The sequence below is a fragment of the Cellulomonas sp. HD19AZ1 genome, from assembly GCF_004535805.1.
GTDB classification, from domain to species: Bacteria; Actinomycetota; Actinomycetes; order Actinomycetales; family Cellulomonadaceae; genus Cellulomonas; species Cellulomonas iranensis.
On sequence record NZ_SPHX01000004.1, the window covers coordinates 286,752 to 342,401 of the forward strand.

At 74.4% G+C, this 55,650-nt stretch carries 58 protein-coding genes, 1 tRNA gene and 1 pseudogene (2 of these 60 running past the window's edge); 40 read left to right on the forward strand and 20 right to left on the reverse strand.

From position 1 onward, the window contains the following. The 3 genes in view from E4A51_RS09970 to E4A51_RS18355 are tightly spaced (at most 9 nt apart) and all read right to left on the reverse strand, a layout consistent with a single transcriptional unit that may run on beyond the window. A protein-coding gene (locus E4A51_RS09970; protein WP_134851633.1) for a Stp1/IreP family PP2C-type Ser/Thr phosphatase crosses the window boundary here: on the reverse strand, positions 1–39 show its 5' portion. It extends 1,419 nt beyond the left edge of the window; the window shows 39 of its 1,458 coding nt (coding positions 1–39); its start codon is at positions 37–39; the stop codon falls past the left edge of the window. Positions 40–43: 4 nt separating this feature from the next. Next, positions 44–547, reverse strand: a complete 504-nt coding sequence (locus tag E4A51_RS09975; protein ID WP_070319220.1) for an FHA domain-containing protein — start codon at positions 545–547, stop codon at positions 44–46. A 9-nt stretch (positions 548–556) separates the two neighbouring features. After that, entirely contained in the window at positions 557–1,264 is a 708-nt protein-coding gene (locus E4A51_RS18355; protein WP_046529701.1) for a DUF3662 and FHA domain-containing protein, read from the reverse strand. Between the two features lie 339 nt (positions 1,265–1,603). Between E4A51_RS18355 and E4A51_RS09985 the strand changes: the two genes are divergently transcribed. The 7 genes from E4A51_RS09985 (at position 1,604) to E4A51_RS10015 (ending at position 7,514) form a co-directional block, all read left to right on the forward strand. Continuing rightward, a tRNA-Leu gene (locus E4A51_RS09985) sits at positions 1,604–1,686 on the forward strand. Positions 1,687–1,773: 87 nt separating this feature from the next. Further along, positions 1,774–1,992, forward strand: a complete 219-nt coding sequence (locus E4A51_RS09990) for a hypothetical protein (protein WP_134851634.1) — start codon at positions 1,774–1,776, stop codon at positions 1,990–1,992. A gap of 1,032 nt (positions 1,993–3,024) precedes the next feature. Next, the gene (locus tag E4A51_RS09995) at positions 3,025–3,330 is read left to right on the forward strand and encodes a hypothetical protein (protein ID WP_134851635.1); all 306 of its coding nucleotides are present in this window, start codon (positions 3,025–3,027) and stop codon (positions 3,328–3,330) included. Further along, on the forward strand, positions 3,327–4,319 hold the full coding sequence (locus E4A51_RS10000) for a hypothetical protein (protein ID WP_134851636.1): 993 nt from the start codon (positions 3,327–3,329) through the stop codon (positions 4,317–4,319). The genes E4A51_RS09995 and E4A51_RS10000 overlap by 4 nt, the downstream gene beginning before the upstream one ends. 792 nt (positions 4,320–5,111) lie before the next feature. Further along, complete coding sequence (locus E4A51_RS10005) at positions 5,112–6,353, forward strand: MFS transporter (protein WP_134851637.1); 1,242 nt, start codon at positions 5,112–5,114, stop codon at positions 6,351–6,353. 47 nt (positions 6,354–6,400) lie between these two features. Further along, complete coding sequence (locus E4A51_RS10010; RefSeq protein ID WP_134851638.1) at positions 6,401–6,763, forward strand: hypothetical protein; 363 nt, start codon at positions 6,401–6,403, stop codon at positions 6,761–6,763. 121 nt (positions 6,764–6,884) lie between these two features. Further along, positions 6,885–7,514, forward strand: coding sequence for a DNA glycosylase AlkZ-like family protein (locus tag E4A51_RS10015; RefSeq protein WP_134851639.1), 630 nt, complete (start codon positions 6,885–6,887; stop codon positions 7,512–7,514). A 92-nt stretch (positions 7,515–7,606) separates the two neighbouring features. On the opposite strand, the gene E4A51_RS10020 is transcribed toward E4A51_RS10015, so the two are convergent. Then, positions 7,607–9,868 carry a glycoside hydrolase family 9 protein gene (locus tag E4A51_RS10020; protein WP_134851640.1) on the reverse strand — a complete coding sequence of 754 codons (2,262 nt, stop codon included), beginning with the start codon at positions 9,866–9,868 and terminating at the stop codon, positions 7,607–7,609. Positions 9,869–10,068: 200 nt separating this feature from the next. On the opposite strand from E4A51_RS10020, the gene E4A51_RS10025 reads away from it, so the two are divergent. Beyond that, positions 10,069–10,452 (forward strand): VOC family protein, encoded by a 384-nt coding sequence (locus E4A51_RS10025; protein WP_070319214.1) that lies wholly within the window; start codon positions 10,069–10,071, stop codon positions 10,450–10,452. A gap of 5 nt (positions 10,453–10,457) precedes the next feature. Here E4A51_RS10025 and atpC read toward each other — a convergent pair whose 3' ends face one another. Next, positions 10,458–10,772: an ATP synthase F1 subunit epsilon gene (atpC, locus tag E4A51_RS10030; protein WP_082739905.1), complete on the reverse strand. Its 315-nt coding sequence runs from the start codon at positions 10,770–10,772 to the stop codon at positions 10,458–10,460. Between the two features lie 114 nt (positions 10,773–10,886). Further along, positions 10,887–11,639, reverse strand: a complete 753-nt coding sequence (locus E4A51_RS10035; protein ID WP_134851641.1) for a class I SAM-dependent methyltransferase — start codon at positions 11,637–11,639, stop codon at positions 10,887–10,889. 179 nt (positions 11,640–11,818) lie between these two features. On the opposite strand from E4A51_RS10035, the gene E4A51_RS10040 reads away from it, so the two are divergent. Continuing rightward, complete coding sequence (locus E4A51_RS10040) at positions 11,819–13,465, forward strand: ABC-F family ATP-binding cassette domain-containing protein (RefSeq protein ID WP_134851642.1); 1,647 nt, start codon at positions 11,819–11,821, stop codon at positions 13,463–13,465. Between the two features lie 9 nt (positions 13,466–13,474). Here E4A51_RS10040 and E4A51_RS10045 read toward each other — a convergent pair whose 3' ends face one another. Beyond that, positions 13,475–13,861, reverse strand: a complete 387-nt coding sequence (locus E4A51_RS10045; protein ID WP_134851643.1) for a YchJ family protein — start codon at positions 13,859–13,861, stop codon at positions 13,475–13,477. 139 nt (positions 13,862–14,000) lie between these two features. Here E4A51_RS10045 and E4A51_RS10050 point away from each other — a divergent pair, with 139 nt between their 5' ends. Then, entirely contained in the window at positions 14,001–14,525 is a 525-nt protein-coding gene (locus tag E4A51_RS10050; protein ID WP_087508055.1) for a hypothetical protein, read from the forward strand. A 33-nt stretch (positions 14,526–14,558) separates the two neighbouring features. Here E4A51_RS10050 and E4A51_RS18360 read toward each other — a convergent pair whose 3' ends face one another. From E4A51_RS18360 to E4A51_RS10060, 3 genes are all read right to left on the reverse strand, one after another. Further along, the gene (locus E4A51_RS18360; protein WP_156442009.1) at positions 14,559–14,702 is read right to left on the reverse strand and encodes a hypothetical protein; all 144 of its coding nucleotides are present in this window, start codon (positions 14,700–14,702) and stop codon (positions 14,559–14,561) included. A 73-nt stretch (positions 14,703–14,775) separates the two neighbouring features. Then, positions 14,776–15,939 carry an AI-2E family transporter gene (locus E4A51_RS10055; protein WP_070319210.1) on the reverse strand — a complete coding sequence of 388 codons (1,164 nt, stop codon included), beginning with the start codon at positions 15,937–15,939 and terminating at the stop codon, positions 14,776–14,778. Positions 15,940–16,047: 108 nt separating this feature from the next. Beyond that, positions 16,048–16,623: a TetR/AcrR family transcriptional regulator gene (locus E4A51_RS10060; protein ID WP_134851644.1), complete on the reverse strand. Its 576-nt coding sequence runs from the start codon at positions 16,621–16,623 to the stop codon at positions 16,048–16,050. Positions 16,624–16,722: 99 nt separating this feature from the next. Here E4A51_RS10060 and E4A51_RS10065 point away from each other — a divergent pair, with 99 nt between their 5' ends. Continuing rightward, positions 16,723–17,112: a DUF1304 domain-containing protein gene (locus E4A51_RS10065; protein WP_070319208.1), complete on the forward strand. Its 390-nt coding sequence runs from the start codon at positions 16,723–16,725 to the stop codon at positions 17,110–17,112. Between the two features lie 4 nt (positions 17,113–17,116). Here E4A51_RS10065 and E4A51_RS10070 read toward each other — a convergent pair whose 3' ends face one another. From E4A51_RS10070 to E4A51_RS10085, 4 genes are all read right to left on the reverse strand, one after another. Then, complete coding sequence (locus E4A51_RS10070) at positions 17,117–18,448, reverse strand: PQQ-binding-like beta-propeller repeat protein (protein WP_134851645.1); 1,332 nt, start codon at positions 18,446–18,448, stop codon at positions 17,117–17,119. 164 nt (positions 18,449–18,612) lie between these two features. Further along, on the reverse strand, positions 18,613–20,088 hold the full coding sequence (locus E4A51_RS10075; protein WP_134851646.1) for a PQQ-binding-like beta-propeller repeat protein: 1,476 nt from the start codon (positions 20,086–20,088) through the stop codon (positions 18,613–18,615). 53 nt (positions 20,089–20,141) lie between these two features. Then, positions 20,142–21,554, reverse strand: coding sequence for a PQQ-binding-like beta-propeller repeat protein (locus E4A51_RS10080; protein ID WP_167748890.1), 1,413 nt, complete (start codon positions 21,552–21,554; stop codon positions 20,142–20,144). 486 nt (positions 21,555–22,040) lie between these two features. Next, on the reverse strand, positions 22,041–23,051 hold the full coding sequence (locus tag E4A51_RS10085; RefSeq protein ID WP_134851648.1) for an LPXTG cell wall anchor domain-containing protein: 1,011 nt from the start codon (positions 23,049–23,051) through the stop codon (positions 22,041–22,043). A 282-nt stretch (positions 23,052–23,333) separates the two neighbouring features. Here E4A51_RS10085 and E4A51_RS10090 point away from each other — a divergent pair, with 282 nt between their 5' ends. Together E4A51_RS10090 and E4A51_RS10095 are read left to right on the forward strand one after the other, a co-directional pair. Beyond that, positions 23,334–23,693, forward strand: a complete 360-nt coding sequence (locus E4A51_RS10090; RefSeq protein ID WP_070319203.1) for a PadR family transcriptional regulator — start codon at positions 23,334–23,336, stop codon at positions 23,691–23,693. After that, positions 23,690–24,697 carry a hypothetical protein gene (locus tag E4A51_RS10095; RefSeq protein ID WP_134851649.1) on the forward strand — a complete coding sequence of 336 codons (1,008 nt, stop codon included), beginning with the start codon at positions 23,690–23,692 and terminating at the stop codon, positions 24,695–24,697. The genes E4A51_RS10090 and E4A51_RS10095 overlap by 4 nt, the downstream gene beginning before the upstream one ends. Before the next feature lie 48 nt (positions 24,698–24,745). Here the strand turns inward: E4A51_RS10095 and E4A51_RS10100 are convergent, their stop codons facing one another. After that, positions 24,746–25,357, reverse strand: coding sequence for a TetR/AcrR family transcriptional regulator (locus tag E4A51_RS10100; protein WP_163274864.1), 612 nt, complete (start codon positions 25,355–25,357; stop codon positions 24,746–24,748). A 97-nt stretch (positions 25,358–25,454) separates the two neighbouring features. Here E4A51_RS10100 and E4A51_RS10105 point away from each other — a divergent pair, with 97 nt between their 5' ends. Beyond that, positions 25,455–26,096: a GNAT family N-acetyltransferase gene (locus E4A51_RS10105; RefSeq protein ID WP_240696437.1), complete on the forward strand. Its 642-nt coding sequence runs from the start codon at positions 25,455–25,457 to the stop codon at positions 26,094–26,096. A 51-nt stretch (positions 26,097–26,147) separates the two neighbouring features. Here the strand turns inward: E4A51_RS10105 and E4A51_RS18580 are convergent, their stop codons facing one another. Further along, the gene (locus E4A51_RS18580) at positions 26,148–26,492 is read right to left on the reverse strand and encodes a hypothetical protein (protein ID WP_179210943.1); all 345 of its coding nucleotides are present in this window, start codon (positions 26,490–26,492) and stop codon (positions 26,148–26,150) included. Between the two features lie 155 nt (positions 26,493–26,647). Between E4A51_RS18580 and E4A51_RS10115 the strand changes: the two genes are divergently transcribed. From E4A51_RS10115 to E4A51_RS10135, 5 genes are all read left to right on the forward strand, one after another. Continuing rightward, a complete protein-coding gene (locus E4A51_RS10115; protein WP_046529720.1) occupies positions 26,648–27,550 on the forward strand; it encodes a LysR family transcriptional regulator in 903 nt (300 codons plus the stop codon). A gap of 234 nt (positions 27,551–27,784) precedes the next feature. Beyond that, on the forward strand, positions 27,785–28,384 hold the full coding sequence (gene wrbA, locus E4A51_RS10120; RefSeq protein WP_082131552.1) for an NAD(P)H:quinone oxidoreductase: 600 nt from the start codon (positions 27,785–27,787) through the stop codon (positions 28,382–28,384). A gap of 118 nt (positions 28,385–28,502) precedes the next feature. Beyond that, positions 28,503–29,786: an APC family permease gene (locus E4A51_RS10125; RefSeq protein ID WP_134851651.1), complete on the forward strand. Its 1,284-nt coding sequence runs from the start codon at positions 28,503–28,505 to the stop codon at positions 29,784–29,786. Positions 29,787–30,110: 324 nt separating this feature from the next. Then, positions 30,111–30,875, forward strand: coding sequence for a type I methionyl aminopeptidase (map, locus tag E4A51_RS10130; protein ID WP_134851652.1), 765 nt, complete (start codon positions 30,111–30,113; stop codon positions 30,873–30,875). 80 nt (positions 30,876–30,955) lie between these two features. Next, a complete protein-coding gene (locus E4A51_RS10135) occupies positions 30,956–31,375 on the forward strand; it encodes a hypothetical protein (RefSeq protein ID WP_134851653.1) in 420 nt (139 codons plus the stop codon). On the opposite strand, the gene E4A51_RS10140 is transcribed toward E4A51_RS10135, so the two are convergent. Both E4A51_RS10140 and E4A51_RS10145 read right to left on the reverse strand, forming a co-directional pair. Beyond that, on the reverse strand, positions 31,332–32,975 hold the full coding sequence (locus E4A51_RS10140; protein WP_167748891.1) for a DNA polymerase IV: 1,644 nt from the start codon (positions 32,973–32,975) through the stop codon (positions 31,332–31,334). The two genes, E4A51_RS10135 and E4A51_RS10140, sit on opposite strands and share 44 nt — an antisense overlap. Positions 32,976–33,097: 122 nt before the next feature. Further along, the gene (locus tag E4A51_RS10145) at positions 33,098–34,009 is read right to left on the reverse strand and encodes an endo alpha-1,4 polygalactosaminidase (protein ID WP_167748892.1); all 912 of its coding nucleotides are present in this window, start codon (positions 34,007–34,009) and stop codon (positions 33,098–33,100) included. Positions 34,010–34,224: 215 nt separating this feature from the next. Here E4A51_RS10145 and E4A51_RS10150 point away from each other — a divergent pair, with 215 nt between their 5' ends. The 6 genes from E4A51_RS10150 to E4A51_RS10175 all read left to right on the forward strand — a co-directional run bounded on the left by E4A51_RS10150 (position 34,225) and on the right by E4A51_RS10175 (position 39,378). Next, positions 34,225–34,752, forward strand: a complete 528-nt coding sequence (locus E4A51_RS10150; RefSeq protein WP_305038347.1) for a low molecular weight protein-tyrosine-phosphatase — start codon at positions 34,225–34,227, stop codon at positions 34,750–34,752. A 188-nt stretch (positions 34,753–34,940) separates the two neighbouring features. Continuing rightward, complete coding sequence (locus E4A51_RS10155) at positions 34,941–36,518, forward strand: class I SAM-dependent methyltransferase (RefSeq protein WP_240696438.1); 1,578 nt, start codon at positions 34,941–34,943, stop codon at positions 36,516–36,518. A gap of 30 nt (positions 36,519–36,548) precedes the next feature. Then, positions 36,549–37,226 carry a nucleotidyltransferase domain-containing protein gene (locus E4A51_RS10160; RefSeq protein ID WP_134851657.1) on the forward strand — a complete coding sequence of 226 codons (678 nt, stop codon included), beginning with the start codon at positions 36,549–36,551 and terminating at the stop codon, positions 37,224–37,226. 122 nt (positions 37,227–37,348) lie between these two features. Next, positions 37,349–37,612: a hypothetical protein gene (locus E4A51_RS10165; protein WP_206120023.1), complete on the forward strand. Its 264-nt coding sequence runs from the start codon at positions 37,349–37,351 to the stop codon at positions 37,610–37,612. Positions 37,613–37,651: 39 nt separating this feature from the next. Next, positions 37,652–38,827, forward strand: coding sequence for an aminotransferase class I/II-fold pyridoxal phosphate-dependent enzyme (locus E4A51_RS10170; RefSeq protein WP_070319194.1), 1,176 nt, complete (start codon positions 37,652–37,654; stop codon positions 38,825–38,827). Beyond that, positions 38,809–39,378: a GNAT family N-acetyltransferase gene (locus tag E4A51_RS10175; protein ID WP_134851659.1), complete on the forward strand. Its 570-nt coding sequence runs from the start codon at positions 38,809–38,811 to the stop codon at positions 39,376–39,378. Before E4A51_RS10170 ends, E4A51_RS10175 begins: the two co-directional genes overlap by 19 nt. Positions 39,379–39,438: 60 nt before the next feature. Here the strand turns inward: E4A51_RS10175 and E4A51_RS10180 are convergent, their stop codons facing one another. After that, a complete protein-coding gene (locus tag E4A51_RS10180; RefSeq protein WP_134851660.1) occupies positions 39,439–39,990 on the reverse strand; it encodes a TetR/AcrR family transcriptional regulator in 552 nt (183 codons plus the stop codon). Positions 39,991–40,081: 91 nt separating this feature from the next. Here E4A51_RS10180 and E4A51_RS10185 point away from each other — a divergent pair, with 91 nt between their 5' ends. The 7 genes and pseudogenes from E4A51_RS10185 to E4A51_RS10215 all read left to right on the forward strand — a co-directional run bounded on the left by E4A51_RS10185 (position 40,082) and on the right by E4A51_RS10215 (position 45,486). Then, positions 40,082–41,068, forward strand: a complete 987-nt coding sequence (locus E4A51_RS10185) for an SDR family NAD(P)-dependent oxidoreductase (protein WP_134851661.1) — start codon at positions 40,082–40,084, stop codon at positions 41,066–41,068. A gap of 68 nt (positions 41,069–41,136) precedes the next feature. After that, a pseudogene (locus E4A51_RS10190) lies at positions 41,137–41,498 on the forward strand (zf-TFIIB domain-containing protein). A gap of 68 nt (positions 41,499–41,566) precedes the next feature. Then, entirely contained in the window at positions 41,567–42,394 is an 828-nt protein-coding gene (locus E4A51_RS10195; protein WP_134851662.1) for a hypothetical protein, read from the forward strand. 102 nt (positions 42,395–42,496) lie between these two features. Then, positions 42,497–43,393, forward strand: coding sequence for a DUF72 domain-containing protein (locus tag E4A51_RS10200; RefSeq protein ID WP_134851663.1), 897 nt, complete (start codon positions 42,497–42,499; stop codon positions 43,391–43,393). A 105-nt stretch (positions 43,394–43,498) separates the two neighbouring features. Then, the gene (locus tag E4A51_RS10205) at positions 43,499–43,831 is read left to right on the forward strand and encodes a hypothetical protein (protein ID WP_134851664.1); all 333 of its coding nucleotides are present in this window, start codon (positions 43,499–43,501) and stop codon (positions 43,829–43,831) included. A gap of 78 nt (positions 43,832–43,909) precedes the next feature. Then, on the forward strand, positions 43,910–45,025 hold the full coding sequence (locus E4A51_RS10210) for a lactate dehydrogenase (protein WP_134851665.1): 1,116 nt from the start codon (positions 43,910–43,912) through the stop codon (positions 45,023–45,025). Continuing rightward, positions 45,022–45,486 (forward strand): ACT domain-containing protein, encoded by a 465-nt coding sequence (locus E4A51_RS10215; protein ID WP_167748893.1) that lies wholly within the window; start codon positions 45,022–45,024, stop codon positions 45,484–45,486. Before E4A51_RS10210 ends, E4A51_RS10215 begins: the two co-directional genes overlap by 4 nt. 478 nt (positions 45,487–45,964) lie before the next feature. Here E4A51_RS10215 and E4A51_RS10220 read toward each other — a convergent pair whose 3' ends face one another. Next, positions 45,965–47,350, reverse strand: a complete 1,386-nt coding sequence (locus E4A51_RS10220) for an SIR2 family protein (protein WP_167748894.1) — start codon at positions 47,348–47,350, stop codon at positions 45,965–45,967. Between the two features lie 494 nt (positions 47,351–47,844). Here E4A51_RS10220 and E4A51_RS10225 point away from each other — a divergent pair, with 494 nt between their 5' ends. From E4A51_RS10225 to E4A51_RS10260, 8 genes are all read left to right on the forward strand, one after another. Next, positions 47,845–48,534, forward strand: a complete 690-nt coding sequence (locus tag E4A51_RS10225; RefSeq protein WP_046529732.1) for a FadR/GntR family transcriptional regulator — start codon at positions 47,845–47,847, stop codon at positions 48,532–48,534. A gap of 119 nt (positions 48,535–48,653) precedes the next feature. Continuing rightward, positions 48,654–49,910: a sugar ABC transporter substrate-binding protein gene (locus E4A51_RS10230; protein WP_070319179.1), complete on the forward strand. Its 1,257-nt coding sequence runs from the start codon at positions 48,654–48,656 to the stop codon at positions 49,908–49,910. Positions 49,911–49,912: 2 nt separating this feature from the next. Then, the gene (locus E4A51_RS10235) at positions 49,913–50,872 is read left to right on the forward strand and encodes a carbohydrate ABC transporter permease (protein WP_052748396.1); all 960 of its coding nucleotides are present in this window, start codon (positions 49,913–49,915) and stop codon (positions 50,870–50,872) included. Then, on the forward strand, positions 50,869–51,723 hold the full coding sequence (locus tag E4A51_RS10240; protein ID WP_046529733.1) for a carbohydrate ABC transporter permease: 855 nt from the start codon (positions 50,869–50,871) through the stop codon (positions 51,721–51,723). Before E4A51_RS10235 ends, E4A51_RS10240 begins: the two co-directional genes overlap by 4 nt. A gap of 61 nt (positions 51,724–51,784) precedes the next feature. Further along, positions 51,785–52,873, forward strand: a complete 1,089-nt coding sequence (locus tag E4A51_RS10245; protein WP_134851669.1) for a mandelate racemase/muconate lactonizing enzyme family protein — start codon at positions 51,785–51,787, stop codon at positions 52,871–52,873. 2 nt (positions 52,874–52,875) lie between these two features. Further along, positions 52,876–53,700, forward strand: coding sequence for an SDR family oxidoreductase (locus E4A51_RS10250; RefSeq protein WP_134851670.1), 825 nt, complete (start codon positions 52,876–52,878; stop codon positions 53,698–53,700). Then, the gene (locus E4A51_RS10255) at positions 53,694–54,593 is read left to right on the forward strand and encodes a dihydrodipicolinate synthase family protein (protein WP_134851671.1); all 900 of its coding nucleotides are present in this window, start codon (positions 53,694–53,696) and stop codon (positions 54,591–54,593) included. Before E4A51_RS10250 ends, E4A51_RS10255 begins: the two co-directional genes overlap by 7 nt. Positions 54,594–54,715: 122 nt before the next feature. Continuing rightward, a protein-coding gene (locus E4A51_RS10260) for a fucose isomerase (protein ID WP_134851672.1) crosses the window boundary here: on the forward strand, positions 54,716–55,650 show its 5' portion. The gene runs 703 nt beyond the window's last position; 935 of the gene's 1,638 nt are visible here — the first part of the coding sequence; its start codon is at positions 54,716–54,718; its stop codon lies beyond the right edge, outside the window.

Consider the following 55,650-nt stretch of genomic DNA (forward strand, 5'->3'; position numbering starts at 1 on the left):
GACGTCGGAGCGCGCGGCGTAGCGGAGGGCGACCGTCACGCGGCTACCTCTGGAGCTCGAGCAGGCTCTGGCCGATCCGCACCGCGGTACCGGTGGGGACGGGCGTGGGCTGCTCGACCTTCTGCTCGCCGACGAACGTGCCGTTGGTTGACCCGAGGTCCTCGACGAACCACTGGTCGCCCTGCGGGAAGATCCGCGCGTGGCGGGACGACGAGTAGTCGTCGTCGAGCACGAGCGTGCAGCTGGGGGCGCGGCCGATGACGACGGCCGACGAGCCGAGCGGGAGCGTCGTGCCGCGCAGCGGGCCCTCGGTGACGACGAGCCGCGTCGGGCCGCCGCCGCTGCGGGAGCGCCGCGGTGCGCGGGGCGACTCGCCGACCGGGGCGGGGGCCTCGGCGGCGGGTGCCGGCTTGGGGGCCGGGCGGCGGCGGTCGATGATGCGCGTGCCGTACAGGTCGCGGCGCAGCACGGTGATCGCGGACAGCACGAGCAGCCAGATCAGCGCGAGGTAGCCCAGCCGCAGCAGGGTGACGGTCAGCTCACTCATGCGGGGGCATCACTCGTCCACGTCGCCGTCGCCGCCGGTCCAGAACAGGATCCGGGTGCGGCCGATGGTCAGGGTGTTGCCGTCGAGCAGCGTCGCGGCGGGCACCTGGTGCCCCTCGACGAACACGCCGTTGGTCGAGCCGAGGTCGCTCGCGACCACGCCGTCCGGCGTCACCCGGATCTCCAGGTGACGGCGCGAGACGCCGGGGTCGTCGACGATGATGTCGGCCTCCGAGCCACGGCCGATGACCGTGACGGGGCCCGTGAGGATGTACCGCTGGCCGTCGATGTCGATGAGCGGGTGCCGCGGGCTGGGGGCCGCCGACGTCGCGGGGGCCACGGCGCCGCGCACGGTCGCGCTGTGGACGGCGAACCGTCCGGCGTCCTGCTCGGTGTCCTCGCTGAACGACACCGTCACGGGGCCGACGAACGCGTAGTGCTGGCTCGCCGCGTGGTCGGTGACGTTGGCGGCGAGCTCCTCGGCCAGGGCCTCCGCACCCCACGCCTCGACCTGGTCGTAGTCGGCGGTGGAGAGCTCGATCGTGAACTCGTTCGGCACCACGGTGCGGTCGCGGCCGACCACGGCGGCGCGGTCGTCGAGCTCGCGGCGCAGGGCGTCGGCCAGCTCGATGGGCTTGACCTCGCTGCGGAAGGCGCGCGCGAACGCGTTGTTGACGACGCGCTCGACGCCGTTCTCGAACTTGTCGAGGAACCCCACGTCCACCTCCCTCCCCGCCGTGCGCGGACCGGGCGGCCCGTGCAGCGTGCTCCGTGGCCCGGCGGGCGCGAAGCCACGACGGTCCGCGTCGATGGTATCCGTGCAGGGCGCCGGACGGGTGCCCGGGCTGCGGGGCGCCTGGTCGCGCCGCCGCGTGTCGGCGCGACGCACCGGGTGACTGGTCGCATATGTGCCCACTTGCGTGCCCGATGGGTCCCTCCGTGTCCAGTTCTCTCGCGTGCGCGCGCGAGAGAACTGGAGTGCGTGGGCGCGCGCGAGGTGGCGGGCCCGGGGCCGGTTCGTCGGTGGGGGCTGCTGCGTGCTAGCGTTCTCCAGCGCGCGCGAGTGGCGGAACGGCAGACGCGCTGGCTTCAGGTGCCAGTGTCCGAAAGGGCGTGCGGGTTCAAATCCCGCCTCGCGCACAGAGACAGGACCCCCGGTCGGAGCACATCCGGCCGGGGGTTCCTGCATGTCCCGCCACCCCCCGGCGCGAGAGGTTCGTCGTCGCCGTGAAGATGACCTCCGCGGCCCGCGAGCGGCTCGCCGAACTGCTCATCGCCCCGCACGCCGGCATCAGGGACCCCGCCCGCGCTGAGAGGACCTACTCTCGCGCCATGGCCTTCCATCACGAGGTGAGCACCGAGATCCGGTTCGTCACCGACGGGCGCGTCTACGAGCCGGTCGGTCGACGTGCGGGGGCTTCATCATCGTCTACGGACAGCTGCTGAGCGGACCTGCGCGGCGCCCGTTCGCCGAGCACGACTTCCATACCTGCCCGCGCCCGGACGGCGACGAGCTGATCGCCGAGGCGAGGCTCGACCACCCCTCGGACCCGGAACTCGTCCACTAGACCGGATTGATGGTTTCTACTTTCGTGCTCGAACAAGGTGACGTCCCACTTGGCTGTCACTGAGTCGTTCGGCCACTTCGTCGAGTACTGACACCGCGACAATGCAAGTGCCGCAGTTGTGAGGAGTCTGCTTCCGGGGAACGGATGGCCATGCCGGAGAACGATTGCCTGCAGATCGTGGTTTTCGACGGGTTCGTCTGCTTCAAGGCTGTCGTGGCCGAGGATTCGTTTGAGGCAGCGGCGGTGATGGCCCGTTTCGTGTCGCGCGTCTGGGTTGCGACGCGCCGGACCGCCTCGGGCGCCTGGTCCAGCAGAACCTACACGGGCACCGAGGCTGAAAGAATGACCCGCCCTTTCGAGCCGACGGACCCTTCATACCCACCACGACCTGGTCACCGACTGGCATCGCCAGTGCACGACAGCACTGTTATAGAACGAGGATGACGATCGGGGCGCAGTTGCCTTTGGCATCGACTGACGTGTGCTCGTCGCCTACGGAGAAACCGTCCGCGACTGCAGTAAGCAGTTCCCGAACGACCTGATCGGATGAGTGGCAACCAACGCCCCAGCCGCCCTTATCGAGCTGAATACGCTCGGCCGGAGACTGAAGAAGCGGGTTTATGACGGTCTTGGCTGCTTAGAGCAGCACGGAGCCAGCAACGGGCGCGGCGAGGCCAAGAATGATCGACTCGAACATCTTCCCAGTTCGGCCCAGGGCCTCCGCAAGCTGACGGCTGGATCGTCAGTAGCGGGCTCGAGGCTGGCGGCTTCGTCCGCCGCACTTCGGATCTGGAGGACCGGTATACCGTTCGGGGAGGCTCATGTCAAGTGGCAAGTTCTCTATTGTCATGACGACGCACGACTGCTACCGTCCGTGGCGTCCAAACGTCGATTCTTGGAGAGGTAGACCATGAAGAGGATTATCCGCGCCGTCGCCGTCGCGGCCGTGAGTTCCACGCTGCTGGTGGGCATGGCGAACTCCAGCAGCGCTGCACCGCCGCCTCCCCCTCAGGGCTGTACTGGCCAGAACCAGTACAGGAGCGCGCCCTGGTACGACACGATCCTCGGAAATTACAAGGATGAGTCGTGGACCAACTGGAATGGATTCTACTCGGCAGGCCGAGGCGGCTACGGGTTCAAGTACCGCGTGGAGCGGAACGGCCAGAATGGCGGCTTGCCCATCATCTCCAATCAGAACGGAAGCTGCTACGCATGATGTCTCCGGCCCGGCTGGCAGGCCGCACGTCCAACGGCGTGCCTAGTCGGGCCGGACTCGCGGCCTCACGCTTCCGCCTGTTCATCGCAGAGATGGCGACGGTAATGGCGGCCGGGGTGGTGCTCGTTGGATGCGCTGCCGCCCCGGACGCGCCGATGTTCACGCCCGCACCCGACTCCGCTGAATCACCGTTTCATCAGTTTTTTGATGGCGTGCTCGTTATGAGTGTCACCCCGAGTGAAAACGCTGAACTTCGGGCTGCGTCGGAAGATCTGATCGCTCGTTGCATGTCCGATGCTGGCTTTGAGTACTGGCCGGAAGTGCCCGACCAATTGGCAACCACCCTCACTGAAACGAGCAACATAGAAGACTACGGGATCTGGCAGAACTTCGACCCCGATGCTCCTCGGGGTGAAAATGACGTCTACTATGACGGTTTGGCGCGCGCTGGGCAAATTGAGTACTCTACGGCGTACTGGGGTCCTTCTGGTGACGGAGGCTGCCACGCCGAGGCGATGGCGGAGACCGGAGGTGATGAAGAGGCCATCACCAACCAAGTGCTCGGGGGCCCGGAATACGCCGCGCTGGCCGAGGCGATGGAGTTGATGTCCGAGCAGGCGAACGTCTACTTTGGCTCGGACCGGCTCGACCCCCGGTTCAGTGAGATCAACGTCGCGTGGTCGAATTGCATGGCCCGGGACGGGCACGGTGCCTACCAGCGTCCCAACGAGGTTCAGGCCGCACTGTGGGATCAGTACGAGTTCGCGGCTGCTGATGCACCGCTCGACGCGGTTGAACTGCGGGTGCTGAAGGACTCTGAGACGACGCTTTTCTCTGCGGACGCCAGGTGTAGGGCTTCGGTCGACTACGAGTCTCGCGTCAAGGAGGTCAGGGCGGCGGTTGAGCTCGAGTTCATACGCGGCAACGAGGCAGAACTGCGACGGCTCCGCGATGACCTAGTTCTTGCTGCGGGTGAGGGGTCTCCTTAGGCATCGGACTGGCCGTTCTCCCGGGAGGGCGACGGACACACCAGCTCCGGTCTGACTCCGTCGCGTGGCGGGGGTGGGCGGGACCGACGTTGTCGTCCAGGTGACAGACCCCTGGCCGCCCGGCGAGCCACGTCCTGGGCGTCCGCTTCGATCGTGAGGGACGGGTCCTGTAGTCGATCGGGGTGACGTCAACGATGGCGGTGGCTAGCTTGTGGCCGCGGCGGGTGCGGCGCCCGACGTGCTCATCGACGCCGATGGCTGCGCGCCCTCGGAGCACGCTGGGTCGCCGCGCGGTACGGGCTTGCCTTCAGTGAGGACGGCGTGGTTGCTGGTGCCCCAGGGTGCTGCGAGTGCCCGTCTACGTGGTCAACCTTCAAGTGACGGCAGGCCAGCCAGGCCCGCGGGCCGCGGTGCGAGGACCCGAGACGCACGCGCGAGGCTCGCTGGCCTTGTGCTGTCCTGCGCAAGACATGGCCGGGCCAGTGCACTTAGAGTGTCGGACCCTGCGCAGCAGACTCGTCGCGCGCAAGGCGAGGGGCTTGTGGGCCAAATTGCTGGTTGCGGTCCCGTTACGGCCCCAAACAGCGGCACCTTCGGCGCCCCGGTCCAAACCGGTTGGGTGATGGGCTACGCGCCGGCGAGAACCGCCCGATCCGACCCAAAGTGCTGGCTGACCACGACGAGGTCGGCCTCGTGTAGTCGACCGACTCGTCGTATCCTGGAGGCTGATCAGGGGCAGTTCTCCGTGTGTGGGGTGGGGCGCACGGGACCCCGACGTCCCCGGAGATCGCCTTGTCGTCCCAGATCGTCGCGCCCTCGAGCGCGCCCACCCGCACGCCCGGCCCCGCGCCGCAGCCCTCGCTGATCGCCGTCGGTGGGCTGCCGTTCCTCGTCACGGCGCTGGTCGGCCGGCTGCCGGCCTCGATGATCCAGCTCGGCCTGCTGATGATCGTCGCATCGTCCGGCCTCGGCGTCGGCCTCGGTGGTGTCACCGTCGCGGTCGTCGGCGTCGGCACCGCGATCGGGGCGCCGGTCGTCGGGCGGGCCGTCGACCGCTGGGGGCCGCTGCCCGTCGTCGTCGTCGCCACGCTCGTGCAGGTCGGTGCGCTCCTCGGGGTGCTCGCGGCGACCACCGGGTCGACGTGGACGCTGCTGGCGTGCGCGGGGGTCGTCGGTGCGGCGAACCCGCAGGTCGGGTCCGTCGCCCGCTCGCGGTGGTCGCTCGTGGCGCGCCGCAGCGGGCAGGAGCGGGTGCTGGGCCGCGCGATGGGCTACGAGGTCGCGGCCGACGAGATCGGGTTCGTCGTCGGGCCCGTCGCCGCCGGGCTGCTCGTCGCGCTGCTCGGGCCCGTGACCGCGCTGTGGGTCCTCGTCGCGGCGGCCGTCGTCGGGCAGGGCGCCTTCGCGGCGTTCCTGCGCACCGAGCGGCACGCGTGGCCGCGGCACGCCACCCGCGTCGTGACCGACCGACCCGCGCGGCTGCCGATGGCCGCGCTCGTGCTGCCGATGCTCGTCGCCGGCAGCGTCGGCATCGCGTTCGGCTCGACGCAGACCGGTCTCACCGCGGTCAACGCCGCCCGCGGCACCGAGGAGCTCACCGGGCTGATCTACGCGTGCTCCGGTGTCGGCAGCGCGATCGCGAGCGTCGTGGTGTCCCGGCTCCGGGGGGCGAGCGTCGCCGCGCGCGTCGTCGCCGGTGGTGCCGCGCTGCTCACCGGCGCGCTCGGCCTCACGACCGTCCCCGGCCCGTGGGTCGCCGCGGCCTGCGCGGTCGTGCTCGGCGTCGGTGCCGGCACGCTCCTGGTCAGCGGGTACGCGCGCGCCGAGCAGGTCGCACCCGCCGGGCGCGTCGCGTCGACCATGGCGCTGCTGGCGACGTCGCTCGTGCTGGGGGTCTCGGCCGGTGCGGCCGCCGCCGGGGCGCTCGCGGGCACGCCGGCGCACGCGTTCTGGCCGACCGTCGCGGCCGGTGCTCTGGGGATCGGCGCGGGCGTCGGCCTGCGCGCGCGACGCCGGGCCCCGTCCGCCGTCTGACGCCGAACCGCGCCCGCGGCGCGACGTGGTGCGGCATGCTCGTCCGCATGGCGACGACGCGACCCCCGTCCGAGGCGCCCGGTGCCGCGGCACGCCGGCCGGGCGCCGCCACCCTGGTCGCCGCGGTCGGCGTCCTGCTGCTCGGCGGCTGGGCGTGGTTCGCGCTGCACTGGGCGACCCCGGTGCAGGGCGTGTGCGCCGCGATCTACCCGGCACCCCCCGGGTGCTCGCCGGAGCGGGTCGGCGTGGCACGCGTGTGGTCCGGGGTGCTCGTCGCGGGGGTCGTCGTGGCCGTGCTGCTCGCACGCCGCAGCACGCGGTCGCGGGCGGTGACCGTCGCCGTCGCCTGCGCCGCGCTGCTCGCCCTGGTGCTCGTCGCCGCGGCGGTGCTGCGCGGTGCGCCGGTGTAGCCGGTCGGCCCGGTCACGGCCGCCACGCCGTCCGCACCGCCTGGCCGTCGGCGGCGCCTGGGCGTCGGCGAGGCACCCGCGCGCCCGTGACGGGACCGCACCACCGGCCTAGCGTGGCCGCATGACGCGCGCGCACCGCCTCACGCCCGCCGACGCCCGTCGCGTCGCGGTCCGCGCGCAGCTGCTCACCGCGCCACGGCCCACCGACGTGCTCGACGTCGTGCGGCACCTCGCGGTGCTCCAGCCGGACCCGACGAGCGCGGTCGCGCCGAGCGCCGACGTCGTGCTGTGGAGCCGCATCGGCGTCGGCTACGACCCGCGCGAGCTGCAGGACCTCGTCGACAGGCAGCGCCTCGTGCACCTGCGCGGGTTCCTGCGCCCCGCCGAGGACGTCGCGCTGTTCCGTGCCGAGATGGCGGCCTGGGACGTCACCGCGCGCCCCGGCGTCCGCGAGTGGCTCGCCGACAACTCCGCCGCCCGTGACGACGTGCTGGACGTGCTGCGCGCCGACGGGCCGCTGCCCGCCGCCGCGATCCCCGACACGTGCGCGCGCCCGCGGCGGTCCAGCGGGTGGAACGACGGCCGCAACGTCCGCATGCTGCTCGACGTCCTCGTCGCGCGCGGGGACGTGGCCGTGGCCGGCACCGAGGGCCGCGAGAAGCTCTGGGACCTCGCCGAGCGCGCCGACGTCGAGCAGGAGGTGACCGACCTCGCGACGTGGCTCGAGCTGGACCTCGTCGACCGGCGCTGACGGGTCGGGCGGTCGCACGGCGCACGCCGACGGCCGCCGGTCCGGGAGGACCGACGGCCGTCGTCACCCCGGGGAGCGCCCCGGGTCGTCCCTCAGGAGCAGGCCGCCCCGTTGACCGTGAAGCCCGTCGGTGCGGCGTTGGTGCCGCTGTACGAGCCGTTGAAGCCCAGGCTCGTCGACCCGCCCGGTGCGAGCGCGCCGTTCCAGGCCGCGTTGGTCGCGGTGACCGTGGCGCCCGTCTGGCTCCAGGTCGCGCTCCAGCCCTGCGTCACCTGCTGGTTGCCGGGGAACGTGAACCCGAGCCGCCACGACGTCCACGGGGTCGAGCCCGTGTTGGTCACGGTCACGGCCGCGGTGAAGCCCGAGCCCCACGAGCTCGCTGAGTAGGTGACCTGGCAGGACGCCGACGGGGTCGGGGTGGGGGTCGGGGTCGGCGACACGGTCGGCGTCGGCGTGACCGTGGGGGTCGGGGTGGGGGTCGCCGTGGGGGAGACGGTGGGCGTCGGGGTCGGCGTCGGCTCGGGCGTCGTGCCGCCCGCCTGCTCGGCGGCCCAGGTGCTCAGCCACACCAGCGCCGAGTTCCAGTTGATCGCCACCTCGTTCACCGAGTACGCCTCGATGTGGTCGACGTAGCACTTCTGCGGCGCGCAGCCCGCGAGCTGCGCGGCTGCGAGCGGGTCCTGCAGCTCGCTGTTGGGCCCGCCGGCGAGCGACCCCGGGGGAGCCGTGGGCAGCGACGCGTCGGCCTGGTGCGCCCAGAACCGGTGGTGCACGTTGCGCACCGGGTTCTCGCCGTAGCCCGCGATGTACGACTGGTTGAGCGGGTTGCGGCCCTGCAGGTAGTCCAGCGCGCCGTACACCGCGGTGCGGTACTTCGCCTGGCCCGTGAAGTCGTACGCGAGGGCCAGCGCGTTCGCGTTGTTCACGACCTGGCCGTTCGAGCCCCAGTAGTACACGGTGCCCGCGTTGTTGGGCGCGGGGTACGCCTGGTTCGCGAGCCGGCCCAGCGTCGCGTCGGCGAACGAGACGATCGCGGCGCGCGTCGCGGCCACGTCGGCCGCGGGCAGGTCGGTCGGGACGAGCGCGAGCGTCGTGTCGCCCAGCCCGCCGGTCCAGCCCCAGTCGTAGCCGCGCTCCGCGAAGCTCGTGCCCCGGTAGAACGGCGAGCCCGTGACGTCGGCGCGGTACGCGGCCTCGCCCGTGGTCGCGAACAGCTCGGCGGCGGCCCAGTAGAACTCGTCGGTCACCGACGGGTCGCCGTAGGCGCCGCCGCCCGTGCCGTCGGCGTCGGACGCGATGCGGTTCGGGTTCGCCTTGGCCGCGGCGTACGCGGTGCGCGCGGCGGACAGCGCCCGCGCGGAGAACGCCGCGTCGTACGGCGCCCACAGGCGCGACGCCTGCGCCGCGACGGCCGCCATGTTGAGCGTGGCCGCCGTGCTGACGGGCGCGAGGATGCGCCGCTGCGCGTCCTGCGCCGGGATCGTCGGGATGCCCGTCCAGTTCTCGTCGTGCATCTTGTGGTGCACCATGCCGGCGTCGGTGCGGCCCGCGGGGACCTGCATGCGCAGCAGGAACTCGACCTCCCACCGTGCCTCGTCGAGCACGTCCGGGACCCCGTTGGTGCGCTCCGGGATCGCGGCCTTGCCGTCGCCCAGCGTCGCGCGGTCGGCACCCGCGACGTGCAGCGTGCGCTCGTACGTGTTCTGCAGCTGCCACGTCGCGATGCCGCCGTTGACGACGTACTTGCCGTGGTCGCCCGCGTCGTACCAGCCGCCGCGCACGTCCAGGCTGTACCCGCACGACTGCCGGCACGGCACGCTCGTGTCGCCCTGGTTGGGCGCCACGCCCAGGTGCCCGGCGGCGCGTGCGTACGTGCTGCCGACGTACTGCGCCTCGATCGCGATGCCCGAGCGCTGGTGGTAGAAGAACGCGAGCGAGTCGGACCGCAGCTTCTTCACCGGGTCGGCCGAGATGTCGAACGGGTGGCTGCTGGCGCCGCCCGCCGACAGCACGTAGCCGGTGCCGGCGGTGTCGTACGACGAGAAGTCGATGAGGTGCGTGCGGTCGCCCGACAACGCGTCGGCGCCCTTGACGGTCGACGTGCCCTGCGCGACGGTGCGCCCGGACGCGTCCTTCAGGGTCCACGCGACGGGCGTGGTCGACGTGCTCACGAGCGTCGCGACCTTCGCGACGCCGGGCACGTACGCGACCTGGTTGACCTTGACGGGCGTGCCGGGGTCGGGTGCGGCGACGGCCGCGGGGGCGGTGACGCCCGCGACCGTGAGCGCGGTGGCGACCGCGAGGCCCGCGGCCCAGGCGCGGCGCCGCGCGCGCCGTCGGGTGATCGGTGACATGGCTGTCCTCTGGTGGCGACGACGGGTGACGTGCGCGCCGCGGGCCACCCCGACGCTGGGGACCGGCCGTGGCGGGAGCGCTTCGACCACGGTAGGTGGGGGAGCGCGCCGCGCCCGGGGGTCGGTGCGGTCGGAATCGATTAGGCACCGCCGGGCTCGCCCGACGCGCCGACGGCGGGGCTCCTGCCTACCCTGGCCGCATGGCGTGCCGCATCAGCGAGCTGGTCCTCGAGGCGTCCGACCACGAGCGTCTCGCGGCGTTCTGGTCCCAGGTCCTCGGCTACGTCGAGCTGGGGCGGGAGGACGACGACAGCATCGAGATCGGGCCCGCGGACGCCGGGTTCGGGGGGCCGCAGCCCACGATCATCGTCAGCCCCGTCGAGCAGCCCCGGCCCGGGAAGCTGCGGCTGCACGTCGACGTGAGCCCCACCGACCGTGACCAGGCCGCCGAGCTCGAGCGGCTGCTCGCGCTCGGTGCCCGACCGGTCGACGTGGGGCAGGGTCCCGACGCGACGTGGCACGTGCTGGCCGACCCCGAGGGCAACGAGTTCTGCCTGCTGCGGCGGCGGCTCGACCCGGTCTGACCGCGCTACGCGTCCCCGGGCGCGACGGTCCCGTCCGCGAGGACCGACACCTCGTCGTCGTCGACCACGACGAACCCGCCGGTCACCGTGACCTCGACCGGGTCGCCCGTGGCCGGCCGCACCCGCACGACCCCCGCGGCCAGCACGGCCGCGACGGGCTCGTGCCGCGGCAGGATGCCCAGCGACCCGGACACCGACGGCACGGTGACGCCGCGCGCGTTCCCCGACCAGCGCACGCCGTCCGGTGCGACCACCTGCACGGTCAGCAGGCCCGCGGCGCGGTGCTGCGGGGTCGGGGACGGCGAAGCGGCGACGGACACGGGACTCCTCGGTGCTGCACGGGGGCGGAGCCTTCGGAGTCTGCCCCGCGTCCTGGGCCTCGACCTCGTCCTTCGGTCCCAGACGACGCCTGCCGGGGGGTGGGACGCGTCACGTCACCGCCGGAACAGGCCCGCCCACAGGAAGTCCTCGCCGAACGTGTCCCCGGACGTCACCGTGCGCATGCGCCGCAGCTCGACCTCGGTGAGCCCGGCCAGCGAGCGCCGGAGCTCGTCGGCGGTGTACGCGAGCCCGCCGCCGAGGCCGCCCGCGCGGTACAGGTCGAGGTCGTCGGCCTCGGTGCCGCCGCGGCCGTCGTGCCCCGCGGCGAAGCACGCGATGCCCAGGTGCCCACCGGGTGCGAGGGTCCGCTCGAGCAGCGCGCGGTAGGACACGCGGCGGTGCGGCGGCAGGTGGTGGAAGCAGCCGGAGTCGACCACGAGGTCGTAGGGCCGGTCCGTCCGCCACGTGAGGACGTCGGTGCGCACGAACCGCACGTCGACGCCCGCCTGCGTGGCGCGCTCACGGCCCCACGTCACGGCCGTCGCCGAGAGGTCGAGCGCGTCGACCCTGCAGCCCTGCTGCGCGAGCCACACCGCGTTGCGCCCCGGCCCGCACCCGAGCTCCAGCACGCGCGTGCCGGGCCCGAGCGGCAGGCGCCCGTCGGCGTGCCACGCGACGAGGGACTCGTCGGGGACGGCCCGGAAGAAGGGGACCGGTCGGTGCCGGTCGGCGTAGAACCGGTCCCAGAAGTCGGTGCCACCGCGCTCGGACCACCGGTCGGCGCGCTCGTCGAACAGCTGGTCGAGCAGCGCGAGGACGTCGTCGACCGACTGGATCGAGCGGCCGCGGCCGACGGTTCCGGGCATGGCGTGCACCTGCGCTTCCGCGACGACGACGGGGGGTGCGGCGACGCTACCGGTGCGCCCGGGAGGGCCACGGGACCTCGGTCTCGTGACGCGTGACGACCCGCGGTGCTGTGGTGGGCGCCGGCCGGGCCGACACAAAGCGTTCGGGTCCCGACGTGCCCGCCCGGCAGGATGGGGGCATGAGTGCGACCCTGCAGGTCCGTGGCGTCGCCGCGGCGTTCGGCGACCGCGAGCTGTTCTCGGGCCTGGACCTGGTGGTCGCGCCGGGGGACGTCGTGGGGCTCGTCGGGCCCAACGGCGCGGGCAAGACGACGCTGCTGCGGATCCTGGCCGGGCAGCGCGCGCCCGAGGCGGGGTCGGTGCAGCTCTCGCCCGCGACCGCGCAGGTCGGGTACCTCGTGCAGGAGGTCGAGCGGCGCGACGACGAGTCCGTGCGGACGTTCCTCGAGCGGCGCACGGGCGTCGCCGACGCGCAGGCCGCGATGGACGCCGCCGCCGACGCGCTCGCGGCCGACGCGCCCGGTGCGGCCGACGCGTTCACCGACGCGCTCGAGCGCTGGACGTCGCTGGGCGGCGCCGACCTCGACGCGCGGCTCGGCGTCGTCGCCGACGACCTGGGTCTCGCGGTCGACCTCGCCCTGCCGATGACCGCGCTGTCCGGCGGGCAGGCTGCGCGCGTCGGTCTCGCGGCGCTGCTGCTGTCGCGGTTCGACCTGTACCTGCTCGACGAGCCGACCAACGACCTCGACGCCGACGGCCTCGACCGGCTGGAGGAGTTCGTGGAGCGCGCGCAGGCGCCGATCGTGGTGGTCAGCCACGACCGCGAGTTCCTGGCCCGCACGGTCACGACGGTCGTCGAGATCGACCGGTCCCTGCAGCGCGTCGCCACCTACGGCGGCTCGTACGACGCGTACCTCGACGAGCGCTCGACGGCCCGCCGTCACGCGCGCGAGGCGTACGAGGACTACGCCGCGCGGCGCGACCAGCTCGCCGCGCGGGCCCGCACGCAGCGCGCGTGGATGGAGAAGGGCGTGCGCAACGCGCGCCGCAAGGCCACCGACGGCGACAAGCACGTCAAGCACCACCGCGGCGAGGTGGCCGAGAAGCAGGCCGCGAAGGCCCGCCAGACCGACCGCCTGATCGAGCGGCTCGAGGTCGTCGACGAGCCGCGCAAGGAGTGGCAGCTGCGCATGACGATCGCGACGGCTCCGCGCTCGGGCGAGGTCGTCGCCACCGCGCGCGGCGCGGTCGTGCGTCGTGGGGACTTCACGCTCGGGCCGGTCGACCTGCAGCTCGACCGGCAGGACCGCGTCGCCGTGACCGGGCCCAACGGGTCGGGCAAGTCGACGCTGCTCGGCCTGCTGCTGGGGCGGCTGACGCCGGACGAGGGCGCGGCGTCGCTCGGGTCGGGCGTGCTGGTCGGCGAGGTCGACCAGGCCCGCGCGGTGTTCGAGGGCGACGAGCCCGTCGGTGACGCGTTCGCACGCGAGGTCCCCGACTGGCCGACCGCCGACGTGCGCACGCTGCTCGCGAAGTTCGGGCTCACGGGGCACCAGGTGGGGCGGCCCGCGTCGTCGCTGTCGCCGGGCGAGCGCACGCGCGCCGCGCTCGCGCTGCTGCAGGCCCGCGGCGTCAACCTGCTCGTCCTCGACGAGCCGACCAACCACCTGGACCTGCCCGCGATCGAGCAGCTCGAGCAGGCCCTGGAGTCGTTCGACGGCACGGTCCTGCTGGTCACGCACGACCGACGCATGCTCGACACCGTGCGGCTGACCCGCCGCTGGCACGTCGAGGACGGCGTCGTGACCGAGGTCCGGCCGGACTGACCGCGGGCGTCAGGCGGGTGCGCGCACGTCCCCGTCGACGTACCGCCAGCCGTCCGGGCCGCGGCGGAACCGGCTGACCTCGCGCATCGACCCGCGCCCGCCTGGCGAGCGCCAGAACGCCTCGAACTCGACCGTGCCAGTCGTGTCGAAGACGCCGCCGCCGGCGGTCGCGAGCACGTCGAGCCGGTACCAGCGCACGTCGTCGTCGAGGTCGAGGTGCGCCGGGCGCGTGGCCGCGTGCCACGTGCGGCGCAGGTACGCCGCGTCACCGACGGCGAACGCGCTGAACCGCGACCGCATGAGCTGCTCGGCGGTGCCGGCCGTGCGGTCGCCCGCGTGCAGGGGGCCGCAGCACTCGTCGAACGGCAGGCCGCTGGAGCAGGGGCACCGGGTCATCGCCCCAGCATCGCAGGGTCGCGCCGCGCGCAGCCCCGCCCCCCGGGGGAACCCGGCGGGCGGGTCCGCCCGTTGGGAGGGGCGAGACCGCCGGGAGCACGTCACCGGTGGACCCGCCGAGCACCCAGGGAGCCCCCGCATGAGCCCGACCCCCACCCGCCTGCTCGCCGCGACCGTGGGGGGTGCCGCGACCGCGGCCTACTACGCGACGCCCGACGTGATCCGCTCGCGCACGGCGCGCGGCTGGGCCAAGGCGGCGCTGCTGCTCGTCGCCACGGCGGCCACGCTGCCCGACGCGCGCGCCACGTGGCAGCACAAGCGCACCGCCGAGCCGACGCCGCTCACGTCGCTGACCTGGCAGGACGCCGCCGACGAGGTCGAGGCCCCCGGCGACGACGCGCCCGCGCCGACGTTCCGCTCGCTGCCCGCCCGCCAGCAGGCCGTGATCGCGGGCGTCGGGGCCGCCGTCATGGCGGGCAGCGTGTGGGCGACCGTGGCGACCGAGCGGTGGCTGTACCGCCGCGCCGAGACGCGTCGCGTCGCGGGTGCCCGCTGGGCGCACACCCGCACGGGACTCGTGATGGGCGGGGTCGCGGCCGCGCTCGCGCTGATCCCGGACCCGCCGGAGGGCTCGGACGCGCCGACGGGCGACGCGACCCGCTGACGGCCGGGCCGGTCCGGGCGGTCGCGCGACGCGTCAGCCGTGCTCGGTCGGCTCCGGGTCGTCGGCCGACGGGGGCGGCGGGACCGGCTCGCGCGGGTCGGGCTCGTCGTTCGTCGGGAGGTCGTCGAAGTTCGGCGCGTCCGGCACGGCGCCGGGGTCGGGGATCGGGCTGCTCATGGCACCTCCTGGTGGGTGCTGCCGACGCTAGCCCGGGCTGCTCGCCGTCGCCGGTCGAGGGGTGCGGACGACGTCAGACCGTCTCGGGTCGCTTCCTGCGCGCGAACCGCGCGGGCGTTCCGGGCCCGTCCCACACCTGCACGGCACCCCAGACCGACGCCGCGATCGGCACGGCCAGCACGGCGCCCGTGATGCCCGCGAGCACGGTGCCCGCGGTCAGCGCGACGAGGATGACCAGGGGGTGCAGCTGCAGCGAGCGGGCCATGACGACGGGCTGCAGCAGGTTGCCCTCGAGCTGGTTGACCGCCACGACCACGGCGACGACGACGAGCGCCTGCACGGGCCCGAGCGCCACGAGCGCGACCAAGGCGGCCAGGGCGCCCGCGAGGGTCGCCCCGACCAGCGGGATGAACGCGAGCAGGAACACGAGCACCGACAGCGGGAGCACGAGCGGCACCCCGACGACCGCGAGGCCGATGCCGATGCCCACGGCGTCGACCGCCGCGACGATCGCGGTGCCCCGCACGTAGCCGCCGAGCGTCTGCACGGTCCGGGTGCCGACCCGCCGCCCGCGCTCGTAGCGCTCGCCCTCGAACGGCCGCAGCAGGAACTCCCAGATGCGCGGGCCGTCCTTGAGGAAGAAGAACAGCACGACGACCATGAGGAAGAACCCGGTGACGAAGTTCGCGGTCGCCGACAGCCCGGCCAGGGCGCCCGCGCCGACGGCGTCGGACGCGAGCAGCCCCTGCAGCGCGTCCTGCGCCTCGCGGACCTGCGCGTCGGTGATCTCGAACGGCAGCCCGGACACGAGCGTCTGGAGCTCGGCGATGCCGTCGACCGCGGAGTCGGCGAGCTCGTCCCACTGCGCGACGACCGCGCGGACGACCGCCCACACGACGAGCGTGAGCACGCCGACGAGCGCCAGGAGCGACACCCAGGTCGCGAGCATCGAGGGTGCGCCGCGGCGGCGCAGCCACGACACGAGCGGGCTGATCGCGGCGGCGAGCACGAGCGCGACGAGCACGGGGATGACGATGAGCGTGAGCCGCGTGATCGCGAGGACCGCGACCGCGACGACGGCGACGACCGCGAGCACCTGCAGCGCGCGGGTGCCGGCGCGGCCGAACCCGTCGGCCCACAGCGCGCCGGCGCCGCGGGCCGGTGGCGCCGGGGGAGCCGGTGGCGCTGCCGGGGGTCGGGGGGCGGCCGTCTCGCGGCGTCGTCCGAACAGGCCCATGCGCGTCTCCCGTCGTCGCGGTGCCGGGTGGCACGTGCGCCCGAGGCTACGGTCAGCGGGCGCGGGCGGCGCGGCGACCCGCCTGGTCAGGCGGGTGAGAGCGGGCGGTCAGGCCGCGAGGCCCAGGGCGGCGTCGAGCGAGCGGGCTGCCGCGTCGGGGTCGACGCGCACGACGAGCAGCGCGGCGACGACGAGCGCGGTGCACGCCTCGGCGAGGCGTGCACGCTCGTCGTCCGGCAGGGCGGGGTGCGCGGCGTCGACGCCGCGGCCGATGCCGCCGCGCAGCTCGTCGCGGTAGGCGGCGATGGTCGCGCGCACGTCGGCGTCGTGGGCGACGGGCGCGCCGGACGCGTTGAGCAGCAGGCAGCCGTGCGCGGCGGCCGCCGAGCCGTCGGCGGTGAGCGCGTCGCGCAGGCCGCGCAGGTAGCGCGCGAGCGCGTCGGGGGCGACGGGGTCGGCGGTGAGCACGCGCAGGCGGGGGCGCACGACGTCGGCGAGGTAGCTCGCGACGGCGGCGTCGAAGAGGCCGCGCTTGCTGCCGAACGCGTGGTAGATGCTCGACCGGCTCAGGCCGGTCGCGGCCTCGAGCGCGGGCAGCGAGGCGTCCTCGTAGCCGTGGGACCAGAAGACGTCGCGCGCCGCGCGCACGACGGCGTCGGCGTCGAAGGTCGGTGCGCGTCCCATGACCACCCTCACACTTTCTGTATCGGTCGATCCAGTATAGGTTGTGGAACGTCCGGTACAGAACGGGTCGGCGCCGCCGGCCGGGAGGGGGAGGTCGCCATGGTCGTCCTGGGTCTCGTGCTCGCGGGGGTCGCCGCGCTGCTGCACGTCTACATCTTCTGGCTCGAGTCCGTCGCCTGGACCACGCCCCGCGCCCGCGCGACCTTCGGCACCACCGAGGACGAGGCGCGCCACACCCGCGCGATGGCCTACAACCAGGGCTTCTACAACCTCTTCCTCGCGATCGCCGTCGTCGTCGGCATCGTGCTCGTCGCCGCCGGGTCGACGGGCGCCGGCGCCACCGCCGCGCTCGTCGGCACGGGCTCGATGCTCGCCGCCGCGCTCGTGCTGCTGCTCTCCGACCGCACCAAGGCGTCCGCCGCGATCAAGCAGGGCACGGTCCCGCTGCTCGCCGTCGTCGCGCTCGTGATCGGGCTGCTCGCGGGCTGAGGGCTCAGCCCAGCACCCGCAGCGAGCCCGAGGTCTCGCCCGTCGGGTCGTCGACCACGACGACCAGCAGCCCACCCGTCGTGGTGACCCAGCCGTGCTCCGGCAACGGTGACCGCCACCGCTCGTCCCCGTCGGCCACGTCCAGCGCGACGAGCTCCCCGCCGTCGCCGCGATCGTCGAGCCGGACCAGCAGCACGACCCGGCCGTCCGACAACGGGGACGTCGGCACCAGGTCCGGCGGCGAGCGCCACAGCGTCCGCCCCGTCGCGGCGTCGACGGTCACGACGCGGTCGGACGCGAACAGGTGCACGCGCCCCCGCAGCACGATCGCCGTGTGCACGTCGCGGTCCAGGTCCGCCGTCCACCGTTCCTCACCGGAGCGCGCGTCCCACGCGCGGACGGTGTCGCCGGACGTGAGCACCAGGCCCGGCGCGCTGCCGTCGTCCGCCCACCGAGGGACGGCGCCGCCCTGCACCGTCACCTCGCGCTCGGCGGTGACCAGCGTGGTCACGTCGTTCACGACCGAGACCACCGCACCGTTCGTGCGGTCCGTCAACCACCAGAAGCCGACCCCATCCGCTGTGTCGACGCCCGCGAGCTCGTCGTACCGGCGCAGCACCACGCCGTCGTCCGAGACCAGCGTGATCACCTGCCCGTCGTGCACCGCCACCGTCGACGCGTCGATCGCCTGGACGTCCGCGCGGTCGAGCGCCGAGGACCTGCCGCCGTCGTCGTCCGGCCCGGGCAGGTCGAGCCGCCACCGTGCGGCACCCCTCAACGGGTCGAGCCCCGTGACCCGCACCGCGGTCTCGAGCGGGGTGACCACCACCGCGGTTCCCGCGACCATCGCGAACGCCGTCGGCGCCTCCTCGAGCGCGACGTCCCCGACGACCTCACCCGTGCGGACGTCCACGGTCCACAGGTGCGCCGCCCCGTCCGTCCCGGTGGTCGGCGGACCCGGCTGCCGCCAGCGTCCCGTCCGCAGGCAGCTCAGTCGTCCTGAGCCGTCGGGTGCGGCCTGGCACGTCACGGGCTCGGGCCGCGCCCCGGGCGGGCTGCCACCCGTCCCGCCCGCGAGGACCCGCCGCCAGAGGGTGTCGCCGGTCGCGCTGTCCATGCCCTCCAGCGCCACGCCACCCGGAGCCTCGCGCTCGCTCACGAGCACGCGGCCCTCGGGTGTCATGACGTCGACCGACGACCCCGCGTCGGCGCGCTCCCACCGCACCCCCACCCCGGGGTCCAACGGGTCGAGCAGTCCCTCGACGCCCCTGAGGTCGGCGAGCGCCGAGCGCTCCCGGAGGTCGACCACCACCTGCGCAGCGGTCAGCGCGAGCACGACGACGCCGACGACGCCGACGGCCCACCACCGACGGTGTCGCGCGGCCCGCGGAGCGGGCGCGGGCGGGGCGGCATCGCCGTCCGGGCGGTCGTCCCCGTCGTCGTGCAGCTCGACGTCCAGCCGTCCCCCGTGGCGCGCACCTCGTGACGCGTCCGGACCGGTCACCGGGAGCCCGAACCCAGCACGGTCGCCGGCCCGTCGGCGGGGCCGTCGCCGGTCGTCGCCACCAGCACGCCCCCCGCCGCGGTGACGTCCTGCACGCCCTCGGGGAGCCGCGCCCGCCACGCCACGGCGCCGTCCGCGCGGTCCAGGACGAGCACCTCGCGGCGCCCGTCCGCGAGCGGACGCAGACCCATCGCCACGAGGTGGGCGCCGTCGGTGACGACCGGACCCTCGCGCACCTGGTCGGAACGCCACACGTCGGCGCCCGTGCGGGCGTCGAGCGCGACCATGCCACCACCCGTCCCCGAGTAGACGCGCCCCGCGAGCACGGCCAGGCCGGAGGCCGCGCCCGAGTCGCGCGACCACAGCTCGTCGCCCGCGGCGTCCAGGGCCGTCAGCCGCGTCCCGTCGGGCGACGTGAGGAGCAGCCCCGGCACGCTGCCGTCGTCGAGGGCCAGCTCGACGACCTCCCCGTCGACCGTCTGCTCGCCGTCGGCGCGGACCACCGTGGTCGGTGCGTTCACGTCCGGTCGGGTGTAGTCGCGCAGCAGGACGGCGTCGTCCCCGTGCTGCAGCGCGAGCGCGCTCTCGGGGAACGGCAGCGTGCGGACCGCCGCCCCGGCGTGGTCGAGCACCGTGAGCTGGTCGCCCGCGCCCGCGAGGACGTGGTCGTCCAGGCGCGCGAGGAACGTGCGCGCACCGGCGGTCGAGGACGGCAACGACGCGTCCCACGCCGCCGCACCGTCGGTCGTGACCGCGTCGACGCGCAGCGCGCCGTCGACGGGCGTGATCGTCACCACCAGGTCACCGACCAGCTCGGACGCGGCGGGAACAGGGTCCGTGCCACTCGTGGTGCGCTCGGCGAGGACCGTCCCGTCGTCCGCGTCGAGCACCACCAGGCGCGAACGCGCCGACACCGGCACGGGCGCGTCGCCCTCGTCGGCGCCGAGCGTCGAGACGGTCTCCACGACCAGGCAGACGACGACGTCCCCGACGTCGCAGCGGCCCGGCGGCAGGTCGAGCACCGTCCCGGCCGGCGGCGCCGACGTCGCGTCGAGCAACGGCACCCGCCAGCGGACCTCACCCGTCGTCGCGGCGCGCGCGGCGACCGCCGGCCCGCGGGGCCCGGGCTCCGTGACGACGACCGCGCCGCCCGCCGTGGTCCCCACCAGGTCGGCCGTCGTCACGCCGTCGGGCAGGGTCCAGAGCGCCTCGGGCGGACCGTCCAGCAGAGGCACCGCGCCCGGGAGCCGCGCGACCGCGTCGAGACGCGCGCGCTCGCGGGCGTCGACGACGAGCTGACCGACGACCGCGCCCGCCACCCCGAGGGTGACGACGAGGGCCAGCACGGCGGCCAGGCGTCGGGGGCGTCGCGGACGCCACCCTCGACCGCTCGCGCCCGTGGTCGTCTGCGCGACCGGGGCCTCGGCCGCGGCCTCGACGACCTCGACGTCCTTCCGTGACGCGTTCCCCATCGCCGCAGGCTAACGAGGCAGCGCCGCGCCGCGGGCGGGTTCGGGGCCCAGGATCAGCCGTCCCCGGCCAGCACGTGGTACGTGGTCGGCCCGTCGTCGGGTGACTCGACCGCGAGCAGGAGCCGCGCCTGCACCATGACCAGATCGGTGCCCACCGGGAGCGGAGCCCGCCACGCGACGGTCCCGTCGTCGCGGCGCAGCGCGACCAGCTCGGGGCCGATGGCGTCGGAGGTCGTGGGATCCGCGAGGCCGAGGAGCAGCCGCCCGTCCGTGACGACGTCCCCCGAGCCCAGCGCGTCCGACCGCCACAGCTCGCGCCCCGTACGGGCGTCGAGCGTGACCAGCAGACCGGGGCCGGCCATGTGCACGCGCCCGTCGAGCACGGTCGTCGAGGTCCGGCTGTCCCGGAACCACGACGCGACGCCGTCGAGGTCCCACGTCCACGACCGCTCGCCGTCGCCGTTCCACGCCTGCAGGGTGCCCGTGTCCACGAGCGTCAGGAGCAGGCCCGGCACGCTGCCGTCGTCCGTGGCCGGGACCAGGGTGCCGTCCAGGTCGACCTCGGAGTCGGCGGTGACGAGTCGGACGCCGGAGGGCGTGGGTGCCGGGCCCTGGAGCGCGCGCACGTGGGCCTCCCACGACGGGACGATCACCACCCGCCCCGTCGTGGTCTGCTGCGCCGACTCCGTGGGAGCCAGCGGTGCCACCCGGAGGTCAGCGCCGTCGGGCCCGACGAGGTGCACGGCCTGTGGGGTGACGAGCGCCGTCCCCGCGTCGAGCGGGCCGACCCAGGCCGACGCGCCCTCGGTCGCGGGTGACTCGAGCGTGCGCTCCCACACGACGCCCCCCTCGGGCGTGAGCGCCCGGACCCGCAGCACGTCGTCGGCGTCGTCCCACACCGCGAGGTCGGCACCGGCCGTCGCGAGGTTCCGCGGCAGCGGGCGCGGCAGCGCGTCGGTGAGGTCGGTGAGCACCCGCCCGTCACGCGCGTCGAGCACGAGCAGACGCGCGACGGTCGGGGGCAGGCTCTGCCACTTCTCGCCGTCCGTGTACCCGGCGGCGTCGGTGGCGAGGCACGCGACGGCGTCCGGGGTCACCGGGTGCGCGACGCACGTCCCCGCGAACCCGAGGATCTCTGCGTCGTCCGGCGCGTCGCGTGCGACCGAGGCGAGCGCCTCGACCCGCCACCGTTCGCTGCCGTCGGTCGCATCGACGGCGACGACGTCGGCGCGCTCGTCGAACCCCGTGCGGATGCTCACGAGGACGTCGCCGACGGGCGCCACGAGCATGTCGAGCCGGCCCTCGGGTGCGGTCCACGCCACGCGGGGCGGACCGTCGAGCGGTGCCGCCACGAACGGCAGGTCGGCGAGCGACGCGAGACGTTGGCGCTCGCGGGCGTCGGCCCGCACGTGGACGACCAGCACCGCCGCGAGGACGGCGAGGGCGGCGAGGGCGGACGTCAGCACCGTGCGACGTCGACGACGTCGGTCGGCGGCAGGTGTCGCGTGTGGTGGCGCTGCGGCGGAGGTCGACAGGTCCGGCGCCGGGGCGGAGCCCGGACGTGTGGTGCCGTCGTCCTCCACGAGGTCGACGTGCTGCATCTGCCCCCTGCGTGCCATGAGGCGCAGGCTAGTGAGCCGGACGCCGCGGCGTGGGTCTTTCGGGATGCCACGTGCGCGGTGCGCGTGCCGGTGCCATGCGCACGGTGCGTCCGGGCGCGCGTCACCCCTCGGCCGGGGGGGGGAGGGCCGAGGGGTGACGGCACCGTGCCGCGCGGGGAAGTGCGGCGGTGCGGACGGGCGCGGGGGGGTGCGCCCGTACGGTCAGCGTCCGGCCGTGGAGGGGGTGGCCGGGGCTGGGATCAGTGCAGCGTCATCACTGCGTAGTGCGTCATCACTGCTCGGTGCGACGCGACTGCTCGGTGCGACGCGACCGCTCAGGGACGAGACTGCTCAGTGCTGCGAGCGGTGACGACGGCGAGCCAGGACGAGCGCGGCGCCGCCGGCGATCGCGGCGACCCCGGCGAGCAGACCGAGCGCGGCCTGCGTGCCCGTGGCGGCGAGCGTGTCGTCGTCGGTCGCGGAGAGCACCTCGGCCCGCTCGGTCGGCGTCGGGGAGGCGGCAGGCGTGGGGGTATCCGCGGGGGCCGGGAGCACCTCGGAGCGCTCGGTCGGCTCGGGGCTGGGCTCGGGGGTCGGCGCGTCGTCGACGTCCTCGGTGGGGGTCGGCTCGGGCGTCGGCTCCTGGCTGGGCTCGGGCTCCGGCGCGACGCTCGGCTCGGGCTCCGGCGTGGGCTCCGGGGTCGGCTCGGGCCGCGGCGCCGGCGGCGTGCACAGCGCGGTGACGTCGACGACCTCGGTCAGGTCGTAGTGGCCGTAGGCCGCGAGGTTGTCGGAGGAGAAGCCGCCGTTCGGGGGCGTGATGACGGTCGGCATGACCTGGGTGAGGTCCTTGCGCTCACCGTCCTTGCCGTTGCCGATGAGGTCGACCTGCAGCCCGAACGCGCCGGGTGCGGCGCAGACCGCGGCGGTGTCGGCGGCGTCGAGGACCAGCTCACGGACCTCGGCGTCCTTGGGCAGGAAGCCCGAGGCGCCGTGCCGTGCCGCGTCGTCCGCGGTCGGCCACGCCCACACGTCGTGCAGCGCGACGCGGTGCTGCTGGCCGCTGTTGGACCAGTTCGCGGGCTTCGACGCGTCGAGCTTCTGGTACAGGAAGTACCCGGTCGCGCGGTCGCAGGCGTAGGTGGACCAGTCGATGGCGCCGCGCGCGTTGCGGGAGACGCAGCGGTCGGGCTGCCCGGGCTTGTCCTTCCCCTTCCACCACGACGTGGAGTGGCCGGAGCCGCCGGACCAGTGGTGGCCCCCGGTGGCGGAGGCCGTGGCGGCGGGCAGGACGACGAGCGTGGCGGCGGACAGCAGGACGACGGGAAGACGGCGGTTCACGGGGGAGGACTCCTCGGCCATGGACGGATGGACGGGTACCCGGCACGGCGGACTCGCCATCGGGCGTATCGGACAATAGAGGCAAACGTGAGGCGTTTGGTGAACTTCTGTCCAGGTTGTGCACGAATCATCCGAACGGCGGCGTTGAGGGTGGTTCGAGGCGGGTGAATCATCGCGTCGACCCCCCGACCGTTGCGCTATGCCCACCCTGTAACGCATGCGTTACTGCAGGTCAGCGACGGTTCGCCGCCTCCCGCGCCGCGCCGCCTACCCATATGTTCGTCGCGAAGATATGGTCGCCTCATGTCTCCCGGTCTCCAGCAGCCCGCCTTCCTCGTCCTGAGCGCCCTCGCCGAGGGCCCGCTGCACGGCTACGGCATCGTCCAGGCCGTCGCGGCGGCGTCCGACGGCGCCGTGACGCTCCGGATCGGCACCCTCTACGGCGCGCTCGACCGGCTCGCCGCGCGCGGACTCGTCGTCGTCGACCGCGAAGAGGTCGTCGACTCGCGGCTGCGTCGCACCTACCGCCTGACCGGCGAGGGCGAGCGCGTGCTGCGCGCCGAGGCGCAGACGCTCCGTGCCCGCGCCGAACGCGCGCTCGCGGCGCTCGGGCGGCGGAGCGCGCCCGGCGCCGACGCGTCGGACGCGGGAGCCACGGCGTGACCGCCCACGGCGCCCCGGTCGAGCTCGCCGAGCGCTACGCGCGGTGGCTGCGGCTCCTGCCGCCCACCGACCGCGCCCGCTCCGCCGACGAGATGCTCGCGACCTACCTCCGCACCGTCCCGCCCGGGCGCCGCCGCCCGACCGTCGCCGACCGCCTCGACGTCGCGCGGTACGCCGCCCGTCGCTGGTGGCACGCGCTCGGGGCACCCGCCGACGTCCGCCCCGAGGCGTCCGCGACGGTCGCGTGGCTCCTGGCCGCGGCGCTCTCGTACGCCGCCGTCCGTGCGCTGGTGCTCGGGGTGGCGTCCGTGCGGGAGGGCTGGTCGCTGAGCGCGCTCGCACCGCTCTCGCCGTCCTGGGCGCTGTGGCCGGTCGTCGTGGTCGCGCTGCTGTGCGGGTCGCGACGCGTCGCGGGGGCGACCGCGGCAGCGGCGGCAGCGCTCGGGGCGGGCGCGCTGGTCGGCGTCGTCGGCGACGGTGAGCGGCTCGTCGCGGTCTACGAGGTCGGCTGGGTCGTCGCGCAGGCCGTCGTCGCCGTCGCGGCTCTGCGGGCCGGTGCGCGCCCGCGGCGCCGCGTGCGGGTCGTCACCGTGCTGGTGCTGGTGGTCGGGAGCGTCCTCGGGCTCGTCACGGCGGCCGACCTCACGGGCGTCCTCCCGTCCGGGCAGCTGGGGCTGCGGCTGGCCGGCGGGCCGGGGGTCTCGGCCCTCGTCGGACCCGCGGCCCTCGCGCTCGTGGCCGTGCTCGGTGGGCGGGTCGAGCGGCACGCGCTGCCGCCGCTCGCCGCGGTGCTCGCGGTCCTGGTCGTGGGTCGCGACGGCGGCCTGCTCCCCGGGTCCACGCGCTGGGTGCCGATGACGGGCCTGCCGCTGGACGCCGCGACGCTGCTGCCCCTCGTCGGCCTTCCCGTGCTCGTGCTCGTCGCCGTCCGCCTCGTCGTCGCGGCCGCGGACCGCGCGGCGCAGCCCCGCCGTGCCGTGCGGCCCGCCGTGCCGGGCGCCTGACGGCCTCGTCGGGCCGCACCAGGTCCCGTCAGGTCCCGTCGCGCGCCGTCAGGCGGGGAGCGCGAGCGACGCGACGGCGCGTGCCAGCAGGTCGACCGACGTCTCGGCGCGGCGGTCGTCCCGGTCGACCACCCACGCCTGGATCACGCCGTCCGTCGCGCTGAGCACGAGCGCCGCGACGTCCGCCACGGGTGCCGCCCAGCGGACGCCCGCGTCCCGCGACCAGGCCGTGAGGCGGTGCTCGACCTCGGCGCGGTAGCGGTCCTGCTCCCACAGCGCGGGGCGCGTGCCGGCGTCGTCCTGCGCGGCCCGCACGAGCTCGGTGAGGTACGCGTCGCGCTCGGGGTCGGTGCGCACGATGTCGAGCTGCGCCAGCAGCGCCTGGCGCAGCGCCGTGGGCACGTCGTCGCTCTCGACGGCGGCGCCCCACGCGGCGGCGGCCCCGGTGAGCTCGCGCTCGACGAGCGCCCGGACGAGCGCGGCCTTCGAGCCGAACGCGTAGTGGAAGATCCCGTGGGGCACGCCCGCGCGCGCCGTGACGGCCCGGGTGGTGAGGCCCTTGAGCCCGTGCTCGCGCAGCACGTCGACGGCGGCGTCGAGCAGCTGCGCACGGCGTTCGTCGGCGGGCCGGTGCGTCCCAGCGGTGGGTCCCGTGCTCATCCCGTGAGCGTACCGAGAATCTTGGCCGCACGACTTGGTCATATGGCCAAGATCGACGTACGGTGAGGTTCCGCAGCGCCCGGCACGAGGAGGACCCGTGATCGTCATCGCCCCCGCCGCACCCGGCGACCTGCCCGCCGCCGTCGACCTGCTCGCCGACGTCTTCGTCACCGACCCCGTGATGGCGGTGGTCGTCGGCGGAGCGCCCGACGACCGGGACGCGCGCCTGCGGCACCTGCTCACCGCGCTGCTGGCGCCGGCCGTCGCCGACGGGACGGTCGACCTCGCGCGCCGCACGGGCGACCCCGACGTGCTCGGCGTCGCGTGCTGGGAGGCGCCCGGCGCGCCCGTCAGCACGGCGCGGCTCGCGGCCCGGCTGCCCCGCCTGCTGCGCGCGGGCGGACCGACGGGCCTGCTGCGGGCCGCGCACGCCAAGCGCGTCATGGACCGCCACCGCCCCCGGCGCCCGCACTGGTACCTCGAGTGGATCGGCGTGACCGGCGCCGCCCGCGGCCTCGGCGTCGGCGCCGCTCTGCTGGGCGCACGGCTCGCGCACGCCGACGCGCGCGACGTGCCCGCGTACCTCGAGTCGTCGACCGAGCGGAACCGGCGCCTCTACCGGCGCCACGGGTTCGTCGACGTCGCGCCCGTCCGCGGCCTCGCGGGCGCCGCCCCCATGGCGATGTGGCGCCCGACGGCGTCCGAGCGCGCGGCCGCCGCGGCGGTCACGAGCGTCTGACGTCCGCCGCAGGTCGCGGCCGCGTCGGGTCGGCGGCGTGGTGCGTCGGCGTCAGGCGGCGAGGTCGACGACCACGGGTACCGCCGGCGTGAGGGTCGCGGGGGCCGTGGTCGGCAGCGTCACGACGGCGTCCCGCGCCTCCGCCCGCCGGCGCGCGCGCCGCCGCAGCGCGACCACGACGGCGTGCAGTCCGACGACGCCCCACACGAGGTTGGTGACGAACGACGGCCACACGCCGCTCGCGGCCGCGACCGTGCCCATGAGGGCGCCGGACACGACGTTGGCGAGCTGGTAGCGGCCGGAGGACGGCGCCCAGGTGCCGCGCGTGACGAGGACGTAGGCGACGAGGCACGTGACCGCGCCGAGCCAGCCGAGCGCGGTGACGAATGCGGACACGGGCGTACTCCGAGCAACGAGCAGAGGGGTGGGGGAACCGCGTGGTCGGCGTGGCCGTGGCCCGCGCGGTGACTCCAGTGTGGGGCTCTCCGGGGTTCAGCACAATCGAACTGGACTGCACCAGGGGTTCAGTGGAACTGAACTACTCTGACCCTGTGACGACCGACCCCCGCCGCCTCGCCGTCCTCCTCGCCGTGCACCGTGCCGGCGGGGTCCTCGCGGCCGCCGACGTGCTGCGCGTGACGCCGTCGGCGGTGTCCCAGCAGATCGCCCGGCTCGAGGCCGAGGAGGGCGTCGCCGTGCTCGACCGCGGACCCCGCGGCGCGACGCTCACCGCCGCCGGGCGCGTGCTCGCCGACGCCGCCGAACGCATCGAGGGCGAGCTCGTCGAGGCCCGCAAGGCGCTCGCCGCGCTCGGCGGCGAGCTCGCCGGCCGGGTCACCGTCACCGGCTTCCAGACCGCGCTGCGGGCCGTCGTCGCACCCGCGCTCGCGACCCTCGCCGAGCACCACCCCGGCGTCGACCTGGTCGTCGAGGAGCGTGACGCGACCGACGCGCTGCGCCGTCTGCGCGAGGGCGACGCGGACGTCGTGCTCATCGAGCGCGACGAGGACGCCGACACCCACACGCCCCGCGGGCAGCGCGACGTCGTGCTGCTCGAGGAGCCCTGGCGCGTCGTGCTGCCCCCGCAGGTCGCCGTCCCCACGCAGCTGTCCGACCTCGCGGGCGCGACCTGGCTCGAGTCCGAGCCGGGCACCGCCGCGGCCCGCGCGCTCGCCCGCGTCGCGGCGCAGGTCGGCACGCTCACCACGCGGCACGTCTACTACGACTTCGACGTCGCGCTCGCGCTCGTCGCCGCCGGGCAGGGCATCGGCATGCTGCCCGCGCTCGCGCTGCAGGGCGACCTGCCCGAGGGCGTCACCGTCGCGACCGTCCCCGGGCTCGGCTCGCGCCGCCTCGTCGCACGCCACCGCGCGACCCGGCACGAGCCCCGTCCCACCGTCGCCGCGGTCGTCGACGAGCTGCTCGCGTCCGCGTCCGCCCTCGACCTCGCCTGACCCGCCGTCGCCCACCTACCCCCGGTCCGCTCCTGCCCCGCCGGCCCCCGCCCACCCGCTCACTTCGGCGAGCGCGGTACTCGTGCGTCGAGTGCGGTACCCACGAGTGCCGCGCTCGACGTGCCTCTGCCGCGCTCGGCGGGTGCGTGCCGCGGCCGGTGGGGGTCGAGGTGCGTGCGCACCGGGGGCGGGTGAGGATCGGTGGACCGCCAGCCGTCGAGAAGGAGCTGCTCCGTGGTCAACGTCGCGATCGTCTACTACTCCGCCAGCGGGACCGTCCAGGCCATGGCCGAGCGCCTCGAGCAGGCCGCGACCGCGGCCGGTGCGCAGGTGCGGCGCCGGCACGTCAAGGAGATCGCGCCCACCGAGGCGATCGACGCGAACCCGGCGTGGCGCGCGCACGTCGACGCGACCGCCGACGAGCCCGTCGCGACCCCCGACGACCTCGTGTGGGCCGACGTCGTGCTGCTCGGCAGCCCCACCCGGTTCGGCAACGTCACCAGCCAGTTCCAGCAGTTCGTCGACACGCTCGGGCCGCTGTGGGCCGAGGGGAAGCTCGCCGACAAGGTGTACTCGGCCTTCACCGCGACGCAGACGGCGCACGGCGGCCAGGAGGAGACGCTGCTGTCGATCCACACCGCCGTCATGCACTGGGGCGGGATCGTCGTCGCGCCCGGCTACACCGACCCGCTGAAGTTCGCCGACGGCAACCCGTACGGCGTCTCGCACGTCACCGGCCCCGACAACGACGCACCGCTCGGCGACGCGCAGCTCGACGCGCTCGACCACCTCGCGCAGCGCGCGATCTCCGTCGCGGAGAAGCTCGCGGGCTGACGCCGGGCCTCGACGCTGCGCGTCGCAGCCGCCCGCGGCCGGCGCCGCCGCGTCGCCCGACCACCGGGGTTCACCGTCCCGCGGCGCGGCGGCCACCCGCGTGCCCTACAGTCCGCGCGTGACCAGCCCCGCCCTCGCGCGCCGACTCGGCCTCACCGACGCGGTCGTGATCGGGCTCGCGGCGATGCTCGGTGCCGGCGTGTTCGGCGTGTGGGCGCCGGCCGCGCAGGCGGCGGGTGCGGGGCTGCTCGTGGGCCTGGTGGTCGCGGGCGCGGTCGCGTGGGCCAACGCCACGTCGACGGCGCGGCTCGCGGCCGCGCACCCCGTCGCGGGCGGCGTCTACGCGTACGGGCGTGCCGAGGTCGGACCGTGGTGGGGGTTCGTCGCGGGGTGGTCGTTCGTCGTCGGCAAGACCGCGTCCTGCGCGGCGATGGCGCTGACGTTCGCCGCGTACGCCGCACCGTCCGCGTGGCAGCGGCCCGTCGCGGTGGGCGCCGTGCTGCTGCTCGTCGCGGTCGACCTGCTGGGGGTGACGCGCACGGCACGGGTCGCGCGCGTGCTCGTCGTCGTCGTGCTCGTGGCCCTCGCGACCGTAGTGGCCGCAGGTGTCGGCGTCGACGCCCCCGCGGGCCTGCCGCCCGTGGCCGACGTGCTCGTGGCGGGGCCCCTCGGCGTGCTCCAGGCCGCGGGGCTGCTGTTCTTCGCGTTCGCGGGGTACGCGCGCGTCGCGACGCTCGGCGAGGAGGTGCGCGACCCGGCCCGCACCATCCCGCGCGCCGTCGCCGTCGCGCTGGTGACCGTCCTCGCGGTCTACGCCGTGCTGGGTGCGGTCGTGCTGCACGCCCTGGGCGCCGACGCGCTCGCGGCCTCGCGCGCCCCGCTCGCGGACGTGGTCGCGGCCGCCGGGTGGGACGCCGCCGCACCGGTCGTGCGGGTCGGCGCCGCCGCCGGCAGCCTCGGCGCGCTGCTGGCGCTGCTCGCGGGGGTCGGACGGACCACGCTGGCCATGGCGCGCGAGCACGACCTGCCCGGGTGGCTCGCGGCCGTCGCACCCGGCCGGGCGACGCCCGCGCGCGCGACCGTCACGGTCGGGCTGGTCGTCGCCGTGCTCGTCGCACTGCTCGACCTGCGCGGCGCGATCGGGTTCTCGTCGGCGGGCGTGCTGCTGTACTACGCCGTCGCGCACGTCGCGGTGCTGCGCGGCCGCACGTGGCGCGGCCCGCCGGCGCGGCGCGGGGCGACCACGGTGTGGTCGGTGCGCGTCCTGCCGGTAGCCGGGCTGGTGGGCTGCCTCCTGCTCGTCGTCACGCTGCCGCCGTCCGCGCTGGTCACGGCGCTGGGCGTCGTCGCCGTCGGCGTCGTCGTGCGCGGGCTGCTGCGTCGTCGCGCGACGACCCCCTGAGCCGCCGTGCCCGAAAGCCCGGAAAACCCGTTGGCGGCCCCGCGGACGCGGCGTAGCGTCGTCGGTACACGGAGAGGAGGTGGTCCGAGACATGAAGTACTTCCGGACGCGTGAGGTGGCTGCCCGCTAGCCGCCCGAGACATCGGACGGACCGCGAAGATCCGCAGGTGCCCCGCCGGACCACCCGGCACGGGCGGCAGCGAATCCCCGCAGTCACCGCAGCCCGTGGGAGCCGCGACCTCGTCCCTCGCGGCAGGGCCCCGTCAGGGGTTCCGGCCCACGGGCTGTTCCCTGCCCGCACACCGGCGGTGGCAGGCTGGGGGCGTGGCCCTCAAGACCCCCGCCGAGATCGAGCAGATGCGTCCCGCCGGGCGGTTCGTCGCGCACGTCCTCACGTCGTTGCGCGCGTACGCCCAGGTCGGCATGACGACGAACGACCTGGACGCGCACGCGCGCGGCCTCATCGAGGAGGCCGGGGCGCGCTCGGTGTACCTCGGCTACCACCCGAGCTTCGGCGCCATGCCGTACCCGGGGGTGCTGTGCACGTCGGTCAACGACCACGCGCTGCACGGCCTGCCGTCGGACCGGGTGCTCGCCGACGGCGACGTCCTGAGCATCGACTTCGCGTGCGACGTCGAGGGCTGGGTCGCGGACTCCGCGCTGACGTTCCAGCTCGGCACGACGACGCCCGAGGCGCAGCGCCTCATCGACACCACCGAGCGCGCGCTCGCGGCGGGCATCGCCGCCGCGCAGCCCGGCGCCCGCATGGGGGACGTGTCCGCCGCGATCGGCCGCGTCGGACGGCAGGCCGGGTACGGCATCAACACCGACTTCGGCGGTCACGGCGTGGGCCGCACCATGCACGAGGAGCCGCACGTCCCCAACGACGGCCGCGCCGGGTCGGGCCCGCGCCTCAAGCCGGGCCTCGTCATCGCCATCGAGCCGTGGTTCATGGCCGGCGGCAGCGGCTACGTGGTCGACGACGACGGCTGGACCATCCGCAGCGCCGACGGCTCCACCGCCGCGCACGCCGAGCACACGGTCGCGATCACGAAGCGCGGCCCGCTGGTGCTGACCGCGCGGGACTGACCACGCGGGCCTGACGTCGGGCTCGACGCCGGGTCGCGGATCCGGGCCCGCGCGCCGACGAACTCTGGCAGGGTCGGGTGATGGCCACCGGAGACCTGCCCCACGCCCGCCCCGTCGACCCCGACGCGTGGACCGGTGAGGACACCACGCCCTTCTACCGGGACCGCAGCTGGTGGGTCAGCACGGCGGCCGCCGTCGTGCTGCTGGCAGCGACGTGGGTGACCCCGTTCGGGATCGCGACCGCCGGGGTCCTCGCGGGTATCGGGATCGCGCTCCACCCGGGCAAGGGTCGCGACGACCGGATCGTCCGCGCCGTGTGCGTCGGCGGGTTCGTGCTGCTCGTCGGGCTCATGCCCCTGCTCAGCGCGGGGGCTGCGGGGCTGAGCCTCAACCAGCGGGTCGCCCAGGCCGTCGTCGGCCTGGTCGTCGGGCTCGTCGTCGGCAAGGTCGTGCAGGTCAGGCGGGACGCAGCTCGGCGGGCACGGCGCTCGGCGGTGTGACGCCCACGGGCTCGACGAGCACGAGCGGGTCCGCGTCGAGGTCGAGCACGCGCGAGCGTGCCGGTGCCGTGGTCGCGGTCTCGAAGCGGACGGTCGCCTCGCGGCCCCGCACGTGCACGACCCAGCCGCGCCCGAGCGTCGCGTGCTCGACGTCGAGACCGGGACGCGCGTTGGCCTCGTCGAGCGGGCGCCCGACGGGTGACGGGCCCAGCGGGCGCCCGACGACGCGTGCTCCGGTGCCCTCGTCGGCGGCGTCCGCCGCGTCGAGGGCGGTGACGTCAGGCAGGTCGGGATCCGTGACCGGCTCGGTGGTGGCGCCGTCGACGGGGGTGTCAGCGGTGGTGTCGGCGACGTCGGGACCCGTCGGCCGGTCGTCGACGTCCGCGACGTCGGGCGCGGCGTCGACCTCGGGTGCGTCGGCGACCGCGAGCCGGCCGCTGACGTGGTCGTGCTCGGCGACCACGGCGCGACGGGGCGCGTCGAAGAGGTGCGCGTCGAGGTCGAGAGCGAGCTGTGCGTGCGCCGACAGCGCGTGGAACGCGACGCCGAGCAGGCGCACGGGCTCGACCACGCCCGCCGCGAGCACGGCCCGTCGCGCGGCGTCCCGCAGGTCGGCGTCGGACGCCGTGGGGTACGGGAACGTCACCGAGCGGGTCACGGTCGAGAAGTCGGCGTAGCGCACCTTCGCGACGACCGTGCGGGCGGCGCCGCCGTGCCGTTCGAGCCGTTGCAGCGCCTCGTCGACCACGTCGTCGACGGCCGCGAGCACGACCTCGCGGCCCCGCAGGTCCGTGGCGAACGTGCGCTCGGCGCCTGCCGACTTCCGCTCGGTGGACGTGACGACGGGACGGTCGTCGAGCCCGCGGGACATCAGGTACAGCCCGGTGCCGTGCGCCTCGCCGAGCGTCATCGTCAGCGTGTCGAGGGGCTGGCGGCGCAGGTCGGCGACCGTCCGCACCCCCAGCCGTTCGAGCGCGCCCTGCGTCGCGGGCCCGACGCCGGGGACGGTGCGCACGTCGAGCGGCAGCAGCACGTCGTCCTCGTCCTCGGGTCGCACGACGACGACGCCGCCGGGTTTGCGCAGGTCGGACGCGATCTTCGCGACGAGCTTGGACCGCGCGACGCCCACGGACACCGTCAGACCCGTGAGCTCCGCGACGCGCGCCTGCAACCACGCCGCGGCCTCCTCGGGCTCGGGGACGCCGTCGGGGGCGAGTGCGAGGTCGGCGAACGCCTCGTCGATCGAGAGCGGCTCGACCGCGGGCGTCAGCTCGCGCAGCACCCCCATGATGACCTGCGAGTACGCCGAGTACGCCGCGAACCGCGGCACCAGCACGGCCGCCGCCGGGCTGAGCCGGCGGGCCCGGGCCATGGGCATCGCGGACCGTGCGCCGTCCCGCCGCGCCTCGTACGACGCGGTCGACACGACCCCACGCCCGCCGACCCCCCCGACGAGCACGGGCCGCCCGCGCAGCGACGGCTTGTCGCGCTGCTCGACGGCCGCGAAGAACGCGTCGGCGTCGAGGTGCAGGACCGTCGCGGCGTCGCGCACGCGCACGCCCGCCTCGAGCCGCTGCGCGCGATCACCTCCCCGGTCCACACCCCCATCCTCCGTCGTCCGGCTGACACCCACCCGCCGCGTGCGGCGTCCGGCACCCGTCGTCCGTCACAGGTGCTCGGTGCTACCCCGTCAGGTTCCTCGGCGGGTGTCGTCGTCGGAGGTCACCGCGAGCAGGTCTCGTGGACGGCGGCCGGGTCGGTGCGCGGGGCCAGGTCGTGGTCGCGCAGGATCACCGACAGGTGCGGGTCGTGCGTCCCGGGGTCGGACTGCGCGGCGCACAGACGCTCGAACGGCGCGCGCTCGTACTCGATGTCCAGCACCACGGGGTACACCGCCGTGTACGCGCCGCACTCGTCCCACTGCGCGCACGACTCGGACACCACGAGGTCGGCGCCGAGGGCCCGCACCGCCTCCGCGAGGTCGGGCGTGTTCTTCTGCGCGTACGCCAGGCCGTGCGCGTGGGTCCGCTCGACCAGCAGCGCCGTGAGCGCGAGCGCGTCGTCGGACGTCAGCAGGCCGCGCGAGCGCGTGAACGAGTCGAGGTTGTCGACCTCCACGGCGTCGAAGCCGCTGGCGGCGCACGTGTCGATCGACGCGCCGACGCGCTGCGCGACCCGGGCCCGCAGGTCGGGCGTCGACAGGTCGTACAGCACCTCGTCGGGCCACCCCGGGTCGACCACGGGCTCGCCGTCGTCGTGCAGCACCAGGTCGGGCTCGTCGCGCAGCACCGCGGCCGTGTCGCCGGGCTGGGTCTGGAACCCGTTGACGTAGCAGATCGCGTACGGCCCGGCCGGTTGCTCGGTGGAGTCGCGCGCGACAGCGACCGAGCCGGCGTCCGGCTCGTCCGCGCCGCCGAGCTGGTACTCGAACGGCGCACCGGCGGGCGGCAGCGGGACGTCGAGCGTGGCGGTGCCCGACGGCGCGGCGGGTGCCTCGACCCCGGGCGCGTGGACGGACGGGGACCCGCCCGGGACGTCGGCCCGCGCGCACGACGCGAGCGGCACGACGCACACGGCGACGACGACGGCCGGGTGCAGACGCCGCCGACGGCTCGGAGCGTCCGGTCGCGGCACGTCGCCACTGTAGGCGGACGCGCGTCGCGGACCCGCGGTCGCGCACGTCGTCGACGCCATCGCCGACGCCGACCCCGTCGACGGACAGGCACCCGGACCCACGGACACCGGCACGCGCCTGTCCGTCGGCCGAGGCGGTGTCCGTCGACGCGTGCGTCGGGTGCCGGAGGCGCCGTCGCCTCTGAGCCGTCTGCACGGCCTGGGAGGATGGACGCGTGAGCCGCCCGTACCGCGTCATGACCGTCTGCACCGGCAACATCTGCCGCTCCCCGATGGCCGAGGTGGTGCTGCGGCAGCGCTTTGCCGACGCGGGCCTCGGCGACGTCGTCGAGGTCGACTCGACGGGCGTCAGCGACGAGGAGCACGGCAACCCGGTGGACCCGCGGGCGCGCGCGGTGCTGCGCCGTCACGGCTACCCGACGGGCGAGGGGCACCGCGCGCGGCAGGTGCGGGCCTCCGAGCTCGCGGAGCGTGACCTCGTGCTGCCGATGACGGCCGCGCACGCGCGGGCGCTGCGTCGGCTCGTGGACGGTGACCCGGCGCTCACGGACCGCATCCGGATGCTCCGCACGTTCGACCCCGCGGCGCCCGCCGAGCCGGGCCAGCCCGAGCACGTGCTCGACGTCGACGACCCCTGGTACGGCCCGGACTCCGGGTTCGAGACGACGCTCGCCGAGATCGAGGCCGCCGCGGACGGGATCGTCGCGCACGTGCGCGCCGCGCTGGACGCACCGGACCGCTGACCCGTCCGCACCCGCGCACCTTCGCCCCGCGTTCTCCTCGTCGACGGACACCGTCGCGGACGACGGACAGCCGCGTGCCCGTGTCCGTGGAGTCGTCAGCCTGTCCGTCGGCGGGCCTGGTCGCGAGGAGCCCGCGTTGGTGGCGCCTGTGAGGTGACGCGGGCGGGCGTGTGGCAGCGTTGCCGTCCGTGCCTGCGATCCGTCACGTCCTGTTCCCCGGCCGTCACCACCTGGTCACGGCGTTCCAGGTGGCGTACCTGACCGACCTGCTCGCGGGGCGCGTGCGCGACGCCGCGGGGGAGCCGGTCGAGTGCGCGCCCGACGCGCGCGTGGTGTGGGCGCTGACGTCCGCGACGCACAGCGGCACGCGTCGCAACCCCGTGCCGGCGCACCGGCGCGAGGCGATGGTCGAGGCGGTGACGACGCGCGCGGGGCTGCCGTCGCTCGTCGTGCCCGTGGCTGACGTGCCGCCGAGCCCGCGGTTCGCGCACACCGTGCTCGCGACGTCCGAGCTGGTGCTGGGTGCGCCGCTGACGCCCGCCGACACGGTGGTCGCGTGCTCGACGCCCGAGGTCGCGGCGATGTACGCGGCCGAGGGGTTCCGCATCGCGACCGTCGAGGCGGGTGCCCCGGGCGACCCGGACCGGCCGTGGGTCGTGCTCGAGCGCATGGTCGCGGGCGACGACGCGTGGCGGACCCTCGCGCACCCCGAGGCCGTCGCGTTCTACGAGCGGTACCGGCTGGACGAGCACGTGCGCCTGGTGCACACCGACCCGACCGTGCAGGACGACGGCGACCTCACCGCGACGCGCGACTACGCGACGTACACGGCGGCGTTCGACGACGCGTCGGACCGCAAGTGGGCGCAGGTCGCGCCGCACGTGCGCCCGGGCCGTGTCGTCGACCTGGGGTGCGCGGCCGGGGGGCTGCTGGAGCGCGCCGCGCGCGACCCCCGCCTCGCGGAGTCCGACCTGTACGGCGTCGACGTGTCCCGGCACCTCGTCGCGGAGGCCGAGCACCGGCGCGCGCAGGGCGTGTTCGCCAACCCCAACGTGTTCTTCGCGCAGCGCAACCTGCTGCTGGGCCCGGTGTTCCCGGACCGCTCGGTCGACACGACGACGACGATCGCGCTCACGCACGAGATCGCCAGCTACGGCGCGGGCCGCGCGGACCTCGAGCTGCTCGCGCGCCGGATCTTCGCGCACACGCGCCCGGGCGGCGTGTGGATCAACTCCGACGTGCTCGGCCCGGCCGACCCCGACCGCGTCGTCGACCTCGTGCTCGACGGCGACGGCGACGTGCCCGCGCGCGACCTCGACGCCCTGCCGCGCGCCGAGGCCGCGGCGCACGTCGCGGGCCTGGCCCCCGCGGCGCGGTTCACGCAGTTCGCGCACGACTTCCCGCGGCTGTCCGGCGCCGACGTCACGTACGCGTGGGTCGAGCGTGCGGACGGCCGCAGCGTCGCGCGCACGTCGCTGCGCACCGCGATGGAGTACCTCTACACGCGCGACTACACGGACTCGTGGCTGTCGGAGTGCCACGAGCGGTTCTGCGACCTCACCGGCGACGACTGGGCGGACCTCCTGACGGGCGTCGGGTTCGAGCTCGAGCCCGGCAGCGGCCCGTGGCGCAACGACTGGCTCGTCGAGCACCGCCTGCGCGTCGGCGCGGCGCTGCGCGACCCGGCGACGGGCGAGCCCGTCGACTGGCCCGACACGCACACCCTCACGGTCGCGCGCCGCCCCCTGGTCGCGGTCGCGTCGTGATCCGACGCGCCCCGCACCAGCGCGTCGAGAATGATCGACGAAAGTCGAGAAGATTCGACAGTCGTCGACTATCGTCGACGGATGGACATCACCCGTCCGCTCGCAGTCGTCGCGCCCACGCTCGACGCCGACGTGCTGTACCGGCTGCTGCGCGCTGAGGAGGTCGCCTTCACAGCGGGGCAGCTGCAACGTCTGATCCCGGAGCGATCCGTCGACGGGGTGCGCCGCACGCTCGAGCGGCTCTCGCGCCAGGGGGTCGTGAACGCCGTGCACGTCGGCCACGCGATCACGTACCGACTCAACTCGGACCATCTCGCGGTGCCGGGACTTCGGCTGCTCGCGGCACAGCCCGCCGAACTCGTCGACAGGATGGCGCGGCAGCTCGACACGTGGCCGGTCCAGCCGCTCTACGCATCGATCTTCGGGTCGTGGGCCAGGTCGCAGACCACCGAGACGTCCGACGTCGACCTGCTCGTGATCCTCCCGACCGCCGCCGCGGACGAGGTCGAGGCGTTCGTCCGGGATCTGGAGGACCGGGTCCACGCATGGACCGGGAACGATGCGCGGGTGCTCCTCCTCGACCAGGAACAGGTCCGCGACGAGAGCCTGCGGCCCGTGCTGCAGAACGCGCAGCGTGACGGGATCCGGGTCGCGGGCGACGAGCACTGGCTGCGTCGTGCCCTCCGACGCGCGGCGGCGCAGTCGTGAGACTTCAGCCCGCAACCCCGGGCGTACGTGCCGGTCGACTCGCCAAGGCTCGGCAGTTCGGCGACGCAGCCGCCGACCAGCTGAGCCTGGCCGACGACCCACGTGACGTCGCGGACGCGTACGTGACCCTGGCGGTCCACGCCGGCATCGCCGCTGCCGACGCGATCTGCTGCGCACGGCTGGGGCACTACTCGCGCAGCGAGAGCCACCACGAGGCGATCGAGCTGCTGAAGTCCGCCGACCCGACGATGGCCCGACACCTCCACACGCTGCTCTCGCTCAAGACGCAGGCGGCCTACGCCTCGGGTTCCGTCCGCGAGGGTGACGTCACACGTGCGCAGCGGGCGATGGAGGCACTGCTGCGCAGCGCGGGCACGCTCTCCTGAGTCCGCGTCGACGTCCCCGTGCACGGCAGACTGGCCCGCATGAAGGTCGCTGCCCGCGCGCACGTGCCGCCGTTCGCCGTCATGGAGATCCTCGCCGCCGCGAACGCGCGCCGCGCCGCGGGCGAGCACGTGCTCAACCTGTGCGCGGGCGAGCCGTCGACCGGGGCGTCGGACGTCGTGCGGCAGCGCGCGATCGACCTGCTGACGGCCGGCGACCTGGGGTACACCGAGTCGCTGGGTGCGCCGGGGCTGCGCGCGGCGATCGCGACGCACTACCGGGGCACGCACGGCGTCGACGTCGACCCGGCGCGGGTCGCGGTGACGACGGGGTCGTCGGGCGGGTTCATGCTCGCGTTCCTCGCGGCGTTCGACGTCGGCGACCGCGTGGCCCTCGCGCGGCCCGGCTACCCGGCGTACGCGAACATCCTCACGGCGCTGGGCTGCGAGGTCGTCGACCTGCCGTGCGGGCCCGAGCAGCGGTACCAGCCGACGGTCGCGCAGCTCGAGGCGCTCGACCGGCCCGTCGACGGGCTCGTGGTCGCGTCGCCCGCCAACCCGACGGGCACGATGATCGCGCCGGACGAGCTCGCGGCCCTCGCCGCGTGGTGCGGCGAGCACGGCGTGCGCCTGGTCAGCGACGAGATCTACCACGGCATCACGTACCCGGACGCGTCGGGCGAGACGCCCGCCACCGCGACCGCGGCCCGGTACCTGCGAACCGGCGCGGTCGTCGTCAACTCGTTCTCCAAGTACTGGGCGATGACGGGCTGGCGCCTGGGTTGGCTCGTGCTGCCCGACGACCTCGTGGCACCTGTCGACGCGCTCGCGGGCAACGTCGCGCTGTGCCCGCCGGCGCTCGCGCAGCACGCGGGCGTCGCGGCGTTCAGCGACGCGGGCATGGCCGCCGCGCGCGCCAACGTCGAGCGCTACGCCGAGTCCCGCAGGCTCCTGCTCGACCGCGTGCCCGACCTCGGGTGGGACCCGGTCGCACCCGCCGACGGGGCCTTCTACCTGTACGGCAACGTGGCGTCGACTAGCCTCGACGCCGTGACGTACTGCGCCCGACTGCTCGACGAGGCCGGGGTGGCACTGACCCCCGGCACCGACTTCGACCCCGTGGGCGGCCGTGACTGGGTCCGGCTGTCCTTCGCCTCCTCGCCGGCGGTGGTCGCCGAGGCGGCCGACCGGATCGTCGCGTGGCAGGGCACGCTGTGAGCGCCGTGCGCGCCGCGACCGCGGCCGACGTCCCCGCCGCGGCGCGGGTGCTGGCCGACGCGTTCACGGGCTACGCGTGGACCGACTGGGTGCTGCCGGCCGACGACCACGCGGCACGGCTCGCCGAGGTGCAGGGCCTGTACCTCGCGCACGCGGTCGAGCACGGCGTCGTCCTGGTGGACGACGACGTGCGGGGCGTGGTCGCGTTCGTGCCCGTCGACGTCCCGCCGCCCGCCGACGAGGTGTGGCACCGCGTGGCGGAGCTGCACGGCGACCGCATCGAGCGCCTGGGTGCCGCGCCGAGCCCCGAGCCGCCCGCCGGGGCGTGGACCCTCGCGACCCTGGGCGTGCTGCCCGAGGCCCGCGGGGCGGGTCTGGGGTCACGCCTCGTGAGCGAGGGGCTCGACCGCGTCGGCGACGTGCCGGTCGTGCTCGACACGTCCGACCCGCGCAACGTGACGCTGTACCGGCGGCACGGGTTCGAGGTCGTCGCGCAGGTCGACGTGCCGGACGGGCCGTCGGTCTGGTCGATGCTGCGCCGGGCGGCCTGACGCACCGACGCGCTGCCGGGCGCGGCGCGCGGGTGGTCCCGCGTACCGGCCCGGCACGTGTCAGGGGCGCAGCCCGTGGAGCAGCACGGACGCGTAGCGCGCGGCCGCGCCGTCGTCGGCCGTGCGTCCCAGCCGGACCGCGACCTGCATGCCGCACACGAGGTGCTGCACGTCGACGGGCGTGAGGTCGGGGCGGACGTCGCCCGCGGCCTGCGCGCGGGCGAGCAGCGCGCCGAACGCGGTGAGCAGCTCGTCGAGCACGGCGCGCAGCTCGGGGCCGGCCCCGGCGGAGTCGCTCACGACCTCGGCGAGGGCCGGGTCGTCGGCGAGCAGGCGCGTGGCGCCCACGACGAGGTCGCCGAACGCGTCGGCCGTCGGGTCGTCGGCGGCCTCGCGCGCGGCCGTCACGAGCGGGTCGAGCGTCTCGAGCGCGAGCGCCTCGACGAGGGCGCGGTGGGACGGGAAGTGCCGGTACGCGGTGCCGACCCCCACGCCCGCGCGGGCGGCGACGTCGGCCAGCGCCGGCGGGTACCCGCGCTCGTCGCGCGCGCTGCGGGCGGCGTCGAGCAGGGCGGTGCGGTTGCGCGCGGCGTCGGAGCGGAGGGCGACCATGCCCCGACCCTACCTTGAAACGGAATCCGTATCCGCTTAAAGTCCGCCGAGTCGGAACCGGAGGAAGGTTCCGCTTCTGATCGGAGTCGCCGTGCCCGCGTCCACCTCGCCCCGCGCCACCGCCGCAGCAGCCACCGCCACCGCGTGGGACCCCCACCACCTGCCCGACCAGACCGGCCGCACCGTCGTCGTCACGGGCGGCAGCGCGGGCATCGGCTACTTCATCGCCGAGCAGCTCGCGGGCGCCGGTGCGCACGTCGTCGTCGCCGCGCGCGACGCCGGCCGCGCCGCCGCCGCGCGGGCCGCGATCGTCGCGCAGCACCCCGCCGCCGTCACGAGCGTGCTGCCGCTCGACCTCGCGTCGCTCGACTCGGTGCGCCGCGCGGCCGACGCGCTCGCGGACCTCGACCGCGTCGACGCGCTCGTGCTCAACGCGGCCGTCATGGTGCTGCGCACGGCCGGCGCGACCACGGCCGACGGCTTCGACCCCGTCATGGGCACGGGGCACCTCGGCAACGCGGCGCTCGTCGCGCACGCGCTGCCCGTGCTGGCCCGCACGCCCGGCGCGCGCGTGGTCGGCACGACCAGCGGGCTCGTGCGGCTCTTCCACCCCGCGATCGGCGACCTCGCGGCCGCGTCCCGCCCGCTGCCGTCGGCGCGACCGCTGACCGTCGGCCGTCGGTACGTGCTGTCCAAGGCCGTGCACGAGGCGTTCTTCGCCGAGCTCGACCGGCACCTGCGCGCCACGGGCTCGTCGACCGTGGCCCTGCTCAGCCACCCCGGCGTCGCGATCGGCTCGCGCAGCCCCCTGCGGCCCGGGGTCCTCGACCCGCGCCGCGCCGACCGCGGCGTCGAGCCGCTGTGGGGCCTCGTCGGCGCGGGCAAGGACGCGGGCGCGTGGTCGGCCGTGCGCGCCGCCGCCGACCCGCACGTCGAGAGCGGTCAGTACTGGGGGCCCGCGGGGCGGATCACCGGCCTGCCCGTGCTGGGCGCCGGCGACCCGCGCTACCGCGAGCCCGCGCTCGGGCGGCGCGTGCGCGAGGAGACCGAGGCGCTGGTCGGCGTGCGGCTGCCGTGACCGGGGTGCCGGGCGGCCCACAGCCCGGCGACGTAGGTTGTGCCCACGCTGCCGAGAGGAGTCCCGCCATGCTGTGCCCCGTCGACCAAGCGACGCTCGTCATGACCGACCGCCAGGGTGTCGAGATCGACTACTGCCCGGTGTGCCGCGGCATCTGGCTGGACCGCGGCGAGCTCGACAAGATCCTCGACCGCGCCGCCCCGGCCGCACCGGGCGTCGACCCGCGCGCCGTCCCGGGTGCTGCGGCGCCCGCGCCCGCGTACGGGCCCCCGAGCCGCGCGGGTACGACGACCGACGCGGGTACGACGAGCGGCGGGGTTACGACGAGCGCGGCGGCGATCCGCGGAGCGGCTACGACGACCGCCGCGGGTACGACGGCCGCAAGCGCAAGAAGCGCGAGTCGTGGCTCGAGGACCTCTTCGACTTCTGACCCGACGTCCGACCCCGCCGACGTACCTCCACCGCTAGGGTCACCGCGACCCCGGTGACAGGAGAGACGTGAGGCTGTTCCGACGCGACCGCACCCCGCCGCCCGAGGCGCTCGGTGCGGGCACCGCCCTGACCGTCGACGTGGTCGAGGGGCAGTTCACCTCGGTGCTGGTCTGGACGCGTGAGCTGCGCCGCGTGCTCGACGACGCGCAGCCCGCGCTCACGGTCCTGCACGCCGCGGGTTTCGAGGGAACCGTGCAGCTGCGCGCCGGCGACGCGCCGGGTGCCGTGCTCGGCGACGTGCGGCAGCGCACCGGGCGCACGTTCGGGATCGAGGTCGAGCCCGGCGGCGACCTCGTCCTCGACCTGGGTCGGGGGGCGCAGCAGCGACGGACCGGCCCGATCATGACCGAGCTCGTGGCGCTGCCCGGCCTCGGGCTCCAGGACCCGCACTCCATCGCGCTCGCCGAGGTGGTGTTCGCCGTCGCCGAGGTGGTCGCCGAGGAGGCGGACGACCCCGTCGCGCTGCCGGCGCCGCTGACCGTCACGCGCGCCAACCTGCAGCTCCTCGCGGAGACCGACGACCTGCCCGAGCGCTGGTGCGCGTGCCTCTTCGTCACGCGTCCGCACGACGTGCCGCCGGACGCGGACGAGGAGCTGCGGTCCGCGCTGTGGGTCGAGCACACCGAGGGCGTCAAGGTGAACCTCGACGGGTCGGTCGCCGACGACCCGAGCGAGCGGGACGACCCCGGGGCGGACTCGCACGCGGCGCTCGCGACGCTCGAGGAGTGGGCGGGCACGGACGTCGACCTCGGCCCGTACGCGCGCTGGCTCGCGGAGCGGACGCAGGAGTGGCTGGGGATGACGGTCCGGGGGCTGTCGCCGACGGGTCGCTGACGGGACCGGGCGGCGGACCCGAGCGTCGTCCGCCGGGACGCGTCGTGGGACGGGACCGCGCCCCGGGCGGCGCCCGCGCCGGCGCCCTCCTACAGTCGCCGCATGGCAGGCGCGGTGCGCATCGGCATCTCGGGGTGGCGGTACCCGCCGTGGCGGGGCGTGTTCTACCCACCGGGGCTGCCGCAGCGCAGCGAGCTCGCGTACGCGGCCGCGCACCTGGGGTCCGTCGAGATCAACGGGTCGTTCTACTCGTTGCAGCGCCCGGATTCGTACCGCGCGTGGCGGGCGGACACCCCCGAGGGGTTCGTGTTCTCGGTCAAGGGCCCGCGCTTCGTCACGCACATGAAGAAGCTCGCGGGCGTCGAGACGCCGCTCGCGAACTTCTTCGCGTCGGGCGTGCTGGCGCTGGGGGACCGGCTCGGGCCGCTGCTGTGGCAGCTGCCGCCGAACCTCGGCTTCGACCCCGACCGGCTGGCCCGGTTCTTCGACCTGCTGCCGCGCAGCACCGCGGCGGCGGCGCGCCTCGCGGAGCGGCACGACGACAAGGTCGCCGAGGGGCGCGCGCTGACGACGACGGACGCGGACCGGCCGCTGCGGCACGTGCTGGAGGTCCGGCACGACTCGTTCGTCACGCCCGCGTTCCCGCAGCTGCTGCGCGCGCACGACGTCGGCCTGGTCGTCGCCGACACCGCGGGACGCTGGCCGCACCTGGAGGACGTGACGAGCGACGTCGTCTACGTGCGCCTGCACGGGCACGGCGAGCTGTACGTGTCGGGGTACGACGACGCACAGCTCGACGCGTGGGCCGCGAAGGTCGCGGCGTGGGCCACGGGCGCACCGCCGCCGGACGGCCCGCGTCTCACGCCCCCGGCGCCCGACCGGCCGCGTGACGTGCACGTCTACTTCGACAACGACGTGAAGGTGCGCGCCCCGTTCGACGCCGCGGCGCTCGCGGCCCGGCTCGCCGAGTGCGGTCTCGGGGCACCCGTGGGTCGCTGAGGGGCGTTCCGCCGGACGGGTGGAGTCGTGGTCACAGCGCGAGCCCGTCGGTTATGACCGCTTAGTCTTCCCTCCGGCAGGGCCGCGGGGCACGGCCACCAGGGCATGGACACCACGAGCACGGGACGGCACATGATCTTCTTCGGCTGGGGACGACGCGGCAAGACGGCCGAGCTCGACCCGGGGCGCGTCCTGGTGCGCGCGTGGTCGTACTTCCACCTCTTCTGGCTGTTCCGCATCTCGTGGCCGAAGGGCTACACGCTCGCCACCGCGACGCCCGACGGCTGGGCGCAGCGCGCGATCTCCGACGAGGAGGGCCGCGCGCTCGACCCGAACGGTGCGACGGACGTCAACGTGTGGTGGCGCTTCGGGCTGCTGCTGCCGGTGATCGGCATCGTCTGCTCGGTCGTCATCGCGTCGCTGTTCCCGTCCGCGTGACGTCGCGGGCCTGACCCGCACGCCCCGGCACGGCCGCGCGCAACGTGCGCGTCATCCGGCGCCCGTAGCGTGACCGGCATGGACGTGGCGGTGCTCGGGGCGACGGGCGACGTGGGCCGGCAGATCTGCACGCAGCTCGTGGAGCGGCAGGTGCTGCCGCCGACGTCGCGGCTGCAGCTCGTCGGCCGGCCGGGCGGTGCGTCGGGGCGCGCGGTGCACGGCCTGCGCACGGACCTCGTGGACGCGTACGACGAGCACGCGCCGCTGCTGGACGTCGCGCTCGACCCGGACGACGTGGTCGCGGACGTGGTCGTCGTGGCGGCCGGGCGCACGCCCCCGCCGACGAGCGACGGCGTGCCCGCGTCGCGCGCCGAGCTCGCGGCCGACAACGCCGCGGTGTTCCGCGCGTACGCCGACGCGCTGGCCGCGCACGGGTCGGGGAGCGAGGTCGTCGTCGTGGTGTCGAACCCGGTCGAGCTGGGTGTCGCGATCCTCGCCGAACGGCTGGGGCGGCACCGCGTGATCGGCATGGGCGCGTGGCTCGACACGCTGCGGTTCCGTCGCGAGCTCGCGGTGTCCCTGGGGGTGCGTCGGCACCGCGTGGGCGGGTTCGTCGGCGGGCAGCACGGCGAGGACGCGGTGCCGCTGTGGTCGACCGTGCGCATCAGCGGCCTCGACGTCGACGAGCGCGAGCGGGCCGTGGCGCGGCTGCGCGGCGGCCGCACGCTCGCGACGTTCCCCGCGGAGGTCGCGGACGCGAAGGCGCAGCTCATGGCCGTGGCCTCGCGCGACATCGCGGCGGCGTTCGCGCTCATCGACACCTGGCCGCCCGACCTGCGGGTGGTCGCGCGGCCGTGGATGACGCACCAGTCCGGCGCCAAGACGGCCACGGGCACGGCGTCCGCGACGATCGACCTGGTCGAGACGATCCTCGACGGCCGCGAGATCGTCGTGGCCGGTCAGGTCGCGCTCGCGGGCGAGGCGTCGGTGGGCGGCTCACCGGTCGACGGGGTGCTGGGCGTGCCCGTCGTCGTCGGGCCCGAGGGGTGGACGCGCGTGCTGCTGGACCCGCTGCCGCCCGACGAGGACGCGCGCCTCGCGCAGGCGGCCGCGGCGATCGCGGCGGGCGCTGCGCCGTGGACGGGCACGACCCCGACGACGACCCCGGCGACGGCGGACGGAGCGGCCCGGTGACCCACGACGACACGCGCTGGGTCGGGTACGTGCGCGCCGACCACCGCACCGGCAGCATCGCCGCGCTCGCGGGCGTGTTCGCGACACGTGGCGTCAACGTCGACTCGATGGCGACGGGTGACGTGCACGACGACGCGGGCCTGGTCGTCGTGACGTTCCGCGCGGGCGATCGGCGGGCGCGCCTGCTCGCGCGCACGGTCGAGCGCCTGCCGCAGGTGCGCTCGGTGCTGCTGCGCGTCGCCGACGACGAGCGCGTGCGCGCCGCCGCGGTGGTCCGGCTGCCGCCGGGCGTCGCGTTCCAGCCGCCGCCCGAGGCGTCGGTGCGCTGGTCGGGCGACACCGCGACGGGCGACCCGCTGCTGGTCGAGGGGCCGCTCGCGGACGTCGAGCTCACGGTCGAGGCGGCGCGCGCGGCCGGTGCGCACGCCGACGCCGCGGTCATCCAGCCGCCGTACGCGTGAGGGGTCGCAGGCGGCGTGGTGCATCGAGCGCGACGCTGGTAGTCCGCATGTCAGAGCCGTGCCATCGCCCTTCTGGGCCTAGCTAGACGCCCTAGCCGACGTGCGTGCGGCTCGACTACGGGCGCGCGCATCGGGGCAGGCCTGTGTGCCCACGACCTGAGTCGAGATGTCGTGGTTGGTGCCCAGCGGTTGAGACGGACGCGGCGCACCGCGCTCGCCCGGGCTGAGTCGCTCTAGACCACTGCGCCGCGAGGCTGCGACGCATAGTGAACTAGTCCTTGCTCGTGCGCTTCTCGGTCACAGGGCCGCGAGGAGCCCGCTGCGTAGCGCTCGCGGACACGAAGCGTCCGGTGACCGCGCTGCGCCCGTTCGTAGTGGTTGCACGGTAGGTGGCGCGGTCGATCTGCTTGAGCGATACCTTGCTCGTCGACTTCATGTGTCCTCCCGCGGTGGGTGCTCATGCTAGCTCCTCAAGCTGTCAGATGAGGCTCAAGAGGTCACCCCACTGGCTGGCCAGTTCCAGGAGTTCCTGCTGCCATGCGTCGGCGTCCAGCTCCTTCAGTGTTCTTGGGCTAGCCGATGTCAGCACTGCAGACGAGAAGGCTGGTCCGCCGTCGACCTCGACTGTGATCGGCGCCGCGACCACCGAGCGCCATCGTTGTGTCGCACCGCGCGGACCATCAAGATCAGCAGCGAGTACGTCGTCGCGCCCCAGGCACTGGCCAGCGACCCAGGCACTGTCGTGGCCGACTTCCACACGTCGGAGTTGAGCCGGGTCGACGTAGGTGCGATCCGGCGCGGACCAGCGCACGAGGCGTCCGCAGCCGTCAGCGATCCACAGTGTCAGGTTCGCTTCATCCCCGAGATGAGGGCGGAGCTGGTCTACGTGATCCTGCAGTTGCTGGTTATGAAATTGCTGCCCCCACCGAAACTTTGACGCCTGTTGCGCCCATACCGTAGCGGCCCGTTCCTGTGGCGACCGGTAATCTGGTTCGCAAAGATGAGGTAGTTCACGTAGGGCTTGGGCGGCGTCCGCGTGGTCGTGAAGCGTTACCGGGCGTACGCCGATTGCTGTCCACTGGTTTTCGAGAGCTGGCTTAAGTCGCTCGAATGTCGCGCGGTCGAGCCCGATTGCTTCTCTGGCGAGCAGTACAGCCACCTCATGGTCTTTGTGAGTCGAGTGCAGCCACTGGCGAATGTCTGGATCGCGATAAGAGGTGCCTGCCAGGATGAGGGGCCCCTTCTGGATCGAGTCCTGGAGCGCAGCGACCTGCCAGGGATGCGGTTCGGCCCCGAGTCTGGCGAAGTCGCTCAGGGTCAGCACGATCCCGCGATCCGGAGCAGCGGGGTCCGGTGGGAGGATGCCATGGAGGTGGTTTACGACGTAGGCGTCGGGAGGGCCTTGGCGACTCTCTGCTCGTTCGTGCACCTCGGCCTTGATGCCGCTCTCGGCTAGAGCCAAGCGCAGTGCGTCGCCAAGCAGAGTGTCGAAGTTGAGCGTGTGGAGCTGGACCGTTCCCGGATTGTGCCGCGCAGCAAGGGCGGCTGCCGCGAGGTGCAGGACTGCCGGTTCTGGCGCCGTAGGGCCGTCGTACAGGGTTTGTCGAAGCAAGGATGCGAAGTCGGAGGTGGCCGCTTTTGCTGCCTCTGCGGCCAAGATTGCGTCTTGTCTCGCGAGGAAGGTGCTCGCCTCCGTGTGATTGCCGACCGCCCCGCTTCTCACAAGGAGGTCACGCGCTAGCGCGTCCCAACCCGGGAGGCCCGCGCCAGCGGAAGCTCCAGCCCCGAGCAGCACGCTGACTCGGTCGGCGGCGAGCGGCCGCAACTGGTTGATGGTCGCCTTATCGAGGTCGGCTGCGCTCACGTGCCCAGGATGCCCGAGATCAAGGTCGACCACGTGCCGTTTGAGCACCTTGGCTCCGCGACTTGCTCGGCCTCCTCTCGTTGCAAGGAGAGCAAGCGCAGACACTCACCATGCGTGTATCCGACCGCCGTTTGCACCCCCTGAGAGTGCCTCGGAGGGTGACGAAGTGAGCGAGGCCAGTACGGCCGCGCGAAAGCGGGCCTTCCTCGACGTGGCGCGGCAGGCGCCCCTGGCGCGCCCGTGCGGGCCCATCCCGGGAGCCTCGTCGATCAGCTGCGGACGCCTCACCGGAGTTGGTTGGCGCTGTGATCGGACCGCTCCTGTCCGTTCAGGGGAGATGAACTGCGTACAGGTCAGCACCCCACCTCGCAGCACCTTGTCGGACAAGTGACCACTTCGTGTTGTCCTGCCCGCTGCTGCCTGCCTAGCGTGGCGCTCGTCGCACTCCGGGTGCGGCGCGAGTCCTCAACGAAGAGGTGAGCAGCTTGTCCGACATGTTGGCGGGGCAGGACGAGGTCGACGTCCGGCTGGTCGAGCGGATCGTCGAGCTCGGCCTGCGGGTCGGCGAGGTGCTCCCCACGGAGTCGGAGATGGCGGCGGCCATGCACGCGGGGCGTCCGCAGGTCCGCGAGGCGCTGCGCGTCCTCGAGGCGTTCGGCGCGGTGCGGTCGCGGCAGGGCGCGCGGCGCGTGTGGCTCGGGTTCCACCCGGACCGGTTCGGCCTGTACCTCGCCGCGGTGCTGGGCGTGTCGGACCGGTCGGTCGAGGAGCTGTTCGAGATCCGGCACGCGTTCGAGATCAGCCACGTCGCCGAGGTGACGGCCCGCATGACGCTCGCCCAGCAGGACGACCTGCGGGCGACCGTCGCGGCGATGACGACCGGGGCACGGCGCGGGCAACCCGTGCACCGGGAGGACGAGGCGTTCCACCGGGCGCTGTTCTCGTCGGTCGAGAACCGCGTGTTCGAGGGCGTCTCGGCCGCGTTCTGGCGCCTGCACGGGCGTCTCGAGGGGGGCGCGCGGCAGCAGGAGGACCTGCTGTCCGTCGCGGCGATGCACGCGCGGATCCTCGAGGCCGTGGTCGCACGTGACGTGCGGCTCGCGACCCACGAGCTCGACGCGCACTTCTGGGGGGTCCGGCGCCGGCTCGACGACCGAGCGGCGACCGTCCCCGCCCTCACCTGACGGGTCGGGCACCCGACCCGCACCACCTGTCCGGGCCCCCGGGCGCAGCGCTGCGCCCCGGCACGCCCGGAGCACCCGACACCACCACTCGTAGGTCATGCACGGCTCAAGGAGGAGCAATGAAGGCACGCAGCAAGGTCGCCGCCGTCGCGCTGTCGATGGCCGCGGTCACCGCGCTCGCGGCGTGCGGGGGCGGCGACGACGCCGCCGAGGGGCCCACCACCGTCGAGTACTGGCTCTGGCAGGACGACGCCACCGACACCACCTGGGACGACCTCGCCAAGGACTTCAACGCGACGCACGACGACGTGCAGGTCAACCTCACGACGATCCCGCTCGAGCAGTACCAGGACCGGCTGCTCACGGCCGCGTCCTCGGGCACCGCGGCGTGCGCGGCGCGCAGCAAGGACTGGTGGCTCGGGCAGTTCGCGCCGCAGGGGATCCTTGCGGACCTCACCGACCAGGTCGAGGCGTGGGACGGCAAGGACGACGTCATCGACTCGCTGTGGGACACGGGCCGCCTGCCGGGCAGCGACGCGGTCTACATGCTGCCGCACCAGTACGTGACGCTGTGGCTCTACTACAACAAGGACCGCTTCGCGGAGGCGGGCCTCGAGCCGCCGACGACGCAGCAGGAGTTCCTCGACGCGGCCGCGGCGCTCACCGACGCGGCGGCCGGCAAGTACGCGTTCGACGTGCGCGGCGGCGCGGGCGGCCAGGACCAGTGGATGGCCTGGATGTTCGCGGGCGGTGCCGACGTCGTCGACTCCGCGGGCGACGTCGTGCTCGACAGCCCGGAGGCCGTGGCCGCGAACGAGCGGTACCTGTCGGTCGTCACCGAGCTGGACGCCGCGCCCCCGGGCTCGGTGACCGCGGCGTTCGCGCCCGTGCAGACCAACTTCGCGGCCGGCACGACCGCGATGATGATCCACCACCCCGGCTCGCTCAACGCGATGCGCGAGGCGCTGGGCGACGCGCTCGGCGTCGTCCCGATCCCCGTCGGCGACGGCGCCGGGCCCTCGACGCTCACGTCGATGAGCGGCAACGTCGTGCTGCAGTCCTGCAAGGACAAGGACGCCGCGTTCGAGTGGATCTCGTGGCTCGCGACCGAGGAGCCGATGCGCACGGTCTCGACGTCGATCCAGGGGCAGCTGCCCGTGCTGGAGTCCGTCGCCGCGTCCGAGCCGTTCTCGACGGACCCCGACCTGCAGCTCGCGGTCGAGGCCGCGCGCACGGCCAAGAGCTGGCCGGCCCTCCCGGGCGTCGCGCAGCTCGCCGCCAAGGAGTTCCAGACGCAGGTGCAGATCGCGCTGCAGGGTCAGCAGTCCAGCGAGGAGATGCTCGCCAAGCTCGTCACGACGCTCGAGCAGGACTGACCATGACCACCGTCACCACCCGAGCGGCCGGTCCCACCGGCACCACCGGCACCGGCCGCTCGGCCACCACCCCCGCGCCGCGGCGTCGCCCGCGGCGCGGGCTGGAGGCCTACGTCTACCTCGCGCCCGCGCTCGTGCTGGTCGGCACCTTCGCCGGGTACCCGCTCGTGCGGTCCGTGTGGTTCGCGTTCAACGACGTCAACCCGTTCGTCGGCGTGCAGGGGTTCGTCGGCCTGCAGAACTTCGTGGACGTCGTCACCGCGCCCGACTTCGGGCTGCTGGCCCGCAACACGCTCGTCTGGACCCTGGGCGCGGTGCTGCTGCAGCTCGTGCTGGGCCTGGTCGGCGCGCACCTGCTGAACGCGAAGTTCCCGCTGCGGGGCGTGTACCGCGGGCTCGCGATGATCCCGTGGGCGACGCCCAGCGTGCTGGTCGCGCTCATGTGGATCTGGATCCTCGACCCCAACCACGGCGTGCTCAACGCGGCGCTGCGCGGGCTGGGCGTGATCGACCGGCCCATCGCGTTCCTGTCGGAGTCGTCGACCGCGCTGCCGACGCTCGTCGCGGTCGACGTGTGGCAGGGCGTGCCGCTGTTCGCGGTGATGATCCTGGCCGCGCTGCAGGGCGTCGCGCCCGAGCTGCGCGAGGCCGCGGGCATGGACGGCTGCGGGCCGGTGGGCGTGTTCCGGCACGTCGTGCTGCCGGCGATCCTGCCGACGATCCTCATCACGACGCTGCTGCGGCTCATCTGGACCGCGAACTACGTGGACCTCGTCCTCATCATGACCGGCGGCGGGCCGGGCCTGGCCTCGACGACGCTCTCGCTGCAGTCGTACGTCACGGCCTACAAGGCCATGGACTTCGGCACCGGTGCCGCGTACGCGGTGCTGCAGGCGGCCGTGCTGTCCGTGCTGGTCGTGGTCTACATCCGCCTCACCTCGAGGAAGGGGGCCGGCCGATGAGCGCCGTCTCCGCGCGGCTCACCGGCCTGGCGGCCGCACGCCGCACCGGCCTGTACGTGCTGCTGACCGTGTGGATCGTGACGATCCTCGGGCCCTACGTGGTCATGTTCCTCACGTCGCTGACGCCGTCGTCGCAGCTCGCGTCCGCGGGTGCGTCGCTGTGGCCCTCCGAGATCAGCACCGCGGCGTACTCCGAGCTGCTGGGCTCGACGCCGTTCCTCACGTACCTGCGCAACAGCCTCGTGGTCGCGGCGGTCGCCGTGCCGCTGGCGCTGGTGTGCGCGAGCGGCGCCGCGATCGCGCTGTCCCGCTTCGAGTTCGTGGGGCGCCAGGTGTTCATGGTCGCGGTGCTGGTGGCGCAGCTGCTGCCCGCGGTGCTGCTCGTCATCTCGCTGCAGGGCCAGCTGCGGGTGTTCAACCTGCTCGACAACGTGCTGGGCCTCGCGCTCGTGCACGCCGCGTTCGCGACGCCGTTCGCCACGTGGCTGCTCAAGGGGTTCCTCGACTCGATCCCGCGCGAGCTCGAGGAGTCCGGCCGCATCGACGGCGCGAGCTCGTGGCAGGTGGTCCGCATGATCATCGTCCCGCTGCTCGCCCCCGGCATGGTCGCCGCCGGCACGTACATCTTCATCCTGTCGTGGAACGAGTTCCTGTACGCGCTGACCTTCATGCAGTCGACGTCGACGCGCACGCTGCCGATCGGCCTGCACCTGTTCATCGGCGAGTACCAGATCCGCTGGGACCTGCTCACCGCCGGCGGCGTGCTCGCCGTCCTCCCGGTCGTCGCCGGGTTCCTCGTCGTCCAGAAGCGCCTCGTCGCGGGCCTCGCCGCGGGCGCCGTCAAGGGGTGATCGCGCAGCGCAGACCCACCCCGCCGGCACCCGCACGCACCACCCCCGGAAGGACCCCGTCGTGAAGATCGAGAGCATCGAGTACCAGCTGTCCCGCCTGCCCCTGCCGAAGGGCACGTGGGGCGACCAGATCCACGTCGTCACCCACATCGAGATCATCACCGCGCACCTGACGACCGACACGGGCGTCGTGGGCGTGGGCCTGTCCCACACGTCCGGCGTCGGCGGGCGCGCCATGATGGCGATGCTCGAGGAGCTGACGCCGACCCTGCTCGGCCAGGAGGTCGCGGCCGTCCCGCTGTGGCACCGCTCGTGGCAGTACCTGCGCGACAACGGCCCCGGCGGCACGACGACGCTCGCGCTCGCGGCCGTCGACATCGCCGTGTGGGACGCCCTGGCCAAGGAGCGCGGCGTGCCGCTCGCGGACCTGCTGGGCCGCGTGCGCGACCGCGTGCCGCTGTACGGGTCGGGCATCAACCTCAACCTGTCGGCCGAGGAGGTCGTCGAGCAGGTCAAGGGCTGGAAGGCGGACGGCTACTTCGCCGCCAAGGTCAAGGTCGGCAAGCCCGACCTCGAGGAGGACGTCGAGCGGCTCACCAAGATCCGCGAGGCCGTCGGCATGTACCCGCTCATGGTCGACGCGAACCAGGGCTGGACCCTCGGGCAGGCCGTGCAGGCCATGTCGCGGTTCGAGCACCTGGGCCTGTACTGGGTCGAGGAGCCGCTGCGCGTCGACGACGTCGTGGCGCACCAGCGGCTGCGGGCGCGCTCGACCACGCCGATCGGCCTGGGCGAGAACGTGTACACGCTGCAGCAGTTCAACCAGTACCTCGCGAACGACGCGTGCGACTTCGTGCAGGCCGACCTGGGGCGCGTCGGCGGCATCACGCCGTACCTCGACATCGCGGCGCTCGCCCGCGCGTACTGCGCGCCCATGGCCCCGCACTTCGTCGTCGAGCTGTCCGCGCACGTGCTGTGCTCGGTGCCGAACGCGCTGTGCGGCGAGATGACCGACGGCGGCACGCTCACCGAGCTGGGCGCGATCCTGCCGCAGCCGCCGCAGCACGGGTTCTTCGTGCCGCGCGACGTGCCCGGCCACGGCCTCGAGCTCGACACCGAGCACCTCGCGGCGCACCGGGTGGAGGTGTGACCGTGACCGACCACCTCTTCGGCCTCGAGGGCCGCACGATCGTCGTCACCGGGGCGCTGGGTCAGCTCGGCTCGGCCCTCACCCGCGAGCTGCTGGCGCGCGGCGCGCGCGTGGCGGCGGTCTCGCGCGAGGCCGCGCCCGGCCCGGATCACGCGCTCGCGGACCTCGTGGACCACCCGCGTCTGCGGTTCGCGGCGCTCGACATCGCCGACCAGGCCAGCATCGAGGCGGGTCTCGACGCCGTGCTGGAGCCGTGGGGCGCCCCCGACGGCCTGGTCAACACCGCGGGCATCGACACGCAGCCCAGCGCGCCGCCCGAGGTCTCGGGCCCGTTCGAGCAGTTCCCGGTCGAGGTGTTCCGGCAGGTCGTGGACGTCAACCTCACGGGCACGTTCCTCATCACGCAGGCCGTGGGGCGGCGCATCCGCGAGGCCGGCAAGCCCGGCTCGATCGTCGCGGTCGGCTCGATCTACGGCATGGTCTCGCCGGTCCAGGACATCTACGCGTACCAGGAGGAGCGCACGGGCGTCCCGTTCGTGAAGCCCGTCGCGTACTCGGCGTCGAAGTCCGGGATCTACAACCTCACGCGGTACTGCGCGACCTACTGGGGCCGGCACGGCATCCGCGTCAACACGCTCACGCCGTCGGGCATCGAGCGGGACACGCAGGACGCGACGTTCCAGGCCAACTACACGAGCCGCATCCCGATCGGCCGCATGGCCACGACGGACGACTTCCTGGCGCCCGTCGTCTACCTGCTCAGCGACGGCTCGCGCTACATGACGGGCGCGAACCTCGTGGTCGACGGCGGGTGGACGGCGTGGTGAGCGACCGCGAGCGCATCTTCTCGGCGCTCGTCACCCCCACGCGCGCGGACGACGCGGTCGACCTCGACGTGCTGGGCGAGGTTGTCGAGGAGCAGCTCGCGCGCGGCGTCGAGGGGTTCTACTGCTGCGGCTCGTCGGGCGAGGCGCTGCTGCTCTCGCTCGACGAGCGGCAGCAGGTCGTCGAGCGCGTGACCCGGCAGGTGGCCGGGCGCGTGCCGGTCGTCGCGCACGTCGGCACCGCGAGCACCGCGCAGACGATCGCGCTCGCGCGGGCCGCGCAGGAGTCCGGCGTCGCGGCGATCTCGATGATCCCGCCGTACTACTACGCGTTCACGCCCGACGAGATCGAGCGGTACTACCTCGAGGTCGTCGAGGCGGTGGACGTGCCGGTGCTGCTCTACAACATCCCGCAGTTCACGCGCGTCGCGTTCGACAAGTCCAACGCCTCGACGCTGCTGACGCACCCGCGCGTGGTCGGCATGAAGCACACCGACCACAACCTGTACTCGCTCGAGCGGCTCGTGCAGGCGTTCCCCGACAAGGTGTTCGTCAACGGGTTCGACGAGCAGTACCTGTCCGCCCTGGCGGTCGGTGCGCGCGCGACGATCGGCACGACCGTCAACATCCAGCCCGAGCTGTTCGCGCGCGTGCGGGACCGGTTCGCCGCGGGCGACCTCGCGGGCGCGCGGCGCACGCAGTCGCAGATCAACGAGGTCGTCGAGACGCTCGTCGCGCACGGCGTGTTCCAGTCCGCGAAGTACCTGGCGTGCGCGCGCGGCGACGTCACGGGCAACTGCCGGCGCCCGTTCCGTCCGCTCGACGACGACGACCGGACCGCGCTCGACGCGCTCCGCGGTCGCATCGCGACGTTCGTCGCCGAGGACGCCGCATGACGGGCCAGGCCGTGCCCACGCAGCGGCGGGGGTCGGCCGACGCGCCGCCCACACCCACCCCCGTCCACCCTGCCCCCGCGCACCGTCGCGCACCGGGCCCCGACCGACCAGGAGAGGTCGCCATGTCCACGTACGTCTTTCCCGACGTCGCCCCCGAGCCCGTCGCCCCGCCGCGTACTGCGTACCTGGTGGCGTCGGGTGATCTGCGGGAGTCGGCGAACACGGCGGGGTGGGCCACGCAGGTCGAGCTGGAGCACGTCGTCACGGCGGCGTTCGCGGAGCACGGGTGGGATCTGGTGCGGGCGAACGGGGTGGATCCGGTGACGGGGCATGGGTTCATCAGCTCGCAGCGGATGGGTCTGGAGGTGTTCGCGAGCGTTCCGCCGGATGCGCCTCTGGTGGTGGCGGAGGCGGTGTGGCAGTACAGCCATCACGTGCTCGCCGGTCTGCGGACTCACCGGGGGCCGGTCCTCACGGTGGCGAACTTCGCGGGGGACTGGCCGGGGTTGGTGGGTCTGCTGGGGTTGAACGCGGGCATGACGAAGATGGGTCGGGAGTACTCGACGATCTGGACGGTCGACGGCACGGACGACTGGTTCCGCGCGGGGGTCGCGTCGTGGCTGACGCACTGGCGGATCGTGCATGACGCGTCGCACGTGCGCCCGTTGCCTGTGCTCCCTGAGGGTCCCGAGCGGGAGCTGGGGGAGGCGTTGGCGGCGCAGCTGCTGCGGGACAAGGCGATCGTCGGGGTGTTCGACGAGGGTTGCATGGGGATGTACAACGCGATCTTCGACGACGAGCTGTTGAACCCGACGGGGATCTACAAGGAGCGGTTGTCGCAGTCGGCGTTGTGGGCGCAGATGCAGCAGGTCCCCGACGACGTCGCCGACGGGGTGCACGAATGGTTGCTGGAGGCGGGGATGACGTTCCGGCTGGGCACGGACGAGGCCACGGAGCTGACGCGTGAGCAGCTGCAGTGGCAGTACAAGATGTACGTGGCGGCGTTGTGGATCGCCGATGACTTCGGGCTGGACGCGGTGGGCATCCAGTACCAGCA

Bases quoted from the DNA above. Each gene is read 5' to 3' on its own strand.
- E4A51_RS09975 (WP_070319220.1), bottom strand. From the start codon at position 547: ATGAGTGAGCTGACCGTCACCCTGCTGCGGCTGGGCTACCTCGCGCTG.
- E4A51_RS09995 (WP_134851635.1), top strand. From the start codon at position 3,025: ATGAAGAGGATTATCCGCGCCGTCGCCGTCGCGGCCGTGAGTTCCACG.
- E4A51_RS10000 (WP_134851636.1), top strand. From the start codon at position 3,327: ATGATGTCTCCGGCCCGGCTGGCAGGCCGCACGTCCAACGGCGTGCCT.
- E4A51_RS10010 (WP_134851638.1), top strand. From the start codon at position 6,401: ATGGCGACGACGCGACCCCCGTCCGAGGCGCCCGGTGCCGCGGCACGC.
- E4A51_RS10015 (WP_134851639.1), top strand. From the start codon at position 6,885: ATGACGCGCGCGCACCGCCTCACGCCCGCCGACGCCCGTCGCGTCGCG.
- E4A51_RS10020 (WP_134851640.1), bottom strand. From the start codon at position 9,868: ATGTCACCGATCACCCGACGGCGCGCGCGGCGCCGCGCCTGGGCCGCG.
- E4A51_RS10025 (WP_070319214.1), top strand. From the start codon at position 10,069: ATGGCGTGCCGCATCAGCGAGCTGGTCCTCGAGGCGTCCGACCACGAG.
- E4A51_RS10035 (WP_134851641.1), bottom strand. From the start codon at position 11,639: ATGCCCGGAACCGTCGGCCGCGGCCGCTCGATCCAGTCGGTCGACGAC.
- E4A51_RS10040 (WP_134851642.1), top strand. From the start codon at position 11,819: ATGAGTGCGACCCTGCAGGTCCGTGGCGTCGCCGCGGCGTTCGGCGAC.
- E4A51_RS10045 (WP_134851643.1), bottom strand. From the start codon at position 13,861: ATGACCCGGTGCCCCTGCTCCAGCGGCCTGCCGTTCGACGAGTGCTGC.
- E4A51_RS10050 (WP_087508055.1), top strand. From the start codon at position 14,001: ATGAGCCCGACCCCCACCCGCCTGCTCGCCGCGACCGTGGGGGGTGCC.
- E4A51_RS18360 (WP_156442009.1), bottom strand. From the start codon at position 14,702: ATGAGCAGCCCGATCCCCGACCCCGGCGCCGTGCCGGACGCGCCGAAC.
- E4A51_RS10055 (WP_070319210.1), bottom strand. From the start codon at position 15,939: ATGGGCCTGTTCGGACGACGCCGCGAGACGGCCGCCCCCCGACCCCCG.
- E4A51_RS10060 (WP_134851644.1), bottom strand. From the start codon at position 16,623: ATGGGACGCGCACCGACCTTCGACGCCGACGCCGTCGTGCGCGCGGCG.
- E4A51_RS10065 (WP_070319208.1), top strand. From the start codon at position 16,723: ATGGTCGTCCTGGGTCTCGTGCTCGCGGGGGTCGCCGCGCTGCTGCAC.
- E4A51_RS10075 (WP_134851646.1), bottom strand. From the start codon at position 20,088: ATGGGGAACGCGTCACGGAAGGACGTCGAGGTCGTCGAGGCCGCGGCC.
- E4A51_RS10085 (WP_134851648.1), bottom strand. From the start codon at position 23,051: ATGGCCGAGGAGTCCTCCCCCGTGAACCGCCGTCTTCCCGTCGTCCTG.
- E4A51_RS10090 (WP_070319203.1), top strand. From the start codon at position 23,334: ATGTCTCCCGGTCTCCAGCAGCCCGCCTTCCTCGTCCTGAGCGCCCTC.
- E4A51_RS10100 (WP_163274864.1), bottom strand. From the start codon at position 25,357: ATGAGCACGGGACCCACCGCTGGGACGCACCGGCCCGCCGACGAACGC.
- E4A51_RS10135 (WP_134851653.1), top strand. From the start codon at position 30,956: ATGGCCACCGGAGACCTGCCCCACGCCCGCCCCGTCGACCCCGACGCG.
- E4A51_RS10160 (WP_134851657.1), top strand. From the start codon at position 36,549: ATGATCGACGAAAGTCGAGAAGATTCGACAGTCGTCGACTATCGTCGA.
- E4A51_RS10170 (WP_070319194.1), top strand. From the start codon at position 37,652: ATGAAGGTCGCTGCCCGCGCGCACGTGCCGCCGTTCGCCGTCATGGAG.
- E4A51_RS10180 (WP_134851660.1), bottom strand. From the start codon at position 39,990: ATGGTCGCCCTCCGCTCCGACGCCGCGCGCAACCGCACCGCCCTGCTC.
- E4A51_RS10200 (WP_134851663.1), top strand. From the start codon at position 42,497: ATGGCAGGCGCGGTGCGCATCGGCATCTCGGGGTGGCGGTACCCGCCG.
- E4A51_RS10205 (WP_134851664.1), top strand. From the start codon at position 43,499: ATGGACACCACGAGCACGGGACGGCACATGATCTTCTTCGGCTGGGGA.
- E4A51_RS10210 (WP_134851665.1), top strand. From the start codon at position 43,910: ATGGACGTGGCGGTGCTCGGGGCGACGGGCGACGTGGGCCGGCAGATC.
- E4A51_RS10225 (WP_046529732.1), top strand. From the start codon at position 47,845: ATGTTGGCGGGGCAGGACGAGGTCGACGTCCGGCTGGTCGAGCGGATC.
- E4A51_RS10230 (WP_070319179.1), top strand. From the start codon at position 48,654: ATGAAGGCACGCAGCAAGGTCGCCGCCGTCGCGCTGTCGATGGCCGCG.
- E4A51_RS10235 (WP_052748396.1), top strand. From the start codon at position 49,913: ATGACCACCGTCACCACCCGAGCGGCCGGTCCCACCGGCACCACCGGC.
- E4A51_RS10240 (WP_046529733.1), top strand. From the start codon at position 50,869: ATGAGCGCCGTCTCCGCGCGGCTCACCGGCCTGGCGGCCGCACGCCGC.